The following is a 57,671-nucleotide window of genomic DNA, read 5'->3' on the forward strand; positions in this document are numbered from 1 at the left end:
CTCGATGCGGTAGCCCCGCACCTTCACCTGCCCGTCGCGCCGGCCGAGGAACTCCAGCGCCCCATCCGCTCTCCACTTCACCATGTCGCCCGTGCGGTAGAGCCGCTCCCCGTCTCCGAAGGGACTGGGCACGAAGCGCTCCGCCGTCAGCTCCGGCCGGCCCACGTACCCCACCGCAAGGCCCTCTCCTCCCACGTACAGCTCTCCCGGCACTCCCACCGGCACCGGCTCCTGCTCTCCGTCCAGCACGTACACCGACGTATTCGCTATCGCCCGGCCGATGGGCACCGCGCCGCTCCACTCCTCCGGCCCCTCCATCCGGTAGCACGCCGAGAACGTCGTGTTCTCCGTCGGGCCGTACCCGTTGATGAGCGCTCCTCCCGCCTCGAGTCGCTCGCGCACGCGCCCCACCGGCAGCACGTCTCCTCCGGCCAGCACCTGCCTCACCCGGGCCAGGGCCTCCGGCTGTCTCGCCTGCATCTGCTCGAAGAGTGCCGCCGTCAGCCACAGCGAGGTGATTCCCGCCTCCTCAAGCGTCCTTCCCAGCTCCTCCAGCGACACCGGGCCCGCTGGGTACACCACCAGCTTCGCCCCGTGCAGCAACGCGCCCCACACCTCCAGCGTCGACGCGTCGAAGGAGATGGGCGCCAGTTGCAGCCACACCTCCTCTGGCCCGAAGCGCGCGTAGTCCGCTCCCAGCACCAGCCTCGTCACCGCACGCTGCGGCACTCCCACTCCCTTGGGCCGACCCGTGCTCCCTGACGTGAACATCACGTACGCCAGGTTGGCTCCGCCCACTTGCGCTGGCGGGTTGCTTCTTGGCTGGCGCGAGATTGCGGCCCACTCGGAGTCCACGCACACCACCACCTCACTGCCTTCGGCCACCTCCTCCGCCAGCTTCTCCTGCGCCACCAGCAGCGCGACTCCCGCCTCGCGCTTCATCCACCCCAGTCGCTCCAGCGGGTAGCTGGCGTCCAGCGGCACGTACACGCCTCCGGCCTTCAGGATGCCCAGCACGCTCACCACCAGCTCCAGTGAGCGCTCCACGCACAACCCCACCCTCACTTCGGGCCCCACGCCCATGGCCCTCAGGTGGTGCGCCAACTGGTTGGCTCGGCCGTTCAGCTCCGCGTACGTCAGACGCTCGCCCTGGTACTCCACCGCCACCGCGCCCGGTGCCTTCTCCACCTGCGCTTCGAACAACTGGGGCAGCCCGGCCTCGCGGGGATACTCGACGGCCCTGCCGCTCCACTCGCTGGTCAGCCGTCGTCGCTCCTCTGCTCCCATCAACGGCAGGTCGGCCAACCGCTGCTCCGGCCTCGCCACCGCCGCCTCCAGCAGCACCCTCAGGTGCCCCAGCAGCCGCTCCACCGTCTCCGGCTCGAACAGGTCGCTGTTGTAGTTCACCGCCGCCAGGGCCCCCTGCGGCACCTCCTCAATCGCGAGCGTCAGGTCGTACTTGGACGTCCGGCCTTCCGACTCCACGCCCTTCAGCGTCAGCCCCCGCTTCAGCTTCACCTCCGTCACCGGCGTGTTCTGCAGCGTCAGCGTCACCTGGAAGAGCGGACTGTGGCTCAGGTCCCGCTCCGGCTGGAGCTCTTCCACCAGCTTCTCGAAGGGCACCTCCTGGTGGGCATAGGCGCCCAGGGTCACCTCCCGCACCTGGGCCAAGAGCTGTCGGAAGCTCTGTCCCGGCAGAAGCCTCGCCCTCAGCACCAGCATGTTGGTGAAGAAGCCGATCAGCCCCTCCGTCTCCCTCTGCGTGCGCCCGGCGATGGGCGAGCCCACGCACACATCCTCCTGACCCGAGTACCGCCCCAGCACCGTCTGGTACGCCGCCAGCAACACCATGAACGGTGTGGCTCCCTCCTGCTGCGCCAGTGCCTTCACGGCCTCCCACAGGGGACGTGGCCACTGGAGCTCGGCATGTCCTCCGCGGAACGTCTGCACCGCGGGGCGCGGCCTGTCCGTGGGAAGCTCCAGCGCCTGCGGAGCCCCCGCCAGTTGCCGCTTCCAGTACCCGAGCTGCGTCTCCAGCACTTCACCCTTGAGCCACTCGCGCTGCCACACCGCGTAGTCCGCGTACTGCACCGACAGGGCTGGCAACGGAGACGCCCGGCCCTCCGAGAAGGCCTCGTAGAGCGCGGCGATCTCGCGCACGAGGATGCCCATCGACCAGCCGTCCGACACGATGTGGTGCAACACCAGCACGAGCACATGCTCCTGCTCCGATAGCTCGAGCAGGGTCATCCGCAGCAGTGGCCCGTTCGCCAGGTCGAAGGGCCGGTGAGACTCCTGCTCCACGAGCCGCATGACCTCGGCGTCTCGGCTTGCTTCCGGCATCGCGCCGGATTGCTTCATCTCGAAGGCCAGCAGCGGCTCCGAGGCGATGAGCTGAACCGGCTTTCCGTCCTTGAACCCAAACGTCGTGCGCAGCGATTCGTGCCGACGCACCAGCTCCTCGAAGCTTCGCTGGAGCACGCCCACGTCCAGCGCTCCTTCCAAGCGCACCACGATCGGCACGTTGTAGAAGGCACTCCCAGGTTCCAGTCGATCCAGGAACCAGAGCCGTTGCTGCGCGAACGACAGTGGCAGTGACGCCCGTCGGTCCACACGGGGCCTCAGCGGAGGCACTGTCAGTGCATGGTCCGCCCGTATGGCCTGATCGGTCCGTTCGCCGAGCGCCTCCAGCGTGGGCGCCTCGAAGAGGTCACGCAGCGGGAGTTCGACGCCGAAGACCCCGCGGATTCGCGAGACGACCTGCGTTGCCAGGAGGGAGTGTCCGCCCAGCTCGAAGAAGTTGTCCCTCCTGCCGACGCGCTCGACTCCCAGCACATGGGTGAAGAGGCCCGCCAGCAGTTCCTCTGTGGGAGTACGCGGCGCCTCGTAGTCGGCACCTTCCATGCTGGCTGAAGCCTTCGGATCGGGCAGGGCCTTGCGGTCCACCTTGCCGTTGGGCGTCAGCGGCAGCGTGTCCAGCGCCACGTACACCGACGGCACCATGTACTCCGGCAGCCGTTGAGCGAGGTGCGTGCGCAGGGTGTTGGACTCCAGCGCCGCGCCCTCCTTCGCCACCACGTACGCCACCAGCCGCTTGCCTTCCGCGCCGTCGTCGCTGGCGACGACCACTGCCTCGTTGACCTCGGGGTAGGTCGCGAGCGCTGTCTCCACCTCGCCCAGCTCGATGCGGTAGCCCCGCACCTTCACCTGCCCGTCGCGCCGGCCGAGGAACTCCAGCGCCCCATCCGCTCTCCACTTCACCATGTCGCCCGTGCGGTAGAGCCGCTCCCCGTCTCCGAAGGGACTGGGCACGAAGCGCTCCGCCGTCAGCTCCGGCCGGCCCACGTACCCCACCGCAAGGCCCTCTCCTCCCACGTACAGCTCTCCCGGCACTCCCTCCGGCACCGGCTCCAGCTCTCCGTCCAGCACGTACACCGACGTATTCGCTATCGCTCGGCCGATGGGCACCGCGCCGCTCCACTCCTCGGGCCCCTCCATCCGGTAGCACGCGGTGAAGGTCGTGTTCTCCGTCGGGCCGTACCCGTTGATGAGCGCTCCTCCCGCCTCGAGTCGCTCGCGCACTCGCCCCACCGGCAGCACATCTCCTCCGGCCAGCACCTGCCTCACCCGGGCCAGGGCCTCCGGCTGTCTCGCCTGCATCTGCTCGAAGAGCGCCGCCGTCAGCCACAGCGAGGTGATTCCCGCCTCCTCAAGCGTTCTTCCCAGCTCCTCCAGCGACACCGGGCCCGCCGGGTACACCACCAGCTTCGCCCCGTGCAGCAACGCGCCCCACAGCTCCAGCGTCGACGCGTCGAAGGAGATGGGCGCCAGTTGCAACCACACCTCCTCTGGCCCGAAGCGCGCGTAGTCCGCTCCCAACACCAGCCTCGTCACCGCACGCTGCGGCACTCCCACTCCCTTGGGCCGACCCGTGCTCCCTGACGTGAACATCACGTACGCCAGGTTGGCCCCTCCCACGGTGGGAACCAGGTTGCTCTCCGGCTGACTCGCGATGGTGGCCCACTCCGAGTCCACGCACACCACCACCTCACTGCCTTCGGCCACCTCCTCCGCCAGCTTCTCCTGCGCCACCAGCAGCGCGACTCTGGCTTCCCGCTTCATCCACCCCAGCCGCTCCAGCGGGTAGCTGGCGTCCAGCGGCACGTACACGCCTCCGGCCTTCAGGATGCCCAGCACGCTCACCACCAGCTCCAGCGAGCGCTCCACGCACAGCCCCACCCTCACCTCAGGCCCCACGCCCATGGCCCTCAGGTGGTGCGCCAGTTGGTTGGCCCGCCCGTTCAGCTCCGCGTATGTCAGGCGCTCGCCCTCGTACTCCACCGCCACTGCGTCCGGCGTCTTCACCACCTGCGCTTCGAACAACTGGGGCAGCCCGGCCTCGCGGGGATACTCGACGGCCCGGCCGCTCCACTCGCTTGTCAGCCGTTGTCGCTCCTCTGCTCCCATCAACGGCAGGTCCGCCAGCCGCTGCTCCGGCCTCGCCACTGCCGCCTCCAGCAACACCCTCAGGTGCCCCAGCAGTCGCTCCGCCGTCTCCGGCTCGAACAGGTCGCTGTTGAACTCCACTCCTCCAGAGAGGCCCTCTTCCGTCTCCTCCATCCCCAGCGTCAGGTCGAACTTGGACGTCCGGCCCGACAACTCCGCTACTTCCAGCTTCAGCCCCGGCAGGCTTACCGCTGCTCCCGGTGCGTTCTGCAAGACGAACATCACCTGGAAGAGCGGGCCCCGGCTCAAGTCCCTCTCCGACTGCAGCTCTTCCACCAGCCTCTCGAAGGGCACCTCCTGGTGCGCGTACGCACCCAACGTCACTTCCTTCACCTGCCCCAGCAGCTCTCGGAAGGTCTGCCCGGACGAAAGCTTCGTCCTCAGCACCAGCGTGTTGACGAAGAAGCCAATCAGCCCCTCCGTCTCCGCCCTCGTGCGGTTGGCGATGGCCGTGCCCACGCACACGTCGTCCTGTCCCGAGTAGCGCGACAGCACCGTCTGGAACGCCGCCAGCAACACCATGAAGGGCGTCGCGCCCTCTCGCCGGGCCGTGGCCTTCACTGCTTCCGCCAACCTCCAAGGCCACCGGAAAGCCCGGGTGTCCCCTCGGAAGCTCTGCACCACCGGACGCGGCTTGTCCGTCGGCAGCTCCAGCGCCCTCGGCGCTCCCTCCAGCTGCTTCCTCCAGTAGGCCAGCTGCCCTTCCAGCACCTCGCCCTTCAGCCACTCGCGCTGCCACACCGCGTAGTCCGCGTACTGCACCGTCAGGGCCGGCAAGGCGGCCTCGCGCCCATGCGCGTACGCCTCGTACAGCGCCACCACCTCGCGCACGAGGATGCCCATCGACCAGCCGTCCGAGATGATGTGGTGCATCGCCAGCACCAGCACATGCTCCTGCTCCGACAGCTTCACCAGCGTCGTCCTGAGTAGCGGGCCTCGCTCCAGGTCGAACGGGCGCCGGACCTCTTCTTCCACCCAGCGCTTCGCCGCGGCTTCACGAGCCTCCGCTGGCAACTGGCTCAGGTCTTCCTCCCGGGAGTCAGTCACCGCCTCGTCCGAGATGACCTGCATGGGGCCACCGGCTCCCACGCGGAACGTGGTGCGCAGCGACTCGTGGCGACGCACCAGCACTCGGAAGCTCTGCGCGAGGGCATCGACATCCAGGTGCCCCGTCAGCTTCACCACCGAGGGCACGTTGTAGAACGCGCTTCCTGGCTCCAGCTGATCCAGGAACCAGAGCCGCTGCTGAGCGAACGACAGCGGTAGCACCCCATCACGCGGCGCACGCGTGAAGGGCGGCGCACGCACTGCCCTGGCGCCCTCGTCTATCCGCTGAGCCAGCTTCTCCACGGTGGGAGCTTCGAAGACGTCCCGCAGCGGCAGCTCCACGGGGAACGTCTCTCGCACGCGGGAGACCAACTGCGTGGCCAGCAGCGAGTGCCCGCCCAGCTCGAAGAAGTCGCCATGCAGGCCGACCGGCTGCACCTTGAGCACCTCCTCGAAGATGGCCGCCAGCTTCCGCTCCGTCTCCGTTCTCGGCGCCTCGTAGCTCTCAGGACTCGAAGCCTGCGCTTCCGGCTCCGGCAGGGCCTTGCGGTCCACCTTGCCGGCAGGCGTCAGCGGCAACGTGTCCAGCACCACGTACGCCGACGGCACCATGTACTCCGGTAGCCGCTGCTTCAGGTGCGCTCGCAGGCTGGCGACCTCCAGCGATGCCCCCTGCTTCGCCGCCACGTACGCCACCAGTCGCTTGCCCTCCGCTCCCTCTCCTCTCGCCACCACCACCGCCGCGCTCACCTCCGCGTGCGCCGTCAGCGCCACCTCCACCTCGCCCACCTCCACCCGGAAGCCGCGCACCTTCACCTGCCCGTCGCGCCGGCCCACGAAGTCCAGCGTCCCGTCTCCCCTCCACCGCACCATGTCTCCCGTGCGGTAGAGCCGCTCTCCGTCTCCGAAGGGGCTGGGCACGAAGCGCTCCGCCGTCAGCTCCGGCCGGCCCACGTACCCTCGGGCAAGGCCCTCTCCTCCCACGTACAGCTCTCCCGGCACTCCCACAGGCACCGGCCTCAGCTCCCCGTCCAGCACGTACGTCGTCGAGTTCTCTATCGGCCCACCAATCGGCACCGAGGCGCCCAGCTCCCTCGGCCCCTCCATCCGCTGGCACGTCGAAAACGTCGTGTTCTCCGTCGGGCCGTACGCATGGACGAAGGTGCCTCCGGCTTCGAGCCGCTCTCTCGCGCGGCCCACCGCCATGACTTCGCCCCCGGCCATCACCTGCTTCACCCGCGCCATGGCCTCGGGCTGCCGCTGCTGCATCTGCTCGAAGAGGGCCGTCGTCGCCCAGAGGCTGGTGACGCCGTACTCCCCCAGCGCCCTCCCCAATTCCTCCAGCGACACCGGGCCCGCCGGGTACACCACCAGCTTCGCCCCGTGCAGCAGCGCGCCCCATATCTCGAACGTCGACGCGTCGAAGGAGATGGGCGCCAGCTGCAGCCACACCTCCTCCGGCCCGAAGTGCGCGTACTCCGCTCCCAGCACCAGCCTCGTCACCGCGCGCTGCGGCGCTCCCACTCCCTTGGGCCGACCCGTGCTCCCTGACGTGAACATCACGTACGCCAGGTTGGCCCCTCCCACGGTGGGAACCAGGTTGCTCTCCGGCTGACTCGCGATGGTGGCCCACTCCGAGTCCACGCACACCACCACCTCACTGCCTTCGGCCACCTCCTCCGCCAGCTTCTCCTGCGCCACCAGCAGCGCGACTCTGGCTTCCCGCTTCATCCACCCCAGCCGCTCCAGCGGGTAGCTGGCGTCCAGCGGCACGTACACGCCTCCGGCCTTGAGGATGCCCAGCACGCTCACCACCAGCTCCAGTGAGCGCTCCACGCACAACCCCACCCTCACCTCGGGCCCCACTCCCATGGCCCTCAGGTGGTGCGCCAACTGGTTGGCTCGGCCGTTCAGCTCCGCGTACGTCAGACGCTCGCCCTGGTACTCCACCGCCACCGCGCCCGGTGCCTTCTCCACCTGCGCTTCGAACAGCTCCGCGAGCGACTGCTCTCGCGGGTACTCCACTCGCTTTCCGCTCCACTCGCCCACCAGCCGCCGCTGCTCCTCCGCGTCCATCAGCGGCAGGTCGGCCAGTCGCTGCTCCGGCCTCGCCACTGCCGCCTCCAGCAGCACCCGCAGGTGCCCCAGCAGCCGCTCCATCGTCTCCGGCTCGAACAGGTCGCTGTTGTAGTTCAGCGCCGCCAGCACTCCGTGCGGCTGCTCGTCCACCAGCAGCGAGAAGTCGAACTTCGACGTCCTGCCGTCCGACTCCACGCCCGCCAGCGTCAGCCCCCGCTTCAGCCGCACCTCTGTCGTTGGCGTGTTCTGCAGCGTCAACGTCACCTGGAAGAGCGGACTGCGGCTCAAGTCCCGCTCAGGCTGCAGCTCCTCCACCAGCCTCTCGAAGGGCACGTCCTGGTGCGCGTAGGCGCCCAGCGTCCCCTCCCGCACCTGCGCCAACAGCTGCCGGAAGGTCTGCCCCGCGAGCAGCCTCGACCGCAGCACCAGCATGTTGGCGAAGAAGCCGATGAGCCCCTCCGTCTCCCTCTGCGTGCGCCCCGCGATGGGCGCGCCCACGCACACATCCTCCTGTCCCGAGTACTTCCCCAGCACCGTCTGGAAGGCCGCCAGCAACACCATGAAAGGTGTCGCTCCCTCGCGCCGGCCAAGCACTTCCACCTGGCGCCACAGCGCCTTCGGCCACAGCACGTGCCGGATCTCGCCGCGGTACAGCTGCACCGCCGGACGTGGCTTGTCCGTCGCGAGCTCCAATGCGGATGGAGCCCCTTCGAGCTGTTGCTTCCAGTAGCCGAGCTGCGCCTCCAGCACCTCGCCCTTCAGCCACTCGCGCTGCCACACCGCGTAGTCCGGGTACTGCACGGGCAGCTCGGGCAGGCCAGGCTGGCGGCCCTCGGAGAATGCCTCGTACAGCGCCGCGACTTCCCGCACGAGAACGCCCGTCGACCAGCCATCCGACACGATGTGGTGCAGCGTCAGCACCAGCAGGTGCTCCTGCTCCCCGAGCCGCACCAGCAACGTCCGCAGCAGCGGACCGCTGGACAGGTCGAACGGCCGGAGCGACTCCTCCTCCGCGAGACGACGTGCTTCCTGCTCGGGCTCCGGATGCTCGCCCAGGTCCACCACGGGCAGGGCCACATGGCTCGCGGGTGAGACGACCTGCACCGGCAGGCCGCTCTCCGCGCGGAACGTGGTGCGCAGCGATTCGTGCCGGCCCACCAGCGCCTCGAAGCTCCGCTCCAGCGCGGACACGTCCAGGGGGCCGGTCAGTCGAACCGCCGCCGGCACGTTGTAGAACGTGCTGCCCGGCTCCAGTTGGTCCAGGAACCACAGCCGCTGCTGCGCGAACGACAGGGGCAGGATGTCCTGCTGCGCGGGCCTCCTCCTCAGGGGCGGCGACACGAAGCCCATCCCCGCCCTCACGGCGCTGTCCACCCGCTTCGCGAGCGCGACCACCGTGGGCGCCTCGAAGAGGTCCCGTAGCGGCAGGTCGATTCCGAAGGCGCCTCGAATCCGCGAGATGGCCTGCGTGGCCAGCAACGAGTGCCCGCCCAGCTCGAAGAAGCTGCCGTGGACACCGACCTGCTCGAGCCCGAGCACCTCGGCGAAGAGGCCCGCCAGCACCTCCTCCGTTGCCGTCCGTGGCGCAGTGAAGGTCTCTGGCTCGGTGCCAGGGAGCTCCGGAGCCGGCAGGGCCGCTCGATCCACCTTGCCGTTGGGCGTCAGCGGCAGCGCGTCCAGTGTCACGAACGCCTGCGGCACCATGTAGTCCGGCAGCGTCGTGCCCAGGAAGTCACGGAGCGACGCGGCCTCCAGCGTGTGGCCCGCTCCCGTCACGACGTAGGCCACCAGTCGCTTGCCTCCCGTCTGACCTTCGCGAGCGAGCACCACCGCCTCGCGCACGGCGGGATGTTGCTCCAGCGCGGCTTCCACCTCGCCAGGCTCCACACGGTAGCCGCGCAGCTTGAGCTGGTGGTCCACGCGGCCGAGGAACTCGACCCGCCCATCCGCCAGCAACCGCGCCCGGTCCCCCGTGCGGTACATCCGCGCTCCCGGAGCGTCCGAGTATGGATCCGGCACGAAGCGTTCGGCCGTCAGGTCCGGGCGGCCCAGGTAGCCACGACCGACAACGTCGCCGCCGATGCACAGCTCTCCGGGGACGCCCGTGGGCACCGGGGACAGCCGCCCATCCAGCACGTAGATGCGGGCGTTGGGGACGGGCCGACCGAGCGGCACGGACGCGGAGACTCGCCCCTCCGTTCCGCGTGGCACCTTCAGCGTGAGCACGCCCACCGTCGTCTCGGTGGGCCCGTAGTGGTTGAAGACCTCCAGCCCGGGCGACAGCGCGTGGACCCGGTCGATGAGCGACCAGTCCGACACGTCTCCGCCCAGCACCAGTCGCTGGCGCGGAAGCACCCGCTCCGGGTTGCCGGAGGCCAGGAGCGCCTGCAGGTGGGCGGGGACGATCTTCAGGCAGTCCACGCCCTCCCGCTCGAAGAGCGCGGCGAGCGCCGCCGGGTCCGCGACGTGCTCCCTCGACACCAGGTGCAGCACACCGCCCCGGCAGAGTGCCGGGAAGACCGCGGTGTTGCCGAGGTCCGCCGCCAGGGTGGACACGGAGGCGAAGCGGGCCGCGTCCGGCAGCTCCAGCCTCAGCGAGACACCTTCAACGTAGTTGACGAGCTGCCGATGCTCGATGGCCACGCCCTTCGGCCGACCCGTGGAGCCCGAGGTGAAGATGACGTAGGCGAGGTTCTCCGGCGTAGCCACGGGCGCCGGATTCGCGCCGCTCCGGCGGGCCAGCACGGCGGCGTCGCTGTCGAGCTGGATGAGCGCCCCAGCGCTCCACCCGAGTTCCACCGCGAGGGCCGACTGCGTGACGAGTGCTCGCGCCCCCGCGTCCACGAGGATGGCTCGCAAGCGCTCAACGGGGAAGGCGGGGTCCAGGGGCACGTAGGCGCCACCCGACTTGAGGATGCCCCAGAGGCCCACGAGGGCGCTCGCGGAGCGGTCCAGATAGAGGCCCACCCGCACGTCGGGCCCCACGCCCAGCTCGCGCAGGTGGTGCGCCAGTTGGTTCGCGCGCCGGTTCAGCTCCCGGTAGGACAGGCGCGAGTCCTCTGCGACGACGGCCTCGGCGTCAGGAGTCCGAGCCACCTGCGCCTCGAAGAGGGCCTGCACGGTGGAGGGTGCGAAGGTGGCGTGCGTGTCGTTCCAGTCCACGAGCAGCCGCCGCTGCTCCGCGTCCCCGAGGATGGAGAGGTCCGCCAGCCGCGTGTCCGGAGCGCGAAGGGCCGCCTCCAGCAACACGCGCAGGTGCCCCACCATCCGGTGCATCGTGTCGCGCTCGAAGAGGTCGCGGTTGTACGCGACGTTGATGGAGAGCCCCTGGGGCACCTCGGTCATCGCCAGTGACAGGTCGAACTTCGACGTGTGGAGCTCCGCGTCCATGGCCGTGAGCGTCAGCCCTGACAGCCGCAGCTCCGGCGTTGGCGCGTTCTGCAGGATGAACATCACCTGGAAGAGCGGGCTTCGGCTCAGGTCGCGCTCGGGCTTGAGCTCTTCCACCAGCCGCTCGAAGGGGATGTCCTGGTGGGCGTACGCTCCGAGCGTCGTCTCGCGCACCTGTGCCAGCAGCTGGCGGAAGGTGGGATTGCCCCCCAGCTTCGCCCGCAGCACCAGCGTGTTGACGAAGAAGCCGATGAGGCCCTCCGTCTCCGCTCTCGTGCGGTTGGCGATGGGCGAGCCCACGCTCACGTCGTCCTGCCCCGAGTAGCGGGACAGCACCGTCTGGAACGCCGCCAGCAACACCATGAAGGGCGTCGCGCCCTCGCGATGTGCCAGCACCGTCACCGAATCCCACAGCACCCGAGGCCACCGGAAGTCGCTGCGCTCGCCCTCGAACCTCCGCACCGCCGGGCGTGGCTTGTCCGTGGGCAGCTCCAACGCGGCCGGAGCACCCTGAAGCTGGCTTCTCCAGAACGAGAGCTGAGCGTCCAGCACGTCGCCCTTCAGCCACTCGCGCTGCCACACCGCATGATCCGCGTACTGAAGCGGCAGCTCCGGAAGCGGCGACGGCCGCTCCTGGATGCACGCGTCGTACAGCGCGCCCACCTCCCGGACGAGGATGTCCATGGACCAGCCGTCGGACACGATGTGGTGCATCACCAGCACCAACACGTGCTCCTGCTCCGACAGCTTCAGCAGCGCAGTCCTCAGCAGAGGGCCCTGCTCCAGCGAGAACGGGCGTTGGGCCTCGTGCGCAATGAAGCGTGCTACCTCCGAGGCTCGCTGGACCTCGGGAAGGCCGGTGAGGTCCTCGGTCTTCAGACGCACCTGTGCCGTTGGCGCGATGACCTGGACGGGAGCGCCCTCCCGGACGTGGAAGGTCGTGCGAAGCGACTCGTGCCGGAGGACCAGCTCCTCGAAGGCTCGCTCCAGTGCATGGACGTGCACCGTCCCCGTCAGCTTCACGGCCGCGGGGATGTTGTAGGAGTGGCTCCCGGGTTCGAGCTGATCCAGGAACCACAGCCGCTGCTGCGCGAAGGACAGCGGCAGGGGGCCCGTGCGCGGCACGCGCTTCAGCGCGGGGGCTTGGAGGCCTGGTGCGGTGGCCAGCGCGGCGTCAAGACGCGCGGCGAGCAACTCCACGGTGGGTGCTTCGAAGATGTCCCTCAGCGGCAGCTCCACCTTCAGCTCCTGCCGCACACGAGAGACCAACTGTGTGGCCAGCAGCGAGTGCCCGCCCAGCTCGAAGAAGTCGCCGTGCAGGCCGACCGGCTGCACCTTGAGCACTTCCTCGAAGATGGCCGTCAGCTTCCGCTCTGTCTCCGTTCTCGGCGCCTCGTAGCTCTCAGGACTCGAAGCCTGCGCTTCCGGCTCCGGCAGGGCCTTGCGGTCCACCTTGCCAGCAGGCGTCAGCGGCAGCGTGTCCAGCACCACGTACACCGACGGCACCATGTATTCCGGCAACCGCTGCTTCAGGTGCGCGCGCAGGCTGGCGGCCTCCAGCGACGCCCCCTCCTTTGCCGTCACGTACGCCACCAGCCGCTTGCCCTCCGCGCCCTCTCCTCTCGCCACCACCACCGCCGCGTCGACTCCCGCGTGCGTCGACAGCGCCGCCTCCACCTCACCCACTTCCACCCGGAAGCCGCGCACCTTCACCTGCCCGTCGCGCCGGCCCACAAACTCCAGCGTCCCGTTCCCCATCCACCTCACCACGTCTCCCGTGCGGTACAGCCGCTCTCCGTCTCCGAAGGGACTGGGCACGAAGCGCTCCGCCGTCAGCTCCGGCCGGCCCACGTACCCTCGGGCAAGGCCCTCTCCTCCCACGTACAGCTCTCCCGGCACTCCCACAGGCACCGGCCTCAGCTCCCCGTCCAGCACGTACGTCGTCGAGTTCTCTATCGCCCGCCCAATGGACACCGTCGTGCCCAGCTCCTCTGGCGCCTCCATCCGGTGGCAGGTGGAGAAGGTGGTGTTCTCCGTCGGGCCATACGCATGGACGAACGTGCCTCCAGCCTCGAGCCGCTCCCAGGCGCGGGCCACGTTCATGACTTCGCCGCCAGCCAGCACCTGTCTCACCCGCGCCATCGCCTCGGGCTGGCGCGCCTGCATCTGCTCGAAGAGGGCCGTCGTCGCCCAGAGGGTGGTGATGCCGTACTCCCCCAGTGCCCCCCCCAACTCCTCCAGCGACACCGGGCCCGCCGGGTACACCACCAGCTTCGCCCCGTGCAGCAGTGCGCCCCATATCTCGAACGTCGACGCGTCGAAGGAGATGGGCGCCAGTTGCAACCACACCTCGTCCGGCCCGAAGTACGCGTACTCCGCCCCCAGCACCAGCCTCGTCACCGCGCGCTGCGGCGCTCCCACTCCCTTGGGCCGACCCGTGCTCCCCGACGTGAACATCACGTACGCCAGGTTGTCTCCGCCCACCCGAGGCGGAAGAGGACTCTCCGGCTGGCGAGCGATGGTGGCCCACTCGGTGTCCACGCACACCACCACCTCACCGCCCTCCGCTACCTCCTCCGCCAGCCGCTCCTGCGCCACCAGCAGGGCAACGCCGGCCTCGCGCTTCATCCAGGCCAGCCGCTCCAGGGGGTAGTTGGCATCCAGGGGGACGTACACACCTCCGGCCTTGAGGATGCCCAGCATGCTCACCACCAGCTCCAGTGAGCGCTCCACGCACAACCCCACCCGTACCTCGGGCCCCACGCCCATGCCCGCCAGGTGGTGCGCCAGCTGGTTGGCCCGACGGTTCAGCTCGGCATACGTCAGCCGCTGACCTTCGTACTCCACCGCCACCGAGTCCGGCGTCCTCTCCACCTGCGCTTCGAACAGCTCCGCGAGCGACTTCTCTCGCGGGTACTCCACGCTCGTCCCACTCCACTCCACCAGCCACCGCTGGTCTTCGGCGTCCATCAGCGGCAGGTCCACCAGCCGCTGCTCCGGCCTCGCTACCGCGGACTCCAGCAGCACCCGCAGGTGCCCCAGCAGCCGCTCCATCGTCTCTGGCTCGAACAGGTCGCTGTTGTAGTTGACGACGACCGAGACACCGGCCTCGTCATCTTCCACCAACAGCGACAGGTCGAACTTCGAGGTCCGCTCCTCCGCATCCATCCGCTGGAGCGTCAAGCCGCTCAGTTGCACCTCGGTGCCAGGGGTGTTCTGCAGCGTCAGCGTCACCTGGACGAACGGACTTCGGCTCAAGTCCCGCTCGGGCTGGAGCTCCTCCACCAGCTTCTCGAAGGACACGTCCTGGTGCGCATACGCCCCCAGCGTCACCTCTTTCACCTGCGCGAGCAGCTGGCGGAAGGTCTGGGTGAATTCGAGCCGCGTCCGCAGCACCAGCGTGTTGACGAAGAAGCCGATGAGGCCCTCCGTCTCCGAGCGCGCGCGGCCAGCGATGGGCGCGCCCACGCACACGTCCTCCTGCCCCGAGTATCTCCCCAGCACCGTCTGGAACGCCGCCAGCAGCACCATGAAGGGCGTCACGCCCTCGCGCCGCCCGAGCGACTCCACGTCATGCCACAGCGCCTTCGGCCACAGCGCGTGCCGGTTCTCGCCACGGAAGCCCTGCACCGCCGGACGTGGCTTGTCCGTGGGCAGCTCCAGCGCCCGAGGCGCGCCCTCGAGCTGCTTCTTCCAGTACGCCACCTGTCCTTCCAGCACCTCGCCCTTCAGCCACTCGCGCTGCCAGACCGCGTAGTCCGCGTACTGCACGGGCAGCTCGGGCAACGACGGCTCACGCCCCTGCGCATGGGCCTCGTACAGCGCCGTCATCTCGCGCACGAGGATGCTCATGGACCAGCCGTCGGACACGATGTGGTGCATCACCAGCACCAGCACGTGCTCCTGCTCCGACAGCCTCACCAGCGTCGTCCTCAGCAACGGGCCCTGAGCCAGCGAGAACGGGCTCCGGGTCTGCTGCTTGACCAGGCGCACTGTCTCCTCGTCGTGTTCGGACACGGGCAGCGGGCCCAGGTCCACCACGGCCAGTGGCACCCGAGCGTCAGGCACGATGACCTGCACGGGCGTGCCGCCGTCGGCGCGGAACGAGGTGCGCAGGGACTCGTGACGGCGCACCAATGCCTCGAAGCTCCGCTCCAGGGCCAGGAGGTCGAGCTCTCCCGTCAGCCGCACCGCCACGGAGACGTTGTAGAACGCGCTGCCCGGCTCCAGCTGGTCCAGGAACCACAGGCGCTGCTGCGCGAAGGACAGTGGGAGTGCCGTGTCCCGAGGCACACGGCGCAGGGGCGGTGCCTTCAGCCCGGCACCCTCCTCCTGCGAGCCGACCATCTTCCGCGCCAGCTTCTCCACCGTGGAGGTCTCGAAGACGTCCCGCAGCGGCAGCTCCACGCGGAACACCTCGCGTATGCGGGAGACCAGTTGTGTCGCCAGCAGCGAGTGGCCCCCCAGCTCGAAGAAGTCGCTTTGCACGCCGACCTGCTCGACGTTCAGCACCTCCGCGAAGATGGCCGCCAGCTTCTGCTCCGTCTCCGTGCGCGGGCCGACGAACTGCTCGTCCTCCGTTCCTGTCGCCTTGGGCGCCGGCAGCGCCTTGCGGTCCACCTTGCCGTTGGGCGTCAGGGGCAGCGTGTCCAGCACGAGGTAGGCGGGCGGCACCATGTACTCTGGCAGCAGCAGCCTCAGGTGCGTGCGCAGGGCGGTGGCCTCCAGCGCCGCGCCTCCCTTCGCCGTCACGTACGCCACCAGTCGCCTGCCTTCGGCGCCGTCCTCCCTGGCCACCACGACGGCCTCGCTGACGCCCTCGTGCTGCGTCAGCGCGGTCTCCACCTCGCCCAGCTCGATGCGGAAGCCCCGCACCTTCACCTGTCCATCTCGCCGACCGATGAACTCCAGCGTCCCGTCTGCCTTCCAGCGCACCACGTCGCCCGTGCGGTAGAGGCGCTCGCCGTCTCCGAAGGGACTGGGCACGAAGCGCTCCGCCGTCAGCTCCGGCCGGCCCATGTACCCACGGGCCAGGCCCTCGCCTCCCACGTACAGCTCGCCCGGCACCCCCGTCGGCAGCGGCTGCATCGCCCCGTCCAGCACGTACGCGGACGTGTTGGCTATCGGCCGGCCGATGGGCACCGAGGCGCTCCACTCCCCCTGCTCCTCCATCCGGTAGCACACCGAGAACGTCGTGTTCTCCGTGGGGCCGTACCCGTTGATGAGCACGACGCCCGACGCGAGCCGCTCGCGGACACGACGGACGGGCAGCACATCACCCCCGGCCAGCACCTGCTTCACCCGGGCCAGGGCCTCCGGCTGCCGCGCCTGCATCTGCTCGAAGAGCGCCGCCGTCAGCCACAGCGAGGTGATGCCGGCACGCTGAAGCGTCCTGCCCAGCTCCTCCAGCGAGGGCACACCCGCCGGGTACACCACCAGCTTCGCCCCATGCAGCAGCGCGCCCCACAGCTCCAGCGTCGACGCGTCGAAGGAGATGGGCGCCAGTTGCAGCCACACCTCCTCCGGCCCGAAGTGCGCGTAGTCCGCTCCCAGCACCAGCCGTGACACCGCGCGCTGCGGCACTCCGACGCCCTTCGGCCGGCCCGTGCTTCCCGACGTGAACATCACGTAGGCGAGGTTGTCTCCGCCCACTCGCGCGGGCAGGTTTCCCTCCGGCTGCCGCAGGATGACGTCCCACTGCGAGTCCACGCAGAAGACGACCTCTCCGCCCTCCGCCACCTCGTCCGCCAGCCGCTCCTGGGTCACCAGCAGGGCAACCCCGGCTTCGCGCTTCATCCACCCCAGCCGCTCCACGGGGTAGCTGGCGTCCAGCGGCACGTACACGCCTCCGGCTTTCAGGATGGCGAGCACGCTCACCACCAGCTCCAGGGAGCGCTCCACGCACAGCCCCACCCGCACCTCGGGACCCGCGCCCAGCTCGCGCAGGTGATGCGCGAGTTGGTTGGCCCGGCGGTTCAGCTGCGCGTACGTCAGCTGCTGCTCCTGGTACTCCACCGCCACCGCATCCGGGGTCTTCAGCACCTGGGCTTCGAACAGCTCGGACAGCGACTGCTCTCGGGGGTAGCCCACCTTCTGGCCACTCCATTCCTCCACCAGTCGCCGGTGCTCCAGGGCGCCCATCAGCGGCAGGTCCGCCAGCCGCTGCTCGGGCTGGAGCACCGCGGACTCCAGCAGCACCCGCAGGTGCTCCAGCAGCCGCCCCATCGTCTCCGCATCGAAGAGGTCGCTGTTGTAGTTGACCAGCGTCGAGACACCGGTCTTCACCTCTTCCACCAGCAGCGACAGGTCGAACTTCGACGTGCGCTCTTCCGCCTCCATCACCTGGAGCGTGAGGTCCCGCAGTCGCACGTCGATTTCAGGCGTGTTCTGCAGCGTCAGCGTCACCTGGAACAGCGGGCTGCGGCTCGGATCGCGCCCCGGCTGGAGCTCCTCCACCAGCTTCTCGAAGGGCACGTCCTGGTGCCCGTAGGCGCCCAGCGTCACTTCCCTCACCTGGGCGAGCAACTGGCGGAAGGAGGCGGTCCAGTCCAGCCGGGTCCGCAGCACCAGCGTGTTGACGAAGAAGCCGATGAGTCCCTCCGTCTCGGAGTCCGAGCGACCCGCGGTGGGCGCGCCCACGCACACGTCCTCCTGCCCCGCGTGCCGTCCGAGCACCGTCTGGAAGGCCGCCAGCAACACCATGAACGGTGTCACCCCTTCGCGCCGACCGAGTGCCTCCACGTCACGCCACAGCGCCTTCGGCCACAGCACGTGCAGGTTCGCACCGCGGAAGGACTGCATCACCGGACGCGGCCGGTCCGTCGGCAGCTCCAGCGCACGGGGCGCCCCGGCGAGCTGCCGGCGCCAGTACGTCAGCTGCGACTCCAGCACCTCGCCCTTCAGCCACTCGCGCTGCCACATCGCGTAGTCCGCGTACTGCACGGACAGCTCCGGCAACGGTGTCGGGTGGCCCTGGGAAATCGCCTCGTACAGCGCCGCCACCTCGCGCACGAGGATGCCCATGGACCAGCCGTCGGAGACGATGTGGTGCATCACGAGCACCAGCACATGCTCCTGCTCCGACAGCTTCAGCAGCGTCGTCCTGAGCAGTGGGCCATCCTCCAGGTCGAAGGGCCGCCGCACCTCTGCCTCGACCCGCGCCTTCACCGCCGCCTCACGGCCGTCCTCCGGCACCCTGTCCAGGTCCACGATCTCCAGCGGCACGTAGACGTCGCGAGTGATGACCTGGACGGGGACGCCCCCTTCCGTGTCGAACGTCGTGCGCAGGGACTCGTGCCTGTGCACCAGCGCCCCGAAGCTCGACTCCAGCGCGGCCTCGTCCAGGGGGCCCGTCAGCCGCACGGGCGCCCACAGGTGGTACGACGTGTTCGCCGGGTCCAGCAGCGCCAGGAACCACAGCCGCTGCTGCGCGAACGACAGCGGCACGGCGCCCTCCCGGGCCCTCCGCTTCAGCGCAGGTGGCGGAGCCCCCGCGATGGCCACCGTCCGCGCCAACCGCTCCGCCAGGGTCGCCACCGTCGGGGACTCGAAGACCTCACGCACCGGCAGGTCGATGCGGAAGGCCTCACGAACCCGCGCGGCGAGCCGCATCGCCAGCAGCGAGTGACCGCCCGCTTCGAAGAAGTTGTCGTGCCGGCCCACGGACGGGAGCCGCAGCGCGTCGCTCCAGAAGCCGGCGAGCAGCTGCTCCACCGGCGTGAGCGGCGCGGCATGTGCGTCCCTCTTCAGCTCAGCCACCGGCGCGGGCAGCGCCTTGCGGTCCACCTTGCCATTGGGCAGCAGCGGCATCCCCGCCAGCACCACCACCCGCGGCACCAGGAACGAGGGCAGCCGCCGCTCCAGCTCCGCTCGGAGCCCGCTTCCCTCCAGCGACTTCCCCTCCCTGGGCACCACGTACGCCACCAACTGCTTGTCGCCTGGCGCGTCCTCGCGGACCACCACCAGCGCCTCACGCACGTCCGGAAGCGCGAGCAGCGCCGCCTCCACCTCGGCCGGCTCGATGCGATGGCCGCGAATCTTGACCTGCATGTCCTCGCGGCCGAGGTACTCCAGCGTGCCGTCCCGCAGCCACCGCGCCTTGTCGCCCGTGCGGTAGAGGCGCGCTCCTTCCCCGAAGGGGTCGGGCACGAAGCGCACCGCCGTCAGCTCCGGCCGCTGCCAGTAGCCGCGCGCCAGCGGGACACCGCCGATGTACAGCTCGCCGGCGACGCCCATCGGCACCGGGCGCAGTCGCGCATCCAGCACGTACATCCGCGTGTTGGCGATGGGCCGGCCGATGGGCACGAGGGGACGCCGGTCCTCGCGGACACACGCCCACGCCGTCACGTCCACCGCGGCCTCCGTGGGGCCGTAGAGGTTGTGCAGCTCCGCCCCCAGGGACGCATGGCAGCGGTCTCTCAGGTCTGGCGGCAGCGCCTCACCGCTGGCGAAGACCCGCCGCAGGCTGGCGCAGGACTCCGCGAGCCCTGGCGCATCCAGGAAGAGCCGGAGCATGGACGGCACGAAGTGCAGCGTGGTGATGCGCTCCCGGGCGATGACGTCGGTCAGATAGCCCGGCTCGCGGTGCCCACCCGGCTTCGCCATCACCAGCCGCGCGCCCGTCAGCAGCGGCCAGAAGAACTCCCACACGGAGACATCGAAGCTGAACGGCGTCTTCTGGAGGACCCGGTCGCTCGCATCCAGCCCGTAGGCCTCCTGCATCCAGAGGAGCCGGTTGCAGATGGCGGCGTGCGAGTTCATCGCCCCCTTGGGCCGCCCGGTGGACCCCGACGTGTAGATGACGTACGCGAGCCCGGCGCCGTCCACGGGGACCGAGGGCCGGTCCTCGCGCTCGTGTTCCGCGGCGTTCCACTCCGGGTCCAGGAACACCACCGCCGCGTCGCTCCGGGGTAGCCCCTCCACGAGCCCGGCCTGGGTGAGCAGCACCGGTGCCGCCGCGTCCGCGAGCATGTACTCCAGCCGCTCGCGCGGATACTCCGGGTCCAGCGGCACGTAGGCCCCGCCCGCCTTCAAGGTGCCGAGCAGCCCCACCACCAGCTCCAGGGAGCGCTCGGCGCACACCGCCACCAGTCGGTCCGGTCCCACGCCCAGGGAGCGCAGGTGCCAGGCGAGCTTGTTTGAGCGACGGTCCAGCTCACGGTACGTGAGCGTCGCGTCCTCGAAGCTCACCGCCACCGCGTCCGGAGTCCGGTCCACCTGCGCCTCGAACAGCCGGTGCAGGGCGGCGGGCTCCTCGCGGGGCCGCGAGGTGTCGTTCCACTCCACCAGCAGCCGGTGCCGCTCCTCCGGGAGCAGCAGCGCCAGGTCACGCACCTGCCGCTCCGGATCGCGAACCGCGTCCTCCAGCAGCACGCGCAGGTGCCCGAGCAGCCGCGAGGCCGTGTCAGGCTCGAACAGGTCGGCGCTCAGCTCCAGGGTCGCCGAGAAGCCCTCCGGCGTGTCCGTGACGATGAGCCGCAGGTCGAACTTGGCCGTGCGGCTCTCCTGCTCCAGGACGCGCAGCCGGAGGCCCGGCATGGAGAGCTCCGGAAGCGGGTTCTCCTGCACCACCAGCATGGCCTGGAAGAGCGGGCTCCGCCCCAGGTCGCGCTCGGGAGCGAGCACCCGCACCAGCTCCTCGAAGGGCGTGTCCTGGTGGGCGAAGGCGCCCAGCACCGTCTCCCTCGCGTGGGCCAGCAGCTCGCGGAACGAAGGTTCTCCGGCGAGCGACACCCGGAGGACCAGCGTGTTGACGAAGCAGCCGATGAGGTCCTCGACCTCGGTCCGGTTGCGTCCGGCCACGGGTGAGCCGATGCACAGGTCGTCCTGGCCCGAATGGCGGGACAGCAGCGCGGAGAAGCCCGCCAGCAGCACCATGAAGGGCGTGGCGCCCTCGCGCCGGGCCAGTGCCTTCACGCCCTGGGACAGCTCGGAGCCCAGGCGCACGCCGCGACTCGTGCCCCGTCCGCCGAGCACCGCGGGACGGGGATGGTCCGTGGGCAGCTCCAGCGCTCGCGGAGCACTCGTCAGCCGCGCCCGCCAGTACGCGAGCCCGACGTCCAGCAGCTCGCCTCGCAGCCACTCCCGCTGCCACGCCGCGAAGTCCACGTACTGCACCGCCAGCTCTGGCAGCGGCGACTCCCGCCCCGAGGAGAAGGCGGCGTACAGCTCCGCCACCTCGCGCACCAGCACCCCCAGCGAGCCACCGTCCGACACCAGGTGGTGCAGCACGAGCAGCAGCGCATGCTCGCCCTCCGCCAGGTGGACGAGCAGCGCGCGCAGCGGAGGACCCGCCGCGAGGTCGAAGGGCCGGAGAGACTCCTCCGCCAACCGCCACTCGGCCTCCGCCGAGCGGGCGGCGTCCGGGAAGGCCGTCAGGTCCACCCGCTGCAGCACCAGCCGCACCTCGGGGGAGATGCGCTGGACGGGGGTGCCTTGCTCCTCGCGGAAGGTGGCGCGGAGGATGCCGTGGCGCCGGATGACCTCGCGCAGGCAGCGCTCCAGCACCGCCACGTCCAGCGGGCCCTCCACGCGGACCACCACCGCGTCGTTGTAGGCGGAGCCGCCGGGTTCGAGCTGCTCCAGGAACCACAGCCGCTGCTGCGCGAAGGACAGCGGCAGCGCGCCCTCGCGCGAGCGGGGAACCAGCGCGGGGATGAGGGAGCCCGCGCGTGGAAGCGCGTCGAGCCGAGCGGCGATGGCCGCTGGCGTGCCGGCCTCGAACAGCTCGCGCAAGGGCAGGTCCACACCGAAGGACTCACGGAGCCGCGACGCGGCCCGGGCGGCGAGCAGCGAGTGCCCGCCCAGCGCGAAGAAGTCGTCCTCCGCGCCAACGCGCTGCACGCCCAGCAGCGAGGCCCACAGCTCCGCGACACGGCGCTCCGTGTCCGTCCTCGGAACGATGTACTCCCGGGCCGGCTCGCGCACGTCCTCCGGTGCGGGGAGCGCCTTGCGGTCCACCTTGCCGTTCGGCGTCAGCGGAAGCGCGCCGAGCGACACGACGGTGGAGGGCACCAGGTGCACGGGGAGCGTCCGCCGCGCGAAGGCGCGCAGCGCCTCCTCGGAGAGCACCGCACCCGGCCGGGGCACCACGTACGCCACGAGCCGCGCCCCACCGGGCACGTCCTCGCGGGCCACCACCACCGCCTGCGCCACGTCGGAGTGCCGCGCCAGCGCGGCCTCGATTTCCGCCGGCTCCACCCGGAACCCGCGGACCTTGAGCTGGTGGTCCACGCGGCCCAGGAACTCCACCGTCCCATCCGCACGCCAGCGCGCCTGGTCTCCCGTCCGGTACATCCGCGCACCGGAGTGGCGGCCAAACGGGTCCGGCACGAAGCGCTCGGCCGTCAGCTCCGGTCGGGCGTGGTAGCCACGCGCCACACCCGCGCCTCCAATGAACAGCTCGCCGGGCACGCCGATGGGCGCGGGCCGCAGCTCCGCGTCCAGGACGTAGAGCGCGGTGTTGGCGATGGGCGTCCCGATGGGAACGGGCCCCGCCTCCGAGCCCACGCGGTGCGTGGAGGACCAGATGGTGGTCTCCGTGGGGCCGTACATGTTGAGGAGTGCCCCGCCCACGCTGTCGCGCAGCCGCGACGCCAGCTCCGTCGGGAGCGCCTCACCGCCCACCAGCAGTCGCTCCAGGCCCGCGAGCGCGCCCGGTGCATCCGGCTCCAGCAGCAGTGCCTGGGCCAGCGAGGGTGTCACCTGCAGGTGTGTGACGCCGTGCCGCCGGAGCTGCGCGGGCACCGTCCCACCCTCTCGTCCCTGGAGGCGGAAGTCCCGCTCGCTGCGCTGCCGCAGGGCGTCCAGCGCCGTCAGGCTGGCCAGCACGGTGTCGGTGTCCACGCCGAAGTCGATGAGGCACGCCACCTCGTCCACGCCGAGCGCATCGAGGCGCGCCACCTGCTCCATGCTCGTGCGCGGGGTGCCGAACAGGCCGCCGCCTTCGAAGAAGCGCCCGAAGGCACGCGCCGCCAGGACGTCCAGGTCCTCCGGCCGGACGGAGCCCGGCTCCAGGTCCAGCCCGAGCGTGCGCCCCAGCCCGCGCATCAGGTCCGCGGAGCTGCCGAGGTAGCGGCGCAGCGGCGCCTCCACCGTCTCGCGCACCCGCGCCCCGTCATGCCCCACGAAGGTGTGGAGCATCAGCGTCACATGCCCCTCGCCCGGGTGGCCCGCCTCACGCCAGGCCTCGCGATATATAATGATACGCTCGCGCAGCTCCTCCCAGCGCTGGCCGAGCAGGTGCGTCAGCACGCTCGTGCCCAGCAGCCCTGCTTCGCGGAAGGTGGCCGGGTTGCCCGCGGCGGTGAGCCAGATGGGCAGCTCCCGCTGCACGGGGGTGGGACGGATGCGGACGTCGACGGGCGTGCCCAGGCCATCGGGCAGGCGCACGGCCTCGCCCCGCCAGAGCCGCCGCACGAGGTCCAGGCTCCTGCGGGAGTCCTCCCGGCGGTCCGCGTAGCGCTCCGGCGCGAGCACGAAGTCCTCCGCGTTCCATCCCGGAGCCACGGAGAGTCCCACGCGCCCGTTGGACAGGTTGTCGACGAAGGACCACTCCTCGGCGACGCGCACCGGGTGGTGCAGCGGAAGGACGACACTGCCGGCACGGATGGCCACGCGCTCGGTGACGGCGGCCACCGCCGCGCTCGTCAGCGCGGGGTTGGGGTAGAGCCCGCCAAAGGTGTGGAAGTGTCGCTCGGGCGTCCACACCGCCTCGAAGCCATGGCGGTCCGCGAAGCGCGCGCCCTCCATCAGCAGTCGATACCGCTCCGCGCCCGGAGTCCCTTCATCCGCGGCGAAGTAGAAGAGGCTGAAGCCCAGGGGCTTGCGACGCGGCGTCGGCGCACGGCGCGGAGCGGCGGCCAGGCTGCCCTGCTCGCCCTGCACGGCGACCTTGAAGCCACGAGACAGCGTCCAGAGCAGCTCCAGCACGGAGATGTCGAAGGACACGCTCGTCACCGCGAGCCACGTGCCCGGCGTGGCGCCGACGCGGGCGTCCATTCCGGTGAAGAAGCTGACCACGTTGCGGTGGGGAATCAGCACGCCCTTGGGGCGGCCCGTCGAGCCGGACGTGTAGAGGACATACGCGAGGTTGTCGGGCCGCGCTCCGCTCGCGGGCGCCGAGTCCACTTCCTCGGGGCCGCCGGACGGGTCCAGCAGCACCACGGCGCGGCCACGGGCCTGGAACGTGGAAGCCAGGTGCCGGTGCGCGAGCACCACGTGCGCCGCGGAGTCCTCCAGCATGAGCGCGAGCCGCGCCTCGGGGTAGGCGGGGTCCAGCGGCAGGTACGCGCCGCCCGCCTTGAGGATGCCGAGCAGTCCCACCACCAGGTCCACCGAGCGGTCCGCGCAGAAGCCGACGATGCACTCCGGCCCCACGCCCTGCTCACGCAGCCGCCACGCCACCGCGTTGGCCCGCCGGTCCAGCGCGCGCCAGGTGAGGGCTTCGTCGCCACAGACCACGGCCAGGGTGTCTGGCGTGCGCGCGGCACGGGCCTCGATGAGGGTGTGGATGCACGCATCGGGGAAGTCCGCGTGCGTGTCGTTCCAGTCCACCAGCACGCGGCGCAGCTCCGCCTCCGGGAGGAGCGGGAGCGCGGAGCTGCGCTGGTCGGGATTCTCGACGATGGCCTCGAGCAGCACGACGAGCCGCCGCGCCAATCGGGTGGCGGTGGTGGCGTCGAAGAGCTCCGTGGCGTATTCGAGCCAGCCCTCCAGCCCCTCCGCGCCGCGCGTGAGCGAGAGCGTCAGGTCATACGGCGCGGCGCCGGGGTCGACGTCCACACGGCGGGCTTCCAGGCCGGGCAGCGCGAGCTCCGCGACGGGCTCCGGCTGGAGCACGAACAGCACCTGGAACAGCGGCGCGCGCGAGCGATCCCTCGCGGGCTGGACGGCCTCCACCAGTCGCTCGAAGGGCACGCCTCGATGCGCGAACGCGTCGAGCGTGACGTCCCGCGTCCGCCTCAGCAGCTCGCGGAAGGGGGGCGCGCCCTCGAGCGAGCCACGGAGGACGAGCAGGTCGAGGAAGCACCCGATCAGCCCCTCCAGCCCCGCCCGTTCCCGTCCATCGACAGGAGTACCGATGCAGAGGTCCTCCTGCCCCGAGTGACGCGACAGCAGCACCTGGAAGGCCGCCAGCAGCGTCATGAAGAGCGTGGCGCCCTCGCTCCGGCCGAGCGCCTCCAGCCGCACCGTGAGGTGTGCGGGCAGGTGCAGCGGAACCCGCGCCCCCCGGTAGGACGGCACCGGCGGGCGCGGGTGATCCACCGGAAGCTCCAGGGCCAGAGGCGCCCCCGACAGCCGCTGCTTCCACCACTCCATGGACGCGGAGCGCGCGGCTTCCTCGTCCCGCTCGCGGCGCCAGCGCGCGAAGTCGGGATACTGGAATGGAAGGGGCGGCAACGAAGCCTGCCCCCGCGCGACGAGCCCCGCGTAGAGGGTGCTCAGCTCGCGCGCCAGGATGGCGAACGAGGCGCCATCCGCGACGAGGTGGTGCATCACCACGACGAGCAGGGAGTCGTCCGTGTCCAGGCGGACCAGCGTGAGCCGGCACAGCGGGCCATTCGCGAGGTCGAAGGGCGCGCGGGCCTCTTCCCGGGCAATCCGAAGCGCCTCCACCTCGCGCCCGGCCGCCGGAGTCTCGCGAAGGTCCACCCGCCGAAGCCATGGCGCCAGGCCCGGAAGCGCGACTTGCGAGGGCGTGCCGTCCTGCTCACGGAACGTGGCGCGCAGGGCGTGGTGCCTGCCCGCTATCGCCGCGAAGGCAGACTCCAGCGCCTCCTCCTTCAGTGCGCCGCTGAGCCGCACCGCCGCGGGCAGGTGGTACGCCGGGTTTCCCGGCTGGAGCCGCTCGAACAGCCACAGTCGCTGCTGGGCGGACGAGAGCGGCGCCGGTGTCTCCGCATCGCCCCGGACCAGCGGAGGAAGCGCGGACGCGCCACGGGCCTCGAAGAGAGTGCGCGCGAGCTCGGCCACCGTCGGCCCCTGGAGCAGTACCTCCATCCGGAGGACGGTGCCCAGGGACTCCAGGTCGTTCGCCAGCTCGACGGCGCCCAGCGAGTCCAGGCCGAAGGACGTGATGGGCACGTCCCGCGCGAGCGACTCGGGTGACACGCGGAGCCGACGGGCGAGCCGCCCCAGCAACCACGCCTCCAGCTCCTCGACAGTGACAGGCTGCATGGCCACGGCCAGCGCGACTTCGTCCGGAGGCACCGCCTCCCCCGTCTCGCTCCAGGTCATCAGCGCCCGCGCAGTCCCCGCGAGCAGCTCGGCCCGGCTGGCACCGCGCTGGATCTTCCCGCTGGATGTCTTGGGCAGCGCACCGGGTTCGAGCAGGACGAGCGTGTGAAGCTGCACCTCGTGCGACTCGGACAGGCGACGGCGCACGGCGGACACCACCTCGTCCGGCGTCCAGGGCTTGCTCGCGTCCACCTCGCACATCACCGCGAGCCGCTCCTCGCCCTCCACCTCGATGGAGAACGCGGCGCCACAGCCGGGCCGCAAGGCGGGGTGGCTGCGCTCCAGCGACTGCTCCAGGTCCTGCGGGTGCAGGTTGCGCCCGCGCAGGATGATGAGGTCCTTGCTCCGGCCCACGACGAACAGCTCGCCGTCGCGCAGCAGCCCCAGGTCTCCCGTGCGCAGGAAGCGCTGCCCGCTCGCGTCCTCCGCCAGCGTTGCGCCGAAGATTGACTCGCTCTCCTCGGGCCGGTCCCAGTAGCCCCGCGCCACGCTGGGCCCGGAGAGCCAGATCTCCCCCACCTGCTCCGGCGGGCATGGGCGCCGCGTCTCGGGCTCCACGACGAGCAGCGTCTGGTCCGGCATCGGCCCGCCGCACCCGACCAGTGGACGCGAGCCGGGCCCTTCGGGCGCTTCCACGGCCTCGTTCCGCTCCAGCGCCGCCACGTCCCAGGTCCGCGCGAGGATGCCCTCACCCTTGCGCCCGCCCGAGGCAATCAGCGTTCCCTCCGCCAGGCCGTAGCAGGGATAGAGCGCCCCACCCTGGAAGCCCGCCGGAGCGAACGCCTCGGTGAAGCGCGACATCACGTCGGCGCGGATGGGCTCGGCGCCGCAGAAGGCCAGCTCCCAGCGCCGCAAGTCGAGTCCCTCGCGCTCAGCGGGTGGCACCTTGCGCACGCACAGGTCGAACGCGAAGCAGGGCCCACCGCTGATGGTGCCACCGAAGCGGGACAGCGACTCCAGCCAGAAGCGCGGGCGCCGCAGGAACGCGAGCGGCGACATGAGCGCCACGGGGAAGCCCGCGAACAGCGGCTGGAGCACGCCGCCGATGAGTCCCATGTCGTGGTACGGCGGCAGCCAGATGACGCCCACGCTGTCGTCGCGCACCTCGAAGGCCTGGGAGATGAGCCCCAGGTTGTGCAGCAGGTTGCCGTGCGTGAGCCGCACGCCCTTCGGGTCACCCGTGGAGCCGGACGTGTACTGGAGGAACGCCAGCGTGTCGTCCGCGGCCTCCGGACGCCGCCAGCCCGACTCGACTCCCTCGGGCAGCGCATCCGTGGCCACCCAGCGAAGCGCCGCCAGCTCCGGCGCGTGCTCGAAGAGCGCCTCGCTCATGTCCTGGATGAAGGCGGTGGTGAGCACGACGCTCGCGCGCGAATCCCGGATGATGGCGCGGAGCCGGGGCAGCGTCCGCTCCAGCCGCGCGGGGTCCGGCGGATACGCGGGGACCGCCACCAGCCCGGCGTACAGGCAGCCGAAGAAGCCCGCGATGTACTCCATGCCCGGCGGGTAGAGGAGCACCGCCCGCTCGCCCGCGCCCACCAACGATTGGAGCGCCGCGCCGATGCGTCGTGCGCGCGAGTCCAGCGCCGCGTAGCTCAGGACGACGTCATCGTCGCCGTCCTGCAGGAAGGTGTAGAGCGTGCGCTCACCGAGCGCTTGCGCGCGGGAGTCGAGCAGCTCCAATAGGGTCGCAGCCGGGGGGGGACGCGCGAGTAATGGGGGCATGTTCGCCAGAGGGGGTGAAAGCCTGTCGGCTTCGCTGGAGAGCGGGGGGAGCATAAGCCAGGAGCGCTCCGAATCCGGTCGGGGGGCCCTGAAGCGTGGGGTGAACGACGGAGCCCCCTTATCCTTCTCAGGTCACGGGAACCGTCGCGCTCGCACGACTAAGTAGCGTCGCCGCGCGCTCGCGAAAAGCTGGGTCCGGCTACACTCCCGGTGCCTCACGGAGGACTCACATGTCCGACACGCCCACGCTCGAAGCCCTTCCTTCCAACGCGCTCACACTCTTCCGCGTAGCGGGACTCATCCGCGTCGCCGTGTATGGCGTGCTGGCGACGGTTGCCGGCTTCGTACTGTCACTGACGAAAGTGGGCTGGTGGGCCTGGCTGCTTCCCTGCGCGGTGGTGCTGGTGACGCTCACGCTGGTCGCCTGGTATCCGCAGCGCGCGCATCGGCGCTGGGGCTGGGCCCTGCGCGAGCACGACCTGCTCATCGCGCACGGCGTGCTGGTGCAGCAGTTGGTGTCCATCCCCGCGGGGCGCATCCAGCACGTGGACGTGCACCAGGGCCCCATCGAGCGGGCACTGGGGCTGGCGCGCTTGCAGGTCTACACGGCCTCCGGCGGCGGCGCGGACGGAGAGATTCCAGGCCTCGCGCGAGAGACGGCGGATGCCCTGCGCGAGAAGCTCGTGCGGCGCGAGGCCGATGATGTCGTCTGAGACACCGCTGCCCCTCGCCGCCGGAGACGACGTGCCGTGGAAGCGGCTCAGCCCCCGGGCTCCGCTCGCGGCGCTGTTCCCTGTCCTCGGACTCGTGGGCCGCCCGCTGCTGGGCGCGATGCTGCCCACCTTCTTCCTGCGCGACGGAGGGCTGCCCACGTTCGCCTGGGTCCTGGTCATTGGCCTGCTGGTGTGCAGCGTCTCCGCGCTGCTGTACGAGGTGGCCACACTCCGCTACCGCGTGGTGGGCGCGCAGCTGGAGATCCGCTCCGGAGTCCTGACGCGCACCTCCCGCTTCATCGAGGCGGCGCGCGTGCAGAACACGGAGGTCCTCCAGCCCCTCATCTCGAAGCTGCTGGGCCTGGTGGAGCTGAAGGTGGAGACCGCGTCCGGGCAGAAGGCCGAGGGCCACCTGCGCGGGCTCACACCCCAGGATGCGCAGGCCCTCATCGACGCCCTGCACGTGGCGCGCGGCAGCGATGCACCGGCGCTGGCGCCGGTGAGCACGGGCGGCGCAGCGGAGGGCGAGGTCCTCGCGGAGATGCGGCTGGGCGACCTGCTGCGCTACGGCGCGACGGCCACGGGGCTGGGCGTGCTCGCCGTGGTGATGGGCGCCATCAACGAGCTGATGGAGGCCTTCCACAAGCTGGTGCTGCCCTGGCTGGTGGCGCAGTCGGAAGCGCTCGCGCGGCCCGGCATGAGCTGGGTCTCCGCCGTCCTGGCCATCGTCGCGGGGCTGCTGGCCATCTGGCTGGTGAACGTGGCGCTGGCGGTGCTGCGCTTCCATGGCTTCCGTCTGGTGGATACCGGGAAGCACTTCCGGGCCGCGGGTGGGCTCCTCACCCGCCGGCAGGTGACGGTGCGGCGCGAGCGCATCCAGCTGGTCGTGCTCGACGAGCCCCTGCTGCGCCGCGCGTTCGGCTTCGGCTCCGTGGAGGTGGAGACCGCGGGCGTGCGCGCCGGACGCGAGCCCGCCGAGCGCGCCGAGCTGATGGTGCCCGTGGTGCCCACCGCCCGCATGGAGGCGCTCGTCGAGCGGCTCATCCCCGGCCTCCCCTCCACGCTGGGCGAGCTGTCCCTGCGCCCCGCGCACCCCAAGGCGCTCCTGCGCGCGCGCATCCGCGCGGTGGGGCTGAGCGTCCTGGTGGCCGCGCCCGCGAGCATCTACTTCTGGCCATGGGGCGTGCTCGCCTGGGCGCTACTGCCGCTCCAGCTCCTCGGCGCCTGGTTCGACTGGCGCTTCCAGGGCTGGCTCATCACCGAGGGGCTGGTGGTCGTCCGCCAGGGTTTCTGGCGCCGGCGCACCACCGTGCTGCGACGCTCGCGCATCCAGTCCGTGAGGGCCGTGCAGGGGCCGCTCGAGCGGGGCTATGGCATCGGCCATGTCCAGGTGTACGTGGCGGGCTCCCAGGTCACCCTGCCGTGCGTGGGCTGGGACGAGGTGCGACAGCTCATCGACACGCTCCCCGAGCCACGCCGGCTTCGCGCTCCCCCACGCGGAGTGCGAGCGGCTCCGGACCGCACCGACGGGTCCGGGCCAACTGGCCAGGGGGAAGCACCAACGGCTGCAAGCGAGCCTGCCTTCCGCCTATACTCGCGTTTTCCCGAGTGACTGCCCTGCCCCACACCATGAAGAAGACGCTCTCCCTTGTGACGCTGCTCGCCGCCGGTGCCACCCAGGCCGCGGGTTTCCAGATCGACACCCACAGCGCACGCTCGACGGGCATGGGCAACGCGTCCACCGCCGCGTTGGACGACTCGTCCGCCATCTACTCCAACGCCGCGAACATCCTCGGCGTGAAGAAGCTGGACATCACCGTCGGTGACACCGGCATCCTCCCCTTCCTGGAGTTCACCCCGACGGGTGGCGCGGCCCAGGGACAGAAGCTGACGCTGTCGCCCCCGCCCCACGTCTTCGTCGTCTACCGCCCGTTCGAGAAGGCCGCGTTCGGCCTGGGCGCGTACACGCCCTACGGCGCGCGCAGCCGCTGGGAGGATGGCTTCGTGGGCCGCTTCAAGGGCCGCGAGTCCAGCCTGGCCGCGTACTACATCAACCCCACCTTCGCGTATCAGGTGCACGAGTCCATCCGCCTGGGTGTGGGCGTGGACATCGTGCGCAGCACGGTGGAGCTGAAGCGCTCGCTGAACTTCATCCAGAGCGAGGGCGCCATCCACCTGGGCGGCGGCGCCTGGGGGGTGGGCTTCAACGCGGGCCTCCAGGCCGTGCTGCTGGATGAGCTGACGGTCGGCGTCCACTACCGCAGCGCGGTGTCCACCACCTTCGAGGGCAGCGCGGACTTCCAGAACATCCCGACGGAGTTCGAGCGGCGGCTGGTGGACCAGGACGTGAAGGCGGACGTGAAGTTCCCCGCGACGCTGTCGCTGGGCCTCGCCTTCACGCCCATGGAGCGGCTGACGGTGGCGATGGACGTCCAGCTCGTGGACTGGGCGAGCTTCCAGTCACTGACCATCCAGTTCCCGGAGAACCCGGAGCTGAACAACCCGGTGGCCAAGCAGTGGGTGGCCAAGGCGAAGTACCACCTGGGCGCCGAGTACGGCCTGACGCAGGCCGTGCAGCTGCGCGCCGGCTTCGTGGTGGACCTGTCGCCCAGCCCCGCCGAGACGCTGACGCCGGACCTTCCGGACGCGGACCGCTACAAGTTCAGCCTGGGCGCCGGCTACACCCTGGGCAGGCTGCGCGCGGACGCGGCCTACCAGCTCGTCATCCTCGCGGACACGGAGAGCGTGGCGCCGGGAATGGACGGCACCTACTCCGGCTCCGCGCACGTGCTCGGCGTGACGCTCGGCTATTCGATGTAGTGGGCTTCCCTCCCCGCCCCGAGGGGGCTCACTCCGCTTCGCGGACGAGCCTCCCGGGATGGACCAGGGTGATGCGCCCTCCCTCGTAGGACAGCAAGCCCTCGCGGACATAGAAGCGCAGCCACTTGTTGGTGCTCTCGCGGGTGAGGCCGCACAGGTTGGCCAGCTCTGTCTGCGTGAGCTTCTGCGGGATGACGACCCCCTCGCTGCCCTGCTGGCCCTGGTTGCGCGCCAGCTCCAGCAGCACGCGCACCAGGCGCGCCCGCGCATCCAGGAACGTGGTGTCGTGCACCAGCTGCGTCACGTGCCGCACCAGCCGGCTCAGGTTGGCCAGCAGGCCCAGGGCGACCTTGGGGCGCGCGTTCAGGAAGGCGTGGAAGTCCTCGCGCTGGATGGACAGCAGGTCCGTCTCCTCGCGCGCGACGGCATCGGTGGAGCGCGGCTCACCGTCGAGGAGCGCCAGCTCTCCGAAGAAGTCTCCGCGGTCGAGCAGCGCCAGGATGACCTCCTTGCCATCCGGTGAGCTGAGGCGGATGGCGACCTCTCCCTTGCGGATGACGTAGAGGGCCCTGCCCACGTCTCCCTGGTGGAAGATGACCTCCCCCTTCGCATAGCGCCGGGTGCGGAGGAGCGCGGACAGCTGCTCGAGGTCCTCGCCCTCGAGCTGCTCGAACATGGAGACCTGGGCCAGAAGCTGTGAATAGGACACGGAAGCACCCCTCGGATCGCGTGTACTGGAACCCGCTTTGCCGGCTACTCAAGCTTTGTACATCTATCCAGGCTCGGCAATTCCATACAAGTAGATGACAGTGAAATGTCGGAATGGATCTCGCTTTCAAGCCTGTATTCGGTTTCACGGCGAGGGAGTGAACTGCTTCACAGCCCGCACACCGGGCAAGGCCTAACGTGGCCCTCAACCTCGCAGTGAGAGACCGGACCGCCACCATGCCCAGACAGACCGCATCGGCCGCCCTCGCGCCCCAGGCCCCCTCCTCCAGGTCCAAACCGCTCACGGCGTACGACGGGGACGAGGAGAAGCCGTCGCCCCGGGAGGCGCGAAACCGGGGCACGGACCTGCTCGTCTCGGGAGACCTGGAGGGCGCACTCGCGGCGTTCCGGGAGGCGGTGGCGGTGGCGCCGGACGAGCCCTCCTGCCGGCAGAAGGTCGCCGAGGTCCTGCAACGGCTGGGGAGGACCCGCGAGGCGGTGGCCGAGTATGAGATTGCCGCCCGCGCCTGGAATCAGCACGGCTGGATGCTGCGGGCCCTCGCGCTCTGCAAGGTCATCCTCCAACTGGACCCGGGCCACGAGCGCACCCGGGCCTTCCTGGCGGAGCTCCGAGTCCGGCGCGGGCTGCCCCCGCCCGAGGACGAAGCCGTGCCGCGTCCTCCCGTATCCGCGGCTCCGCCCGCGCTGGCGCACGGGGGCTCCACCTCGGAGTCGCGTCTGGAGGTGGTGCCGCACCTGCTGCGCCTCAGCCCGCTCTTCGCCAGGCTGAAGCAGCCGCTGCTCCAGACAGTGAAGGAGGCCTTCACGCCCTGTACGGCGGACGCGGGCGAGGCCATCCTGACCCGTGGCCAGCCGGCGCAGGCGCTGTACCTGCTCCTGCGCGGACGGTGCACCGTGTTCCACCAGCACCTGGATGGCCATGAGTCGCCGTACCCCGAGCTGGTGGAGGGAGATGTCTTTGGCGAAGTCGCCCTGCTGCGCAGCAAGCTGGTGACGGCCACGGTGCGGGCGGCCACCCCGTGCCTGCTGCTGAAGCTGGAGCGCGAGGCCTTCGAGCAGCTCCTGGCGGCCGAGCCGGAGCTGCGACGAGAGCTGCAGCGGATGGGTGCCGAGCGACTGTGCCGTACCGCCCTGTTGCTGACGCGGCCACGGCAGGCACTCCCGGGCTTGTGATAGACACGGCGCGAGTGGCCACGGCGCGGCGACGTGGCCATCACCGCGGTGGAGGGGCCGTGCACGCCATGCAGATTGTCATGAACCCGGGGCTTTCCGACGAGCAGGCCTTCCCGCTCGGCGAGGGCATCACGTTCATCGGGCGCGACGTGGAGAATCAAATCTCGGTCCTCCACCGCAGCCTGTCGCGCCAGCACGCGCGGCTGGACACCACCAACGGCAAGGTCGTCCTGACGGACCTGCAGAGCAAGAACGGCACCTTCGTCGGCGCGGCGCGCATCGGGAGCCAGGAGCTCCAGCCCGGAGACACCTTCAGCTGTGGCGCGGTCACCTTCCGCCTGATTGCCGACCCCCAGGCGACGCAGGTGAGCCCCATGCTCACCCACGAGTCCCGCGTGCTCTCGCAGGTGTCCATCCAGGAGCTGCTCGGAGCGCAGGACCCGCACCGCTCCTCCGCGCTCAAGCTGGGCACCACGCCCGTGGCGGAGCGGGACAGGGACAAGCTGCAGATCCTCCTCAAGGTGAGCCAGTTCCTCTCCTCGCCGGGCACCATCGAGAGCCTGATGGAGCGCTCGCTGGAGCTGGTGTTCCAGGTGCTCGAGGTGGACCGCGCGGTCATCCTCCTGGTGGACAAGGGCTCGGGCCTGCTGCGGCCGCACGTGGCCCGGACTTCGGACGGCTCCAAAGACTTGTCGCAGGTCTACAGCCGGCACATCACCACGTACGTGCAGCAGCACGGCGTCGCGGCGCTCTTCGCGGATGCGCGGCTGGACCCGCGCCTGGACACCGCCGATTCCGTGGTCCAGCAGTCCATCTACGCGGCGATGTGCGCTCCGCTCAAGGCGCGCGAGGAGCTGCTGGGCGTCCTCTACCTGGACAACCTCCGGCGTCCGGAGCGCTTCTCACAGGAGGACCTGGAGTTCCTGTCCTCCTTCGCCAACCAGGTGGGAATCGCGCTGGAGAACTCGATGCTGTACCGGCGCATCGAGCAGGAGGCCATCCGCCGCAACAACTACCAGCGCTTCTTCCCGCCCAGCGCCCTGGAGCGGCTGGAGCAGTCCTCCACGGTGATGGAGCTGGGGGCGAAGGAGGCGGAGGTGACGACGCTCTTCTCGGACATCTGCGGCTTCACGCAGCTGTCCTCGACGATGCGCCCCACCGAGGTGGTCGACATGCTCAACGCGTACTTCCCCATCATGGCGGACATCGTGTTCGAGCAGGAGGGAACGCTGGAGAAGTACATCGGCGACGCGTTGATGGCGACGTGGGGCGCGCCCTTCTCCCATCCGGACGACGCCGACCGCGCGCTGCGGGCCGCCGTGCGGATGCAGCAGGAGCTCCAGCGGCTCAACCAGCAGCGCCGCGCGAGACAGCAGGTGGAGCTGTGGATTCACATCGGCCTGAACAGCGGCCCGGTGGCGGCGGGCAACATCGGCTCCAAGCGCTTCCTGCAGTACGCCACCATTGGTGACACCACCAACGTGGCCAGCCGCGTGTGCAGCGCCGCCGGCGCGGGTGAGATTCTCATCACCCAGAGCACGTACGACCTGCTGACGGAGCGGCGCTGGCCCCTGGAGCCCCTGCCGCCAACGCCCGTCAAGGGCAAGGACGCGCCGCTGATGCTCTACCGCGTGCGCTGGAACACCTGACGCGCGCGCCCCGCCGTGGCGAACGCCCGACGGCGATGACACCCGCGGTGTGCCTGGAGTCTTGACACTGCTGCCACCCCATGGCATCTAACGGGAAAACGATAATGATAACCATTTTCATTTCGTAATATTTCCTCGTCCGGCCGTTTCCGGAAGAACAGGTGAGAAGCACCGATGGGGACGCATTCCAGGGTGGCGCTAGTCACAGGTGCCGCACAGGGCATTGGAGCGGCGGTGGCGCGGGCGCTGGCGGACAGCGCCTCCATCGCCGCACTCGATGTGAATGAGGAGGGCCTCGCCGCCCTCGTCACGGACCTTCGCGCGCGCGGGTGTCAGGCCTCGGCCTGGCGTGCCGACGTGAGCGACAGCGCCGCGGTGGAAGCCGTCGTCGAGCGCGTCGAGCGCGAGCAGGGCCCCATCGACATCCTGGTGAATGTGGCCGGGGTGCTGCGGGTGGCTCCGGTCGTGTCGCTCAGCGACGCGGACTGGGCGACCACGTTCGCCGTCAACACCCATGGCGTCTTCCACATGTCCCGCGCCGTCGCGCGGCGCATGGTGCCGCGTCGGACGGGCGTCATCGTCACCGTGGGCTCCAACGCCTCCAGTGTGCCCAGGATGCAGATGGCCGCGTATGCCGCCTCCAAGGCCGCGTCGAGCATGTTCACCAAGTGCCTGGGGCTGGAGCTGGCCCAGCACGGCATCCGCTGCAACGTGGTGTCCCCCGGCTCCACCGACACCGCCATGCAGCGTGCGCTGTGGGCGGACGAGCACGGCGCCCAGGCGGTCATCGAGGGCTCGCCCGAGGCCTTCCGCGTGGGCATCCCCCTGCGCCGGATTGCCAACCCCGCGGACATCGCCGAGGCCGTGCGGTTCCTCGTCTCGGAGGGCGCCCGCCACATCACCATGCACGACCTCTGCGTCGACGGCGGCGCCACGTTGGGCGCCTAGCTCCATCCCCTCATCGACACCCCGCCCCTGTTCCTCTCGCGCCTGGCAGCGGCGCTCCTCTCAGTGGAAATTGAGAATGATTCCTAATTCTATTGTCGAAACACTATCCCCCGTCCCAGGTCATGAGGGAGCCACGGTGCTGACTCCCGGAGCAGGAGGTTGGCAATGGTGAAGCTCGCCGCGCAGTTGCTTGAGAGCTACGAGGCCGGGTCCTCGTTCTTCTTCTCCTCGCCCCGGCGGACGATGCTGGCGCAGGGCTCGTTCGCCACCGTTCCGCACAGCGTCGGTGAGGATGCGCTGGAGCGCCTCCCCAGGCGCGTCCGGGCGGTGCTCGATGACGCCCGGCAGGCCGACCACGACATCCCGGTGGTGGTGGGCGCGGTGCCCTTCGACGGCACCTCTCCCGCGCAGCTGGTGGTGCCGATGACCATCCAGCGCGCGGGCCCGCTGGTGTTCGACAAGGATGTCCCCGTGCACCGCCCCCTCGGCGCGCACTACACCGTCCAGCCGGTGCCGGAGCCCGCCGCGTACCTCCACGGCGTGGAGCGGGCCCTGACGCTGATGCAGAGCGGGCCCCTGCAAAAGGTGGTGCTGTCCCGCTCGCTGCACCTCAGCGCGAGCACGCCCATCGACCTGCGGCAGCTGCTCCGCAACCTGGCCTGGCGCAACCCCTCCGGCTACACGTTCGCCGTGGACCTGCCCCCGGGGCGGAACGGGGCCACCGGCGGCCGCACGCTGATTGGCGCGAGCCCGGAGCTGCTGGTCTCCCGCTCGGGCTTCCAGGTGCTCGCCAATCCGCTGGCGGGCTCGGCCGCGCGCAGCGCGGACCCGCTGGAGGACCAGGAGCGGGCCCGGGCACTGCTGACCTCCCCCAAGGACCTCCATGAGCACGCGGTGGTCATCGACGCCGTCGCGGAGGCGCTGCGCCCGTACTGCAAGACGCTGGACGTGCCGGCGGGCCCGTCGCTCGTCAGCACCGCGACAATGTGGCACCTGTCGAGCCGCATCGTCGGCGAGCTGATCGACCCGTCCATCTCCTCGCTGACGCTGGCCGCCGCGCTGCACCCGACACCGGCGGTGTGCGGCTATCCGACGCGGCTGGCGCACGAGGCCATCGGCTCCATCGAGCCGTTCGAGCGAGGCTACTACACGGGCGCCGTGGGCTGGTGTGACGCGAGCGGTGACGGCCAGTGGGCGGTGACCATCCGCTGCGCCGAGGCCGACGAGCGCTCGCTGCGGCTCTTCGCGGGCGCCGGCATCGTCGTCGGCTCCAAGCCCGAGTCCGAGCTGGCGGAGACCGAGGCGAAGTTCCGCACCATGCTCCAGGCGATGGGCCTGGGCCAGGTCGCCGAGGCCCAGCCATGACGTCCCCTGCCCTTCCCCTGCCGGGCTGCCCCACCTGGCCGGAGGCCTTCGCCACCCGCTACCGGGAAGCCGGCTACTGGCGCGGAGAGACCTTCGGGCAGCTGCTGCGCGAGCGGGCCCGGCGCCATGGCGAGCGCACCGCCGTCGTCGCGGGGAATGAGCGCTGGACGTACCAGCAGCTCGACGAGCGCGCCGACCGGCTGGCCGCGGGCTTCCTCGCCCTGGGCATCGAGCCGGGAGATCGCGTGGTGGTGCAGCTGCCCAACACCGCGGCCTTCTTCGAGGTGTGCTTCGCGCTGTTCCGCCTCGGCGCGCTGCCGGTGTTCGCGCTGCCGGCGCACCGTGGCGCGGAGATTGGCTACTTCTGCGAGTTCACCGAGGCGGTCGCCTACGTCATCGCCGACCGGCACGGTGGCTTCGACTACCTCAAGCTGGCCGAGCACGTCCGTGGAAAGGTGCCCACCCTCCGGCACGTCATCGTCGCCGGGGACGCGGGCCCCTTCACGCCGCTGAGCGCCCTGTACGCCGAGCCCGTCCCGCTGCCGGGGCCCCGGTCCGGAGACGTGGCGTTCTTCCAGCTGTCGGGGGGCAGCACCGGAGTCCCCAAGCTCATCCCCCGCACCCACGACGACTACCTCTACAGCGTGCGGGCCAGCGCGGACATCTGCCAGCTGGACGCGTCGAGCGTGTACCTGTGCGCGCTGCCGGCCGCGCACAACTTCCCGCTCAGCTCGCCGGGAGTGCTCGGTACCCTCTACGCGGGCGGCACCGTGGTGATGGCGCTGCACCCCAGCCCCGACGTGGCCTTCCCGCTCATCGAGCGCGAGCGCGTCACCCTCACTGCGCTGGTGCCCCCGCTGGCGATGATCTGGCTGGAGGCCGCGAAGGCCCGCCGGCACGACCTGTCCAGCCTGCGCATCCTGCAGGTGGGCGGCGCCCGGCTCAGCAACGAGGCCGCCGGGCGCGTGCGTCCCACGCTGGGCTGCACGCTGCAGCAGGTCTTCGGCATGGCCGAGGGCCTGGTCAACTACACCCGCCTGGACGACCCCGAGGAGCTCGTCGTCACCACCCAGGGGCGGCCCATCTCTCCGGACGACGAGCTTCGCATCGTCGACGAGGAGGACCGCGAAGTGGCCCCCGGTGAGCTCGGCCAGCTGCTGACGCGCGGGCCCTACACCATCCGCGGCTACTACAAGGCGGAGGCGCACAACGCCCGGGCCTTCACGGCCGACGGCTTCTACCGGACCGGCGACCTGGTCCGGATGACGCCCGAGGGCTACCTCGTGGTGGACGGCCGCGTGAAGGACCAGATCAACCGCGGCGGAGAGAAGATCGCGGCCGAGGAGGTGGAGAACCACCTGCTCGCCCACCCCGCCGTGCATGACGCCGCGCTGGTGGCCATCCCCGATGCGTTCCTGGGCGAGCGCACCTGCGCGTTCGTGATTCCTCGCGGCGCCCCGCCGGCCGCGACGGTCCTCACCTCGTTCCTGCGCGAGCGGGGACTGGCCGCCTTCAAGATTCCCGACCGGGTCGAGTTCATCGACGCCTTCCCCCAGACCGGGGTCGGCAAGGTCAGCAAGAAGTCGCTGCGTGACGCGCTCTCCCGCGCCGCCGCTGGAAGCACCGTTCCCCTCTCTCCGCGCTGAAAGGACCCCTCCATGGCGCTCCCCGCCATCACTCCCTACCCCATGCCCGGCACGGCCGACCTGCCCAGGAACAAGGTCTCCTGGACGCCCGAGCCCCGGCGCTCCGCGCTGCTGATTCACGACATGCAGCGCTACTTCATCAACGCCTTCACCGCCGGCGAGTCGCCGGTGTCCGAGCTGGTGGCGAACATCCAGCGGCTGCGCCAGCACTGCGCCGCGCTGGACATCCCCATCGTCTACTCGGCGCAGCCCGGCGGACAGACGCCCGAGCAGCGCGGCCTGCTGCAGGACTTCTGGGGACCGGGCATCAACGCCGGCCCGGAGCAGAAGCAGATCATCGACGCGCTGACTCCGGGCGAGGGCGACATCCTCCTCACCAAGTGGCGCTACAGCGCGTTCCGGAAGACCGAGCTGCACGAGCTGATGCGCGAGCGCGGGAGAGACCAGCTCCTCATCTGCGGCATCTACGCCCACATCGGCTGCCTGCAGACGGCCAGCGACGCGTTCATGAGCGACGTGCGGCCGTTCCTCGTGGCGGATGCCCTGGGTGACTTCTCCCTGGCCCACCACCAGCTCGCCCTGAGCTACGCGGCGCAGCTCTGCGCCGTCACGCTCACCACCCAGCAGGCCATCGACGCGCTCGGGCCTCGCCCGGCCGAGGCGGCCGCACCGCTCAGCCGCCGGAAGATTCGCGAGGACGTCGCCGAGCTGTTGCAGCAGTCCGCGGAGGAGCTGGGCGAGGAGGAGAACCTGCTCGAGCGCGGGCTCGACTCCATCCGCATCATGAGCCTGGTCGAGCGCTGGCGGAGCGCCGGCACGGAGGTCACCTTCGTGGAGCTCGCCGAGCGCCCCACGCTCTCGGACTGGTTCACGCTGCTGTCCCAGGCCGCACCGCCCGCGTCCCAGGGCCGCGCCCTCCACCCCTCTTGATTCTCGCAGCGCGGAGCCCTCCGCGCTCCTCGCCGCTTCACCTTCAGGGAGTACCTCCGATGCGCGACTCACAGCCCGCGGGCTGGCCACTGTCCGCGGCCCAGCACGGAATCTGGGTGGGCCAGCAGTTCGACCTCAAGAGCCCGGTGTACAACGCCGGCGAGTGCATCGAGATTCGGGGCGCCGTCGACGTGGCGCACTTCGAGTCCGCGCTGCGGCAGGCCCTCGGTGAAGCCGAGGCCCTGCACTCGCGCTTCGTGTCCGGGGCTTCGGGCCCCGTGCAGTCCGTGGAGCCCCGCGCGGACTGGCCCCTGCACTTCGCGGATGTCAGCGGGACGCCCGACCCGTGGGCGGCGGCGCACGCCTGGATGCGCGAGGACCTGACCCGGACCGTGGACCTGGCCCAGGGTCCGCTCTTCGCGGAGGCGCTGTTCAAGGCCGCGCCGGACCGGTTCTTCTGGTACCAGCGGGTGCACCACATCGCGCTGGACGGCTTCGGCTTCTCGCTGGTGGCGCGGAGGGTGGCCGACCTCTACACGGCGCGGGTGACGGGACGCCCCGCGACGGGAGGCTTCGGCCCGCTGCGCCCCGTGCTGGAGGAGGACGCCGCCTACCGGGCAGGCGCCCAGGTGGAGGCGGACCGGGCCTTCTGGGTGGGGCGCTTCGAGAAGGGCCCCACGCCGGTCAGCATCGCGGAGCCCGCGCCCATGTCGTCCACCTTCGTGCGGCAGATGCAGCACCTGTCCCCGGCCGAAGTGGAGCGCATGCAGGTCACCGCGCGCCAGGCGGGGCTGGGCTGGCCGGACCTGGTGCTGGCCGCCACGGCGGTCTGGCTGCACCGGCTGACGGAGGCCCGCGAGGTGGTGCTGGGCCTGCCGGTGATGTCGCGCCTGGGCTCGGTCGCGCTGAAGGTGCCGTGCATGGCGATGAACATCGTCCCGCTGCACGTGTCCGTGAAGCCGGAGGCGGGGCTGCTGACGATGGCTCGCGACGTGGCGGCGGAGGTCCGCGCCATGCGGCCGCACCTGCGCTACCGCTACGAGCAACTGCGCCGCGACCTGAGGCGCGTGGGTGGCCAGCGCAAGCTGTTCGGCCCCGTGGTCAACCTCATGCCGTTCGACTACGCCCTGCGCTTCGCGGGGATGCCGGCCGTCGCGCACAACCTCTCCGCCGGGCCTGTCGAGGACCTGTCGATTGGCATGTACGCCCGGTCCGACGGCAGCGGGATGCGGGTGGACTTCGACGCCAACCCCGCCTGCTACCGCCCCAACGAGCTGCGTGCCCACCAGCGGGGCTTCCTCCAACTCCTGGAGTCCCTGGTCGCCGAGCCCGAGCTGCCCGTGGGCTCGATGCTGCCGGGCCGGGGCCGGGCGTCACCGGTGGCGGAGGCGCTGCCCAATCTGGCCGCGTGCCTTCTCGATGGAGGCCCGCTCCCTGCTCCGGCGCGCCCCGTGCTGGAGCTGCTCACCGAGCGCGCCCGCGAACAGCCCGAGGCCATTGCCGTGGAGCATGGCCCCTATCGGCTGAGCTACCGCGAGCTGCTCGAGTCCGCGAGTGTCCTGGCGAAGCAGCTCGTCTCCGAGGGCGTGCGGCCGGACACCGCCGTGGCCGTCATGCTGCCGCGAAGCCTGGACGCGATTGTGGCGGCCTGGGGAGTGCTCCTCGCGGGCGCGGGCTACCTGCCCATCGACCCCTTCGGTCCTTCGTCCCGGACCGCCGCGATTCTCGCCGATGCGGCGCCCGACCTGATTGTCACCACCGCGGGTGAGGGCCCGACGCCCGGCGCAGGGCCACAGGCACCGGGGAATCTGCTCGTGAAGCGGCGCCCCGGCTCCGAGCCTGGCGCTTCCGCTTCGACCTCGCCCGCCGGGGAGGCACGGCTGGCGTACGTCATCTACACCTCCGGCTCGACGGGCCAGCCCAACGGCGTGCAGATCGACCGGGACGCGCTGGCCCACTTCGTGGTGGGGGCGACGCAACGCTACGGGCTGCGCTCCGACGACCGGGTGCTCCAGTTCGCCCCGCTGCACTTCGACGCCAGCGTCGAGGAGCTCTCCCTCACCCTGTGCGTCGGCGGCAGGCTGGTGCTGCGCACGGATGAGATGCTCCAGTCGGTGCCGAGACTGCTCGACGCCTGCGCCGAGCACGGCATCACCGTGCTCGACCTGCCCACGGCCTTCTGGCACGAGCTGGCCTACAGCGTCTCGACGGGCTCGGCCCGCCTTCCCTCCTCCCTGCGCACGGTCATCATCGGCGGCGAGGCCGCGCTGCCCGAGCGCGTCGCCCGCTGGCGCACCACCGTCGGCCCCCAGGTGCGGCTGCTCAACACCTACGGCCCCACCGAGGCCACCGTGGTGGCCACCGTCGCCACGCTCAGCGGTGAGGACGCAGTCGGCGGCGCCAGCGATGAGGTTCCCATCGGCCGGCCCCTGCCGGGGGTGTGCGCCGTGCTCCTCGACGCGCAAGGGAAGCCTGTCACGGCGGGAGACGAGGGCGAGCTGTACCTGCTCGGCGGAGGCCTGGCCCGTGGCTACCTGGGACGCCCGGCGCTGACCGCGGCGCGCTTCACCGAGCTCGCGGCCCTGCCCGGCCAGCCGCGCGCCTACCGCACGGGTGACCGCGCCCGCCTCGGTGACGATGGGCAGCTGATCTTCGTGGGCCGCGTCGACGACGAGTTCAAGCTCAGCGGGCACCGCATCGACCCGGCCGAGGTGGAGACCGTGCTGCTCGGCCACCCCCGGGTGCGAGAGGCCGCCGTCGTTGGACAGGTGCTGCCCGGAGGCTCGCGGCGGCTGTGTGCCTGGCTCGTCACCGACGCACCCGAGCCCTCCGTCATGGAGCTGCGCCAGCACGTGCAGGCGGCGCTGCCCGCCCCCATGGTGCCCGGCGCCTTCGTGTTCCGGGAGCGGCTGCCCAGGACCAGCACGGGGAAAATCGACCGCTCGGAGCTGCGCCGCGTGTCCCCCATCGAGGAGCCGGCCCCGACTTCACCGGCAGCCACCGGACTGGAGCAGCGGGTGCTGCGAGTCTGGGAGCAGGTCCTGGGGATGAGCGGCCTGTCGGCGGAGTCTGACTTCTTCGACCTCGGCGGCCAGTCGCTCCAGAGCATCCAGGTAGCGAACCGGCTCGGCGTCGAGCTGGGCCGCGAGGTGCCCGTCGCCACGGTGTTCCGCCACCCGACCGCCGCCGCGCTGGCGCGAGCCCTGGAGCACGGGCCGGACGTGGCAACGGAGGCCGGAGGCCTCACCGCCGCGATGCTCGCGGACGCCGAGCTGCCGGAGGACCTCGTTCCACCGTTGCAGACCACTGGCGCGCTGCCGGCCTGGCTGCGACAGGTCGTGTTGACCGGGGCCACGGGCTTCGTCGGGGCCCACCTGCTCGACCAGCTCCTGCGCCAGACGGAGGCCCGGGTGGTCTGCCTGGTGCGCGCTAGCGATGAGGCGCATGCGATGGAGCGGCTGCGCGAGGCCCTGGCCTCACAGCACCTGTCCACGGCCAGCCTCTCCGAGCGCGTGGTGGCGCTGCCGGCCGACCTGACGCAGCCGTGGCTGGGGCTCGGCTCCGCGCGGTTCCACGGGCTGGCCTCCGAGTGCGACGCCGTCTTCCACAACGCCGCCGTCGTCAGCGTCGTGCGCGAGTACGGCAGCCTCCAGGCGGTCAACGTACGGGGCACGCGCGAGCTGCTCCGGCTGGCCGCCGCCGTCCGTCCCAAGCCCTTCCACTACGTCTCCACCCTCGCCGTGGCCCCCCAGGCGAACCTCCTCCCCGAGGTGCCCGAGGAGTTCGTCCCCGCACACCCTGGCCTGCGTGACGGCTACCAGCAGAGCAAGTGGGTGGCGGAGCGCCTCGTCCAGCAGGCGGGAGCGCGCGGGCTGCCCGTGGCGGTCTACCGGCTGGGGCGCGTGGTGGGCGCACCCGACAGCGGCATCGTGAACCCGCAGGACCTGGTCTGGCGCATCCTGCTGGCCGGCATCCCCGTGGGCACGCTGCCCCAACTCGACGTGGGCGAGGCGTGGACGCCGGTGGACTTCGTCGCACGGGCGCTCGTCCACCTGTCGCGGGGGGCCAGCCCCGGCACGGTGTTCAACCTCACGCCCACCGCGGACGTGCGGCTGGGCGAGCTGTTCCGCCAGGTCCAGGACTATGGCTACCCGGTGGAAATGCTCCCCGTGGGTGCGTGGCGCGCACGCGTCGCGGAGCGCGCTGGCGGGGGAGACCACGACACCACGCTGGCGTTCTTCGACCTGCGCTCGGGCTCCGCCGAGCCCGCCTTCGGTCTGGGCCCCGTCCGCTGCGAGCGCGTCCTCCAGGGCCTGGCGGGCACCGGCATCTCCTGCCCTCCGACGGACCGCGCCCTGCTGTACCGCTACCTCGACTACTGCGTCGCGCAGGGGCTCCTGCCACCGCCGCCCGGAGCCCTGATGAACCCACGGAACGGCAACACGCCCTCAAACGAAAGGGCCCCGCTGTGATGACCCGAGATTGGACACCTCGTTCGTGGCGGGAGAAGCCCGTCACGTGCATTCCGGATGACTATCCGGACCTTCACGCGCTCGCTCGCACCGAGGAGCAACTGTCGCGCCTGCCTCCGCTGGTCTTCGCGTCGGACACGCGCCGCCTCACCTCCAGCCTGGCCCAGGTCGCCGAAGGCAAGTCCTTCCTGCTGCAAGGCGGTGACTGCGCGGAGAGCTTCAAGGAGTTCACCACCGACAACATCCGCGACACCTTCCGGCTCATCCTCCAGATGGCGGTGGTGCTCACCTTCGCGGGGGGCCGGCCGGTGGTGAAGGTGGGCCGCATCGCGGGCCAGTTCGCCAAGCCGCGCTCCAGCGGGGTGGAGACCCAGGGCGGGCTCACCCTGCCCAGCTACCGGGGCGACATCATCAACGGCATGGACTTCGACGCCCGCGAGCGGACGCCCGACCCCCGGCGGCTGCTCCAGGCCTACCACCAGTCCTCCGCCACGCTGAACCTGCTGCGCGCCTTCGCCCAGGGCGGCTACACGGACCTCTACGAGCTGCAACAGTGGACGCTCGACTTCGTGGCGAGCAACCCCCAGGGCGACCTCTACCGGGGGCTGGCGGACAAGATCTTCGAGTCCCTGCGCTTCATGCGCGCCCTCTGCGAGCGCCCCGAGCAGCAGCCGCCCACCCCGGGGCCGGTGGACTTCTTCACCAGTCACGAGGCCCTGCTCCTCAACTACGAGGAGGCCCTCACCCGCGCCGAGCCCGGCTCGAACGAGTGGTTCGACACGTCCGCGCACATGCTGTGGATTGGCGAGCGCACCCGCCAGCTCGGCGGTGGACACGTGGAGTTCATGCGCGGCATCAAGAACCCCATCGGCCTCAAGTGCGGCCCGACGATGGAGCCGGACGACCTGCTGCGGTTGATGGACGTCCTCGATCCCCACGGCATCCCCGGACGGCTCACGCTCATCGGCCGCTTCGGCGCGGACAAGGTTGCTGACTGCCTGCCCCGCCTGATGGCCGCCACCCACCGCGATGGCCGCCCCGTCATCTGGTCCATCGACCCGATGCACGGCAACACGCACAAGGCCGGCAACGGGTACAAGACGCGCTCCTTCGACCGCATCCTCGCGGAGGTGCTCGCCTTCCTCGATGTCGCCGCGGCCGAGGGTGTCCACGCCGGGGGCCTGCACCTGGAGATGACCGGACAGCACGTCACCGAGTGCCTGGGCGGCTCGTTCCCCATGAGCGAGGACGACCTCTCCAGCCGCTACCACACCCACTGCGACCCACGACTCAACGCCGACCAGGCCCTGCAGCTGGGCTTCATGGTGGCCGAGTCCCTCCAGTCACCCCGCGCCGCCCGTGCCCGGGCCGCGTGAAATCCAAGCCGACTCTTGACAGGCCGGCACCGCGCATCTAGATGCCTCCGCATTGAAAATGATAACCATTTTCACAATCAACCATCCCGCCAACGCGGGGACCCGGGCACGGGTCGGAGGCAGCACCCTCCTCGCGTTGCTGACGGGACTGCTCATCTCGGGCCCTGTCCTCGCGAGCGCGCCCCAGGTGGAAGGCGCGGAGAAGCCGCCGGCTTCCGCCTCGCCAGCGCCCGCCATCGAGGCACCGAAGCTCCTGGAGTTCGTCGAAGCGGCCTACCCCGCTCAGGCGGAGCGCGAGCGCCGCGAGGCCACGGTGGTCCTCAGGCTCACGCTCGACGCCCAGGGCGCCGTCACCGAGGCGGAGGTGCTGGAGCCCGCCGGCCCTGACTTCGACGAGGCGGCCCGCGCCGCCGCGCTCCGCTTCCGCTTCGAGCCCGCGAAGCGCAACGGCGTGCCGATGCCTTCTCGCATCGCCTACAGCTACGAGTTCCGCCTGCCACCACCCGTGGCGGCACCCTCCGACAAGCCCGCCTCGGCTTCCGCGCCGGTGGCAGCCCCCTCCGAGCCCTCCGCGGCCTCCGTGCCGGAGCGCACCCCGGAGCAGCAGGAGCCCACCACCACCGTCGAGACGGCGCCCACGCCCGCCCCCGGCCCTGATGCGGCAAACGTCGAGGCCATCGAAGTCACCGTCGAAGGAGAGTCCGAGGCGCAGCGCCTCCGCGAGTCCGCCGAGGCGGTGCGGGTCATCGAGACGGAGCAGCTCCAGCGTGAGGCCGTGGACCTGGGCCAGGCCCTGGCACGCACGGAAGGCATCGGCGTGCGTCGCGCGGGAGGACTGGGCAGCCGCTCGCGCTTCTCACTGGCGGGGCTCACGGACGAGCAGATCCGCTTCTTCATCGACGGGGTGCCGCTGGAGCTGGCCGGCTACGGCCCGGAATTCGCCAACGTCCCCGTCAACTTCGTCCAGCGGATGGAGATCTACCAGGGCGTCGTCCCGGTGCGCTTCGGCGCGGACTCGCTGGGCGGAGCGGTCCAGATCGTCACCACCGAGGAGGTCCGCGGCTCCCGGGCGGCCGCCTCGTATGAAATCGGCTCCTTCGACACCCACCGACTGACGCTCAGCGGGCGGCACCTGCACGAGCCCACCGGCCTGTTCGTCCGCGCCAGCGGCTTCTTCGACTCCACGCCCAACGACTACCGCGTCGACGTCGAGGTTCCAGACGACCTGGGCCGGCTCGTCCCCAGGACGCTCCCCCGCTTCCACGATGCCTTCCGGGCCGGTGGTGGTGCCGTGGAGGCGGGCTTCGTCGAGCGCCCCTGGGCCCGACGCCTGCTGCTGCGGGCCTTCGCCAACACCACCTCCAAGGAGATCCAGCACGACGTCACCATGGAGACGCCCTATGGCGACGTGGACTCCGGCAGTTCCTCCGCGGGCGCGACGCTTCGCTTCGAGAATGCGTACGGCTCGGGGCTCACCGCCGACGCCGTCGGCGGCTACGTCTTCCGCCGGAGTCACTTCACGGACGTCGGGACGTGCGCCTACGACTGGTTCGGGCGCTGCATCCAGACGCTTCCCCAGCCGGGAGAAATCGAGTCGCGCGCCGTCGAGCGCGTGGTCCACCAGCACACGGGCTTCGCGCGTGCCAACGTCGGCTGGACGCTGTCGCCGGACCACGTGTTCCGCCTCGCCATCGCGCCCACGTGGGTGGCCCGCTCCGGTGAGGACCGGGCCCTCCGGGCGCGCGGTGAGGTGGACCCGCTCACTGGCGACAGGAGCATCTTCTCGCTCGTCACCGGGCTCGAGTACGAGCACGACGCGCTCGGCGGCCGCCTGGAGAACATCGCCTTCCTCAAGGACTACCTCCAGCTCTCACGCGCGGACCTGCTGCTCCCCAGCAACACCTTCCAGCCAGCGGACCAGGACATCCACCACCTCGGCGTGGGCGACAGCCTGCGCTTCCGCCTCTCCCAGGCCCTGCGTGCGAAGGCCTCCTACGAGTGGGCCTCGCGCCTTCCCCGGCCCGACGAGCTCTTCGGCGACGGCATCCTCTATGGAGAGAACCTCCTGCTGAGGCCCGAGCGCAGCCACAACCTCAACCTGGAGCTGGCGCTCTCCCTGCCGGACACGGCGGCCGGCGAGTTCCGGGGCAGCGTGCTGGGCTTCGGGCGACTCGTGGATGACTTCATCCAGCCGGTGGGCCGCGAGGGGTACTTCACGTACCAGAACGTCATCGAGGCCCGCAGCCTCGGAGTCTCCGGTGCCGCGGGGTGGACCTCGCCGGGACGGCTGCTCTCGCTCGACGGCAACGCCACCTTCCAGGACTTCCGCAACACCTCCACCGAGGGCCCCTTCGCGGAGTTCGAGGGCCAGCGCCTTCCCAACCGCCCGCACCTGCTCGCCAACGGCAGCGCCCGGCTCCAGTGGACGGGGGTGGCGAGCCCGCGCGACGAGCTCTCGCTGGGCTGGCACTCCCGCTACATCCACTCCTTCTTCCGCGGCTGGGAGCGGCTGGGACAGGGCGACTCGAAGCAGACCATCGACGCGCAACTGCTCCACTCCCTCGCGCTCACCTACGTCACCCGCACCTCGCGCGCCACGCTGAGCTGGACGGTGGACGTGCAGAACCTCACCGACGCCTCCTCCTTCGACTTCCTGGGCGTGCAGCGCCCCGGACGCACCGTCGCCGCCAAGCTGGTCGCGGAGCTCTGAAGCACTTCCGTCAACCCCCGCCTCACTCCTGGAAAGGAACCACCCGATGAAGCTCGCCTCTTCCTTCCGCTTCCCACGCCTCACCGCCACGGCCCTCGCGCTGTCGCTGCTCGCCGCGTGTGGCGACGACAAGGACCCGGTCGACCCGATCGACGAGACGCCGGAGAAGCCGGTGTATGCCGCCATCGCGCAGGTGTCCGCCAACAACGAGTCGCAGAGCTACGTCATCCTCACGGACTCGGTGGACCAGACCGCGCCCCTCTCCCTGGAGAAGGCCATCGAGGTTCCGGGCCGCGCGCTCGGCTCGGGGCCGATGAAGTCGGGCTCGCTGTACGTCAGCAGCAGCGAGGGCGCCGAAGTCACCCGGTATGACCTGACGACCGAGGGAACCCTGGAGAAGAAGGCCACCGTCAGCTTCCAGGGCCGGGGCGTCGCCTCCATCGGCGAGTACCAGAACCAGTTCCAGTTCATCTCCAACACCAAGGCCTACTACTTCGACGGCCGCACCGCGCAGCTCATCGTCTGGAACCCCACCGACATGACGCTGGTCAACGCCGTCACCATCAACGGGCTCGCCACGGAGGGCGCGGTGACGACCTTCGCCACGCACCCGGTGCGCACGGGGAACCTGGTCATCATGCCCGTGGGCTGGCGTCCCAGCGCGGGCGTGGGCATCACCAAGCAGGCCGGCCTCGTCGTGGTGGACACGACGACGGATGCGGTGACGCTCGTGAAGGATGACCGCTGCGGCTATGTGCGCGACGGCGTCCTCGGCCCGGATGGCATGGTGTACGTCGCCACCGAGGCGTACGGCGCGGCGGTGTTCCGCGTCGCCGGAGGGAGCACGCCCGTTCCCTGCCTGCTGAAGTTCAACCCGCAGACGCGCACCTTCGACACGACGTTCTACCGGGAGCTCAGCACGCTGACGGGCGGCGCGGCCACGGGCTCGCTGCTCCCCGGCCCGCAGGGCACGGCGTACCTGCGCGTCCTCGATGAGACCGTCTACACCGTCAATGCCGGCACGCACCCGCGCGTGGTGGCGAGCGCCCAGGCGTGGACGTGGTGGCAGCTGCGGCTCGACACGCTCACCGCCACCAAGGTCTCGACGCTTCCGGCGAGCACCGGCAGCAGCTTCCTCTTCAACGTCGATGACGACCGCGTCCTCTTCACCGAGTTCGCCAACAACTCGACCACGACGAACTTCCGCGAGCTGTCGGACCAGAGCGGCACGGTGGCCTTCAGCACCCAGGGCCTCGCGTTCTCCTTCCTGCAGCTGCGCTGAGCCGCTCCCCTCCCCGCGCCGGGCGTGCCCAGACACGCCCGGCGCCGGGCCTCTTCTTCCCGCCCACGTCCGGGGCGAACCCAACGCCCCCTGAGAGAGCAACACTGCGATGCCCATCGTGGATGTCATCAAGAATGTCTTCGTGCAGTGGGGCGCCAACTGGGTGCTGTGGCTCCTGTTCGCCCTCTCGCTGGTGAGCCTCGGCATCATCGTCGAGCGCTGGCTCGTCTTCCGCAGCAAGCAGGACGTCATCCGCGAGCTGTCCCTGTCGCTGGAGCAGACGCTGGCGACCGGTGACTTCGCCCGTGCGCTGGAGAAGCTGGAGCAGCGCACGTCCGTGGGCGCCATGGTCGCGCGCGCGGGGCTGCGCCTCGCCCCCCAGGGGATGACGGCGGCGGAGAAGAGCATGCAGGGCGCGCTGGCCCTGGAGCGCTCGACGCTGGAGAACCGCCTGGCCTTCCTGGGCACGCTGGGGAACAACGCGCCCTTCATCGGGCTGTTCGGGACGGTCATCGGCGTGCTGCTGGCCTTCGAGGAGCTCAGCCGGAGCGCGGGCGCCGTGGGCGGCGCACGCACGAGCCAGGTCGCGTCGAACGCGGTGATGGGCAGCATCGCGGAGGCCCTGGTGGCCACCGCCATCGGCATCGGGGTCGCCCTGCCCGCCGTCGCCGCGTACAACTACTTCCAGCGGCGAATCGCGCAGATCCTCTCGGACACCGAGGCGCTCTCCAACCTCGTGCTGGCCTACCTGTCCGCGCGCGAGCGGGGAACCCTGGGCACCGGAGCCCCGGCCGCCGCGGCAGAGACGCGCCCCGCGCTGGGAGGACGGTAGTCATGGCCGGTGGAAACCAGCCACGCGGCGGGTTGATCGAAGGCATCAACGTCACGCCGCTCGTCGACATCATGCTGGTGCTGCTCATCATCTTCATGGTCACCGCGAGGCTCGTCGACAGCCCCGCCGTGCCGTTGGATCTGCCCCAGGCCTCCCAGAGCGAGGATGTGCAGACCATCTTCGCCGTCTCCATCACCGCCGACGGCGCGCTCCTGCTGGATGGCGCCGCCACGGACGCGGAGACCTTGAAGGACAGGGCGCGTGAGGCGCTGGCGCGAGAGCCGGAGCTTCGCGCCGTCATCCAGGCGGATGGGGCCGTTCCCCACCGCCAGGTCATCGCGGTGCTCGACCGGCTGAAGGAGGCGGGGCTCACCCGCGTGGCCTTCGGCACGGTCCGCCCCGAGCCCGTCATCCCGAACAGCGCCGCACCCACCGGAGCCGGGCGTGAAGCCCCCTGAGCCACCTCTCCAGCGCGCCGCTGGCACCGAGAGCATCGCGGAGCTCATCCTCGGCCCCGAGCGTCCGAAGCGCTCGAAGGGGCTCGTGTGGGCCCTGCTGGCGACAGCGTCCCTGCATGGTGCGGCGGGCGCGCTGGCCTGGCAGGCGTGGCGCAACGCGGCCTCGCGCGCGCCTCCCCCGGCGGCGCCCCGGCCCACGGTGCGCATCGACCACGTGGTGTCCCTCCCTCCCCCGGCGGCGCCCGAGCCACCGCCGCTCCCTCCTCCAGCGAAGCCTCCTCCTCCCGTCCGGGCCGAGCCCCCACGGGCCCGCGTGAAGCCCGCCAGCACCGCCGCGAAGGAGGCGCCTCCCCCGCGCTCCGCCGAGCCCGCCCAGGCCGGTGAAGTGGTCGCCGCGAAGGAGGCTCAGTCCCCCCTCGACTTCACGGGCTTCGACATCGCGAGCGGTCAGGCCCCGCGCTACGCCGGTGGCGTGACGGCGTCCACCGGGCGCTCCACCACGGCTGTCGCTCCCGGCGCGGGAGTCGGAGAGGAAGGTGACGGCACCGGGGAGAGCCACGCCCGGCCCGTTCAGCTTCCGGCGCGCAACTGGAGCTGCCCCTGGCCGAAGGAGGCGGAGGCCCTGCGCCTCGACGAGCAGACGGTGGTGCTGCGCGTGGTCGTCACCCCGGAAGGCCGGGTGACGACGGCCGAGCTGATGTCCGACCCTGGCCATGGCTTCGGAGAGGCGGCACTCGCCTGTGCGCGGAGCGCGCGCTTCGAGGCCGCCGTCGACCGGGCCGGCCGACGCTACCTGGCCACCTCGCCGCCCATCCGGGTCCGCTTCAAGCGGCGCTGAGCCGCGACCTTGCCTCGGGGCCACGCCCCTTCGTCCGTAGAGCCATCAGGAGCATCTCGTGAGCGCATCCCTCTCGCCGAACCAGGAACGCCAGCTGCTCTGGCTGCTGGCGGCCGTCCAGTTCACCCACCTCATGGACTTCATGATCGTGATGCCGCTGGGGCCGGAGTTCATGCGCGTGTTCGACCTGTCGACGGCGCAATTCGGGACGATGGTCTCCGCGTACACGCTGGCCTCGGCGGCGATGGGGGTGACGGGCCTGTTCTGGCTGGACCGCTTCGACCGGAAGCGGGCGCTGATGACGCTCTACGGAATCTTCATCGCCGCGACGCTGGCCTGTGGCGCCGCGCGGAGCCACACGGAGCTGCTCGTGGCGAGGACGCTGGCCGGCGCCTGCGCGGGGCTGATGGGCGCCGTGGTGATGGCCATCATCAGCGACCTCGTGCCCATGGAGCGCCGGGGCCGGGCCATCGGGACGGTGATGGCGTCGCTCGGCCTGTCCGCGGTGGCCGGCGTACCGCTGGGGCTGGGCATCGCCAGCGCCCTGGGCTGGCGCGGCCCCTTCTGGGCCATTGGAGCACTCGCGAGCGGCGTGTGGCTGTGCCTGCTCTGGCGCCTGCCTTCGGTGCGTCAGCACCTCGCCGCGGCCGGCACGGGGGTGCGGCGCAATCCTCTCGCGCCGCTCGCGGCCCCGGGCCTGATGCTGGGCTGGGTGCTGACGTTCTGCGTGGTGTTCTCCAGCTTCCTGCTGATTCCGTACCTGGGGGCCTACATGGTCGGCAACCTGGGGCTGCGCATGGAGGACCTGTCCTGGGTGTACCTGTGTGGAGGCGCGGCCACGCTGGTGAGCGCGCGTCAGGTCGGGCACCTCGTGGACCGCTTCGGCCCGGCGCGGATGCTGGGCGCGCTGCTGGTCGGAACGATGGGCCCTCATCTGCTGTTCACCCACCTGCCGCCCTCGCCGCTGCCGGTGGTGCTGGCGGTCTTCGTGGTGTTCATGGCGCTGACCTCCACCCGCGCCATCCCCACCATCGCTTTGGTCACCGCGCGAGTCCCACCAGCGCTGCGCGGGCGCTACCTCGCGGTCAACATGGCGGCGGGCGATGCGGCATCGGGACTGTCCGCCTGGATGAGCGGCCTGTTGATTGCGACCGCGCCCCAAGGCGCGCTGATTGGCTTTGGCCAGGTGGGTTGGATTGCGGTGGGCGTGACGGCCCTCTCGCTGTTCATCCTCTGGACGTTTGGACGTAGCCCCCTACCCCTGAGCGCCGCGGCAACTTGAGCGCCTTCCGCAGTGACCTACCCATAAAGGAAGCCTCATGGACTCCTCCCAGAGGAATCACCCGTCGCTCCCCCGTCCCATCATTGGAGAGATGAAGCTCGACTACTCCAACCGCCTGCTGGCCGAAGCGAAGCGGCTGGTGCCCGGCGTCTCGCAGTCGATGATGAAGAAGCCCGAGATGTTCGCCCCCGGCGCCTTTCCGGTCTTCCTCGCCCGGGGCCAGGGCACGCTGGTGGAGGACGTCGACGGCCAGCAGTACATCGACTTCATCTGCGGGCTGGGCGCCAACATGCTGGGCCACAACCACCCGGACGTGGTGGGGCCCATCCGGCGGCACCTGGATGAAGGCCTCCTCCACTCCCTGCCCACGCCGGTGGAGGTCACCGCCGCGCAGGCGCTGGTCGACATGATTCCGGGCGCGGAGATGGTGCGCTTCTTCAAGACGGGCGCGGATGCGACGTCCGCGGCGGTGCGGCTGGCGCGCTACCTCACCGGCAGGGAGCGCATCATCACCGTGGGCTACAACGGCTGGCACGACCACTTCCAGTACGACACACCGGGCGTGCCCGCCGCGCTGGCCGCGCTCACGCAGCGGATGCCTCTCTTCACCGTGCCCGACGAGGCCGCCCTGCTGACCAGCATCGAGCAGAACGGGAAGCAGCTCGCGATGGTGCTCCTCTCGGTGCCCTACAACCGCGTCCTGAGCCGCGAGTTCCTGCAGACGCTGCGGGCCACCTGCACGGCCCACGGGGTGCTGCTGGTCCTGGACGAAGTCGTGACGGGCTTCCGCCTCGCCCTGGGTGGCGCCCAGGAGTTCTTCGACGTGAAGGCGGACTTCGTGTGCCTCTCGAAGAGCATCGCGGCGGGCATGCCCCTCTCGGCGATTGCCGGGCCGGAGCGACACCTGAGCAAGCTGGCGGACCTGCAGGTGTCGACGACCTTCGGAGGTGAGCTGCTGTCCCTGGCGGTATGTGAGTCCGTGCTGGGGGGGTACCGGAAGAGCGGCTACATCGAGCACCTCGCCACCCTGGGCCGGCGGCTGCGCGAGGGCGTCAACGCCCGCGCCGAGCAGCTCGGCTCGCCGCTGCGGGTGATTGGCTACGACGCGATTCCGTTCTTCCTCTTCGACAAGAACCCCGTGGAGCACGGGAAGCGGATGCAGCCCTTCCAGGCCGGCATGGCCCGCAGGGGCGTGCTGCTGCGCCGCGACGTCAACTTCATCTGCGCGGCGCACACGGCCGAGCAGATTGAGTACACCATCGAGATGGCGGGGGAAGTGATGCAGTCCCTCCTCGCGTCCGCTCCGGCCGTCAGCGCGGCCTGAGCGAGCAGACACGGCGGCCGGGGGCTTCGTGGCCCCCGGCTCCGACCTCAGTCGTGGGGCTCTTCGTGGTCGGCGGTGTTCCGCTTCCAGTAGCCAATCACCCGGACCCAGCTCTTGTTCAGGTGGCGCTCGTCGACCAGGAACTCCCGGATGTTGCGCATCGAGGTGGCCTCTCCCGCCGCCCAGACGAAGCCGTCGCCCGGAGGCAAGGTCAGCCCGCGGATGGCCCGCTCCAGCAGGTCCGTGGCCCCCGGCGCCGCGCCGTTCCGGTGCAGCCAGGTCAGCTCCATGTTGGCGCGAGTCTCCAAGCGGATCTCCTCGGTGGCATCGCCGACCTCGAGGAAGACGATGGCGCGGGCACCGGCGGGAAGCTCCTCCAGCCTGCGGCTGATGGACGGCAGCCCGCTCGGGTCTCCCGCGAACAGGTACCAGTCGAAGTCGTCGGCGACCATGAGCGAGCCCCGAGGCCCCGCGACGCCGATGAAGTCCCCCACCTTCGCCTTCGCGGCCCAGGTGGAGCCGGGCCCGGTGCCGTGCAGCACGAAGTCGAGGTCCAGCTCACCGGCGACGGGGTCATGGCGCCGCGGCGTGTAGTCGCGCGTCGCGGGCCGGGCGACGCCCTCCGGGAAGACGACGCCGTGCGGGCCCATGGTGGGCATCGCGGGCTTGAGCTCTCCCGGGTTGGGGATGAGCAGCTTCACGTGGTCGTCGGCGCTGTCGCTGTGGAACCCCACCAGGTCCTCTCCGCCGAGCGTGACGCGCATCATGTGGGGCGTGAGCCGGGTGACCCGGCGGACTTCGAGGAGCCGGAACTTCACCGGGAAGGGGCCTCGACGGAACACTCTCTCTGCCACGGTCATCACCTGCGCTCCTGGTTCATACGGCCTCCGACACCTCCCAGGAGCGTGTCGGGCTTGCCATTGACTCGATAGTGACTCTCATTATCATATTCACCACAAGGACGCACGGAGCAATGACGCCCGGGGAGCCGTGCCCGGACGCCTGGGGAGTGGCGTGTGGGTCCTCGAGCCGGGAGCCACCAGGCGGGCGCAGCGCCTCCACCGCGTGCGTGGCTCCGGTGCGCGGAAGCTACAGCCGTGCGTGGAGGAGGTCCGCGACGCGCAGGGCGTTGGCGGCGATGGTGAGCGAGGGGTTGATGCCGCCGCTGGACGGGAAGAACGACGCGTCCACCACGTAGAGGTTGTCCACGTCGTGGGCCCGGTTGCTCGGGTCCAGCACGCTCGTCTCGGGTGAGGTGCCGAAGCGGCACGTCCCACAGACGTGGCCGAGGTTGAGCGCGACGTCACGCGGATTGGAGATGAGCTTGACCTTGAACTTCGGCTTCAGGGTGCGGAGGAACAGCCGTCGGGACAGGTCCACCCGGCGTCGCAGCTCGTCGTGGACGCGGTACTGGTAGTGCACGCCCCCATCTTCGGACGTGCCGACGACGCGGTTCTCCGCATAGGGCAGGTCCTCCAGCACCGAGGCGAAGACGGCTCGCGCGCGGTAGATGCGAGCGCCGAGGTTGGCCACCAAGGGGAACAGCGGGCTCAGCACGCGCAGCCACGCCGGCAGCGAGTGCCCGCCCTGGAGCCAGCTCAGCACCTTCTTCTCGTCGATGGTGAAGGGGTGGGCGTGGAAGTTGCCCAGCTTCCCCTCCGCGTGCCGGTAGAAATCGTTGAGCGACACGCCGTGCGCCATGTCGAAGGACTTCAGGGAGCGGCGGGCCGTCACGAGGTAGTGGTCCGAGCAGTGGAGCATCAGGTTGCGCCCCACGAGGTCCCGGTTGTTGGCCAGCCCATTCGGATGCCGCGCGGAGACGGAGCGCCGCAGCAGCACCGGCGTGTTGAACGCGCCTGCCGCCAGGACGAAGACACGGCCCCGGACCTTGAACGTCTGCCCATCCCCTTCCCTGCGGCACACCGCGGCCTTGACGGCGCCGCCCTCCTCCTCCAGCGAGAGCACCTCGCACCAGTCGAGTATCCCGGCGTTGTGCGAGCGCAGCGCGGGACGCAGGCACACGCGCCCCGCGTCGTTGCGGCACTCCCGGGGGCACAGCGCGCCCACGCAGGTGTCGCAACCCGGCAACTGCTCGCAGGCATAGTGGATGCGGTAGGGATTCAGTCCCAGTTCCTGGAAGCCCTCGAGCAGCGCCTGCTCCTTGCCTACCGGCGCGGGCGGCTGCATGAGCTGGAATGACACTCCGGGACGCACCGGGTCCCCCGAGCCGCGCACGCGGAACAGCTCCTCCGCCTTCGTGTACCAGGGCGCCAGCTCATCATAGGAGACGGGCCAGGACTCGGGCAGGGTGGACGCCTCGCAGTCCGTCCTCCCACTGCGAGGCGTGAAGTCCTCCGGGAAGAAGCGGTCCATCACCATCCCGAACCGCGAGGACGAGCCTCCACCGCCCACCCCCAGCGGGTGCGGGAACGAGCGCGGCTCACGCGCGTGCAGCTCCTGCCGCAGCGGCTCCGGCCACTGCCCGGCGCGCATGAGCCGCTCCTTCCGCGACGGGGCCACCAGCGCAGTCCCCTGGGTGGCTTCCATGGGCTCGGCTGGTGCCTCGGTGGACTGCCGTGCCGGGCCTCGCTCCAGGAAGAGTACGGACCGGCCCTGGCGGGCGAGCGCATGGCCCAGCGTCGCGCCGCCCATGCCCGTGCCGACGACCACGACGTCCCAACCGTCCAGCTCCGTGTCACCGACACGTCGGGTCCGCACCGCTTCGGGTTGCATCATCTCGAAATTTCTCCGGGCCCCTTACTGTCACAGGGTGGCGGGAGCTGAGAAGCACATCCTGGTCAATCCAACACATCTGGACTTCTACACTCGCAATGGCGTGTCACGGCCGCGCGACGAAAGTGCCGTCAATTTCGCTTGGCGATTGCGAGGGGCCGGCTCTATACGTTCGCTCGCTATGGCGCTTTCCCATGGATACCAGCTTTTTCCGAGTGGGATTTGTCATTGCGCCCTCGACGGGCATTGAGCTGGCGGCCTTCGAGTTTCCACCCTGCTCCGCCTGGTGTCTGACGGCCCACCCGGGTCGTGACGAGATCGCTCCCATTCCCGCGGAGGGGTGTGCGCACCGGGTTCTTGGGAGAGTCGATGCACGCGGTACTGACGAACTTCGGGAGCACGGGAGA

Annotated in this window: 23 protein-coding genes (1 of these 23 running past the window's edge); 19 read left to right on the plus strand and 4 right to left on the minus strand. The window is 70.6% G+C overall.

What is annotated here, in order from left to right; translation table 11 throughout:
* On the minus strand, window positions 1-27,984 hold a 27,984-nt coding region (locus tag G4D85_RS49085), incomplete at its 3' end, for a non-ribosomal peptide synthase/polyketide synthase (RefSeq protein ID WP_420821757.1).
* A 230-nt stretch (window positions 27,985-28,214) separates the two neighbouring features.
* Between G4D85_RS49085 and G4D85_RS45995 the strand changes: the two genes are divergently transcribed.
* From G4D85_RS45995 to G4D85_RS46005, 3 genes are read left to right on the plus strand one after another with little or no spacing between them, the layout of a single operon-like run.
* Window positions 28,215-28,697: a PH domain-containing protein gene (locus tag G4D85_RS45995; RefSeq protein ID WP_164021031.1), complete on the plus strand. Its 483-nt coding sequence runs from the start codon at window positions 28,215-28,217 to the stop codon at window positions 28,695-28,697.
* Entirely contained in the window at window positions 28,687-30,309 is a 1,623-nt protein-coding gene (locus G4D85_RS46000) for a PH domain-containing protein (RefSeq protein ID WP_164021033.1), read from the plus strand. The genes G4D85_RS45995 and G4D85_RS46000 overlap by 11 nt, the downstream gene beginning before the upstream one ends.
* 17 nt (window positions 30,310-30,326) lie before the next feature.
* Window positions 30,327-31,517: an OmpP1/FadL family transporter gene (locus tag G4D85_RS46005; RefSeq protein ID WP_164021035.1), complete on the plus strand. Its 1,191-nt coding sequence runs from the start codon at window positions 30,327-30,329 to the stop codon at window positions 31,515-31,517.
* Window positions 31,518-31,545: 28 nt separating this feature from the next.
* On the opposite strand, the gene G4D85_RS46010 is transcribed toward G4D85_RS46005, so the two are convergent.
* On the minus strand, window positions 31,546-32,226 hold the full coding sequence (locus tag G4D85_RS46010) for a Crp/Fnr family transcriptional regulator (protein WP_164021037.1): 681 nt from the start codon (window positions 32,224-32,226) through the stop codon (window positions 31,546-31,548).
* 236 nt (window positions 32,227-32,462) lie between these two features.
* Between G4D85_RS46010 and G4D85_RS46015 the strand changes: the two genes are divergently transcribed.
* From G4D85_RS46015 to mxcL, 15 genes are all read left to right on the plus strand, one after another.
* Complete coding sequence (locus G4D85_RS46015) at window positions 32,463-33,419, plus strand: cyclic nucleotide-binding domain-containing protein (protein ID WP_164021039.1); 957 nt, start codon at window positions 32,463-32,465, stop codon at window positions 33,417-33,419.
* A 68-nt stretch (window positions 33,420-33,487) separates the two neighbouring features.
* Window positions 33,488-35,068, plus strand: a complete 1,581-nt coding sequence (locus G4D85_RS46020; protein WP_164021041.1) for an adenylate/guanylate cyclase domain-containing protein — start codon at window positions 33,488-33,490, stop codon at window positions 35,066-35,068.
* Window positions 35,069-35,242: 174 nt separating this feature from the next.
* Window positions 35,243-36,016 (plus strand): 2,3-dihydro-2,3-dihydroxybenzoate dehydrogenase, encoded by a 774-nt coding sequence (locus G4D85_RS46025; RefSeq protein WP_164021043.1) that lies wholly within the window; start codon window positions 35,243-35,245, stop codon window positions 36,014-36,016.
* Window positions 36,017-36,181: 165 nt separating this feature from the next.
* A complete protein-coding gene (gene dhbC / locus G4D85_RS46030) occupies window positions 36,182-37,381 on the plus strand; it encodes an isochorismate synthase DhbC (protein ID WP_164021045.1) in 1,200 nt (399 codons plus the stop codon).
* Window positions 37,378-39,027 carry a (2,3-dihydroxybenzoyl)adenylate synthase gene (locus tag G4D85_RS46035; RefSeq protein WP_164021047.1) on the plus strand — a complete coding sequence of 550 codons (1,650 nt, stop codon included), beginning with the start codon at window positions 37,378-37,380 and terminating at the stop codon, window positions 39,025-39,027. The genes dhbC and G4D85_RS46035 overlap by 4 nt, the downstream gene beginning before the upstream one ends.
* A 12-nt stretch (window positions 39,028-39,039) precedes the next feature.
* Entirely contained in the window at window positions 39,040-39,957 is a 918-nt protein-coding gene (locus tag G4D85_RS46040) for an isochorismatase family protein (protein WP_164021048.1), read from the plus strand.
* A 59-nt stretch (window positions 39,958-40,016) separates the two neighbouring features.
* Window positions 40,017-44,429: a myxochelin non-ribosomal peptide synthetase MxcG gene (mxcG, locus tag G4D85_RS46045; protein WP_164021050.1), complete on the plus strand. Its 4,413-nt coding sequence runs from the start codon at window positions 40,017-40,019 to the stop codon at window positions 44,427-44,429.
* Window positions 44,429-45,805, plus strand: coding sequence for a class II 3-deoxy-7-phosphoheptulonate synthase (locus G4D85_RS46050; RefSeq protein ID WP_164021052.1), 1,377 nt, complete (start codon window positions 44,429-44,431; stop codon window positions 45,803-45,805). Before mxcG ends, G4D85_RS46050 begins: the two co-directional genes overlap by 1 nt.
* 58 nt (window positions 45,806-45,863) lie before the next feature.
* Window positions 45,864-48,515, plus strand: a complete 2,652-nt coding sequence (mxcH, locus tag G4D85_RS46055) for a TonB-dependent siderophore myxochelin receptor MxcH (protein WP_164021053.1) — start codon at window positions 45,864-45,866, stop codon at window positions 48,513-48,515.
* Window positions 48,516-48,561: 46 nt separating this feature from the next.
* Window positions 48,562-49,797 carry a hypothetical protein gene (locus G4D85_RS46060; protein WP_164021055.1) on the plus strand — a complete coding sequence of 412 codons (1,236 nt, stop codon included), beginning with the start codon at window positions 48,562-48,564 and terminating at the stop codon, window positions 49,795-49,797.
* A 109-nt stretch (window positions 49,798-49,906) separates the two neighbouring features.
* Entirely contained in the window at window positions 49,907-50,629 is a 723-nt protein-coding gene (locus tag G4D85_RS46065; RefSeq protein WP_164021056.1) for a MotA/TolQ/ExbB proton channel family protein, read from the plus strand.
* 2 nt (window positions 50,630-50,631) lie between these two features.
* Window positions 50,632-51,087, plus strand: a complete 456-nt coding sequence (locus tag G4D85_RS46070) for an ExbD/TolR family protein (RefSeq protein ID WP_164021057.1) — start codon at window positions 50,632-50,634, stop codon at window positions 51,085-51,087.
* Complete coding sequence (locus tag G4D85_RS46075; protein WP_164021059.1) at window positions 51,074-51,925, plus strand: TonB family protein; 852 nt, start codon at window positions 51,074-51,076, stop codon at window positions 51,923-51,925. Before G4D85_RS46070 ends, G4D85_RS46075 begins: the two co-directional genes overlap by 14 nt.
* A 58-nt stretch (window positions 51,926-51,983) precedes the next feature.
* A complete protein-coding gene (mxcK, locus tag G4D85_RS46080) occupies window positions 51,984-53,207 on the plus strand; it encodes a myxochelin export MFS transporter MxcK (RefSeq protein ID WP_164021061.1) in 1,224 nt (407 codons plus the stop codon).
* A gap of 37 nt (window positions 53,208-53,244) precedes the next feature.
* Window positions 53,245-54,531, plus strand: coding sequence for a myxochelin B biosynthesis transaminase MxcL (mxcL, locus tag G4D85_RS46085; RefSeq protein WP_164021063.1), 1,287 nt, complete (start codon window positions 53,245-53,247; stop codon window positions 54,529-54,531).
* 47 nt (window positions 54,532-54,578) lie between these two features.
* On the opposite strand, the gene G4D85_RS46090 is transcribed toward mxcL, so the two are convergent.
* Together G4D85_RS46090 and G4D85_RS46095 are read right to left on the minus strand one after the other, a co-directional pair.
* Window positions 54,579-55,391, minus strand: coding sequence for a siderophore-interacting protein (locus tag G4D85_RS46090; protein ID WP_338052952.1), 813 nt, complete (start codon window positions 55,389-55,391; stop codon window positions 54,579-54,581).
* Window positions 55,392-55,620: 229 nt separating this feature from the next.
* Complete coding sequence (locus G4D85_RS46095) at window positions 55,621-57,267, minus strand: FAD-dependent oxidoreductase (protein WP_164021067.1); 1,647 nt, start codon at window positions 57,265-57,267, stop codon at window positions 55,621-55,623.
* 366 nt (window positions 57,268-57,633) lie between these two features.
* Here G4D85_RS46095 and G4D85_RS46100 point away from each other — a divergent pair, with 366 nt between their 5' ends.
* On the plus strand, window positions 57,634-57,671 hold the 5' portion of the coding sequence (locus tag G4D85_RS46100; protein ID WP_164021069.1) for a glycosyltransferase. It continues 1,249 nt past the right edge of the window; the window shows 38 of its 1,287 coding nt (coding positions 1-38); the start codon lies at window positions 57,634-57,636; the stop codon falls past the right edge of the window.

Source organism: Pyxidicoccus trucidator, assembly GCF_010894435.1.
Taxonomy (GTDB): domain Bacteria; phylum Myxococcota; class Myxococcia; order Myxococcales; family Myxococcaceae; genus Myxococcus; species Myxococcus trucidator.

What these genes read in the sequence shown, in the direction of transcription:
- mxcG (WP_164021050.1), top strand. Translation starts at nt 40,017, where the DNA reads ATGCGCGACTCACAGCCCGCGGGCTGGCCACTGTCCGCGGCCCAGCAC.
- mxcH (WP_164021053.1), top strand. Translation starts at nt 45,864, where the DNA reads ATGATAACCATTTTCACAATCAACCATCCCGCCAACGCGGGGACCCGG.
- G4D85_RS46065 (WP_164021056.1), top strand. Translation starts at nt 49,907, where the DNA reads ATGCCCATCGTGGATGTCATCAAGAATGTCTTCGTGCAGTGGGGCGCC.
- G4D85_RS46000 (WP_164021033.1), top strand. Translation starts at nt 28,687, where the DNA reads ATGTCGTCTGAGACACCGCTGCCCCTCGCCGCCGGAGACGACGTGCCG.
- G4D85_RS46050 (WP_164021052.1), top strand. Translation starts at nt 44,429, where the DNA reads ATGACCCGAGATTGGACACCTCGTTCGTGGCGGGAGAAGCCCGTCACG.
- G4D85_RS45995 (WP_164021031.1), top strand. Translation starts at nt 28,215, where the DNA reads ATGTCCGACACGCCCACGCTCGAAGCCCTTCCTTCCAACGCGCTCACA.
- G4D85_RS46020 (WP_164021041.1), top strand. Translation starts at nt 33,488, where the DNA reads ATGCAGATTGTCATGAACCCGGGGCTTTCCGACGAGCAGGCCTTCCCG.
- G4D85_RS46005 (WP_164021035.1), top strand. Translation starts at nt 30,327, where the DNA reads ATGAAGAAGACGCTCTCCCTTGTGACGCTGCTCGCCGCCGGTGCCACC.
- G4D85_RS46035 (WP_164021047.1), top strand. Translation starts at nt 37,378, where the DNA reads ATGACGTCCCCTGCCCTTCCCCTGCCGGGCTGCCCCACCTGGCCGGAG.
- G4D85_RS46025 (WP_164021043.1), top strand. Translation starts at nt 35,243, where the DNA reads ATGGGGACGCATTCCAGGGTGGCGCTAGTCACAGGTGCCGCACAGGGC.
- G4D85_RS46060 (WP_164021055.1), top strand. Translation starts at nt 48,562, where the DNA reads ATGAAGCTCGCCTCTTCCTTCCGCTTCCCACGCCTCACCGCCACGGCC.
- G4D85_RS46090 (WP_338052952.1), bottom strand. Translation starts at nt 55,391, where the DNA reads ATGACCGTGGCAGAGAGAGTGTTCCGTCGAGGCCCCTTCCCGGTGAAG.
- G4D85_RS46070 (WP_164021057.1), top strand. Translation starts at nt 50,632, where the DNA reads ATGGCCGGTGGAAACCAGCCACGCGGCGGGTTGATCGAAGGCATCAAC.
- G4D85_RS46095 (WP_164021067.1), bottom strand. Translation starts at nt 57,267, where the DNA reads ATGATGCAACCCGAAGCGGTGCGGACCCGACGTGTCGGTGACACGGAG.
- G4D85_RS46040 (WP_164021048.1), top strand. Translation starts at nt 39,040, where the DNA reads ATGGCGCTCCCCGCCATCACTCCCTACCCCATGCCCGGCACGGCCGAC.
- G4D85_RS46015 (WP_164021039.1), top strand. Translation starts at nt 32,463, where the DNA reads ATGCCCAGACAGACCGCATCGGCCGCCCTCGCGCCCCAGGCCCCCTCC.
- dhbC (WP_164021045.1), top strand. Translation starts at nt 36,182, where the DNA reads ATGGTGAAGCTCGCCGCGCAGTTGCTTGAGAGCTACGAGGCCGGGTCC.
- mxcL (WP_164021063.1), top strand. Translation starts at nt 53,245, where the DNA reads ATGGACTCCTCCCAGAGGAATCACCCGTCGCTCCCCCGTCCCATCATT.